The organism is Lactobacillus melliventris (genome assembly GCF_042679465.1).
Lineage (GTDB): Bacteria > Bacillota > Bacilli > Lactobacillales > Lactobacillaceae > Lactobacillus > Lactobacillus melliventris.
Window position 1 is genome coordinate 15,384 of the sequence record NZ_JBHTMT010000007.1, and the last position, 57,671, is coordinate 73,054.

The 57,671-nt window shown below is 30.6% G+C and carries 49 protein-coding genes and 1 pseudogene; 28 read left to right on the forward strand and 22 right to left on the reverse strand.

Annotated features, from left to right (window positions below; translation table 11 throughout):
- Nucleotides 1-691: 691 nt before the first annotated feature.
- Together ACFQ32_RS08035 and ACFQ32_RS08040 are read left to right on the forward strand one after the other, a co-directional pair.
- Nucleotides 692-2,101, forward strand: coding sequence for a replication initiation protein (locus ACFQ32_RS08035; protein WP_046325788.1), 1,410 nt, complete (start codon nucleotides 692-694; stop codon nucleotides 2,099-2,101).
- 279 nt (nucleotides 2,102-2,380) lie between these two features.
- Complete coding sequence (locus ACFQ32_RS08040; protein WP_046325789.1) at nucleotides 2,381-2,845, forward strand: hypothetical protein; 465 nt, start codon at nucleotides 2,381-2,383, stop codon at nucleotides 2,843-2,845.
- A gap of 136 nt (nucleotides 2,846-2,981) precedes the next feature.
- On the opposite strand, the gene ACFQ32_RS08045 is transcribed toward ACFQ32_RS08040, so the two are convergent.
- The 3 genes from ACFQ32_RS08045 to ACFQ32_RS08055 form a co-directional block, all read right to left on the reverse strand.
- Entirely contained in the window at nucleotides 2,982-4,376 is a 1,395-nt protein-coding gene (locus ACFQ32_RS08045) for an IS3 family transposase (protein WP_046325790.1), read from the reverse strand.
- Nucleotides 4,377-4,491: 115 nt separating this feature from the next.
- Complete coding sequence (locus ACFQ32_RS08050) at nucleotides 4,492-5,781, reverse strand: mucin-binding protein (RefSeq protein ID WP_046325791.1); 1,290 nt, start codon at nucleotides 5,779-5,781, stop codon at nucleotides 4,492-4,494.
- A gap of 491 nt (nucleotides 5,782-6,272) precedes the next feature.
- Nucleotides 6,273-8,918 carry a hypothetical protein gene (locus ACFQ32_RS08055; RefSeq protein WP_143435140.1) on the reverse strand — a complete coding sequence of 882 codons (2,646 nt, stop codon included), beginning with the start codon at nucleotides 8,916-8,918 and terminating at the stop codon, nucleotides 6,273-6,275.
- A gap of 276 nt (nucleotides 8,919-9,194) precedes the next feature.
- Between ACFQ32_RS08055 and ACFQ32_RS08060 the strand changes: the two genes are divergently transcribed.
- From ACFQ32_RS08060 to ACFQ32_RS08070, 3 genes are all read left to right on the forward strand, one after another.
- A complete protein-coding gene (locus ACFQ32_RS08060; protein ID WP_046325793.1) occupies nucleotides 9,195-9,944 on the forward strand; it encodes a hypothetical protein in 750 nt (249 codons plus the stop codon).
- 83 nt (nucleotides 9,945-10,027) lie between these two features.
- A complete protein-coding gene (locus tag ACFQ32_RS08065; RefSeq protein WP_046325794.1) occupies nucleotides 10,028-10,603 on the forward strand; it encodes a hypothetical protein in 576 nt (191 codons plus the stop codon).
- A 262-nt stretch (nucleotides 10,604-10,865) separates the two neighbouring features.
- Nucleotides 10,866-11,723 (forward strand): hypothetical protein, encoded by an 858-nt coding sequence (locus tag ACFQ32_RS08070; RefSeq protein ID WP_143435142.1) that lies wholly within the window; start codon nucleotides 10,866-10,868, stop codon nucleotides 11,721-11,723.
- 77 nt (nucleotides 11,724-11,800) lie between these two features.
- Here the strand turns inward: ACFQ32_RS08070 and ACFQ32_RS10295 are convergent.
- The 5 genes and pseudogenes from ACFQ32_RS10295 to ACFQ32_RS08090 form a co-directional block, all read right to left on the reverse strand.
- Nucleotides 11,801-12,281 (reverse strand): annotated as a pseudogene (locus ACFQ32_RS10295) (IS3 family transposase); the annotation flags it as partial.
- Nucleotides 12,282-12,315: 34 nt separating this feature from the next.
- Nucleotides 12,316-12,717 (reverse strand): hypothetical protein, encoded by a 402-nt coding sequence (locus tag ACFQ32_RS10300; RefSeq protein WP_052724683.1) that lies wholly within the window; start codon nucleotides 12,715-12,717, stop codon nucleotides 12,316-12,318.
- Nucleotides 12,718-13,491: 774 nt separating this feature from the next.
- Entirely contained in the window at nucleotides 13,492-15,114 is a 1,623-nt protein-coding gene (locus ACFQ32_RS08080) for an ATP-binding cassette domain-containing protein (RefSeq protein WP_046325796.1), read from the reverse strand.
- 16 nt (nucleotides 15,115-15,130) lie between these two features.
- Entirely contained in the window at nucleotides 15,131-16,705 is a 1,575-nt protein-coding gene (locus tag ACFQ32_RS08085; protein ID WP_046325797.1) for an ATP-binding cassette domain-containing protein, read from the reverse strand.
- 225 nt (nucleotides 16,706-16,930) lie between these two features.
- On the reverse strand, nucleotides 16,931-17,848 hold the full coding sequence (locus ACFQ32_RS08090) for a ThiF family adenylyltransferase (protein ID WP_046325798.1): 918 nt from the start codon (nucleotides 17,846-17,848) through the stop codon (nucleotides 16,931-16,933).
- Nucleotides 17,849-17,871: 23 nt separating this feature from the next.
- Here ACFQ32_RS08090 and ACFQ32_RS08095 point away from each other — a divergent pair, with 23 nt between their 5' ends.
- The gene (locus ACFQ32_RS08095) at nucleotides 17,872-19,131 is read left to right on the forward strand and encodes a hypothetical protein (protein ID WP_046325799.1); all 1,260 of its coding nucleotides are present in this window, start codon (nucleotides 17,872-17,874) and stop codon (nucleotides 19,129-19,131) included.
- A 116-nt stretch (nucleotides 19,132-19,247) separates the two neighbouring features.
- On the opposite strand, the gene ACFQ32_RS08100 is transcribed toward ACFQ32_RS08095, so the two are convergent.
- A complete protein-coding gene (locus tag ACFQ32_RS08100; protein WP_046325800.1) occupies nucleotides 19,248-19,688 on the reverse strand; it encodes a hypothetical protein in 441 nt (146 codons plus the stop codon).
- Nucleotides 19,689-20,088: 400 nt separating this feature from the next.
- Here ACFQ32_RS08100 and ACFQ32_RS08105 point away from each other — a divergent pair, with 400 nt between their 5' ends.
- From ACFQ32_RS08105 to ACFQ32_RS08125, 5 genes are all read left to right on the forward strand, one after another.
- Nucleotides 20,089-21,171, forward strand: coding sequence for a hypothetical protein (locus ACFQ32_RS08105; protein ID WP_046325801.1), 1,083 nt, complete (start codon nucleotides 20,089-20,091; stop codon nucleotides 21,169-21,171).
- A complete protein-coding gene (locus ACFQ32_RS08110) occupies nucleotides 21,161-22,423 on the forward strand; it encodes a hypothetical protein (protein ID WP_046325802.1) in 1,263 nt (420 codons plus the stop codon). Before ACFQ32_RS08105 ends, ACFQ32_RS08110 begins: the two co-directional genes overlap by 11 nt.
- A gap of 984 nt (nucleotides 22,424-23,407) precedes the next feature.
- On the forward strand, nucleotides 23,408-24,415 hold the full coding sequence (locus ACFQ32_RS08115; RefSeq protein ID WP_052724684.1) for a hypothetical protein: 1,008 nt from the start codon (nucleotides 23,408-23,410) through the stop codon (nucleotides 24,413-24,415).
- A gap of 24 nt (nucleotides 24,416-24,439) precedes the next feature.
- Nucleotides 24,440-25,933 carry a hypothetical protein gene (locus tag ACFQ32_RS08120; RefSeq protein ID WP_046325803.1) on the forward strand — a complete coding sequence of 498 codons (1,494 nt, stop codon included), beginning with the start codon at nucleotides 24,440-24,442 and terminating at the stop codon, nucleotides 25,931-25,933.
- 11 nt (nucleotides 25,934-25,944) lie between these two features.
- The gene (locus ACFQ32_RS08125) at nucleotides 25,945-27,612 is read left to right on the forward strand and encodes a hypothetical protein (RefSeq protein WP_052724685.1); all 1,668 of its coding nucleotides are present in this window, start codon (nucleotides 25,945-25,947) and stop codon (nucleotides 27,610-27,612) included.
- Between the two features lie 22 nt (nucleotides 27,613-27,634).
- Here the strand turns inward: ACFQ32_RS08125 and ACFQ32_RS08130 are convergent, their stop codons facing one another.
- Nucleotides 27,635-28,459 carry a site-specific integrase gene (locus ACFQ32_RS08130; RefSeq protein WP_046325804.1) on the reverse strand — a complete coding sequence of 275 codons (825 nt, stop codon included), beginning with the start codon at nucleotides 28,457-28,459 and terminating at the stop codon, nucleotides 27,635-27,637.
- A 35-nt stretch (nucleotides 28,460-28,494) separates the two neighbouring features.
- Between ACFQ32_RS08130 and ACFQ32_RS08135 the strand changes: the two genes are divergently transcribed.
- The 6 genes from ACFQ32_RS08135 (at nucleotide 28,495) to ACFQ32_RS08160 (ending at nucleotide 32,376) form a co-directional block, all read left to right on the forward strand.
- Nucleotides 28,495-28,962, forward strand: coding sequence for a hypothetical protein (locus ACFQ32_RS08135; RefSeq protein ID WP_046325805.1), 468 nt, complete (start codon nucleotides 28,495-28,497; stop codon nucleotides 28,960-28,962).
- A gap of 109 nt (nucleotides 28,963-29,071) precedes the next feature.
- A complete protein-coding gene (locus tag ACFQ32_RS08140) occupies nucleotides 29,072-30,385 on the forward strand; it encodes a hypothetical protein (RefSeq protein WP_046325806.1) in 1,314 nt (437 codons plus the stop codon).
- 92 nt (nucleotides 30,386-30,477) lie between these two features.
- Nucleotides 30,478-30,825, forward strand: coding sequence for a helix-turn-helix transcriptional regulator (locus ACFQ32_RS08145; protein WP_046325807.1), 348 nt, complete (start codon nucleotides 30,478-30,480; stop codon nucleotides 30,823-30,825).
- 3 nt (nucleotides 30,826-30,828) lie between these two features.
- Nucleotides 30,829-31,221, forward strand: a complete 393-nt coding sequence (locus ACFQ32_RS08150) for a hypothetical protein (RefSeq protein WP_046325808.1) — start codon at nucleotides 30,829-30,831, stop codon at nucleotides 31,219-31,221.
- Nucleotides 31,222-31,232: 11 nt separating this feature from the next.
- Nucleotides 31,233-31,601 carry a hypothetical protein gene (locus ACFQ32_RS08155; RefSeq protein ID WP_046325809.1) on the forward strand — a complete coding sequence of 123 codons (369 nt, stop codon included), beginning with the start codon at nucleotides 31,233-31,235 and terminating at the stop codon, nucleotides 31,599-31,601.
- Nucleotides 31,602-31,689: 88 nt separating this feature from the next.
- On the forward strand, nucleotides 31,690-32,376 hold the full coding sequence (locus ACFQ32_RS08160) for a hypothetical protein (RefSeq protein WP_046325810.1): 687 nt from the start codon (nucleotides 31,690-31,692) through the stop codon (nucleotides 32,374-32,376).
- Between the two features lie 128 nt (nucleotides 32,377-32,504).
- Here the strand turns inward: ACFQ32_RS08160 and ACFQ32_RS08165 are convergent, their stop codons facing one another.
- A complete protein-coding gene (locus ACFQ32_RS08165) occupies nucleotides 32,505-33,341 on the reverse strand; it encodes a C40 family peptidase (protein WP_052724686.1) in 837 nt (278 codons plus the stop codon).
- 740 nt (nucleotides 33,342-34,081) lie between these two features.
- Here ACFQ32_RS08165 and ACFQ32_RS08170 point away from each other — a divergent pair.
- The 5 genes from ACFQ32_RS08170 to secY are packed head-to-tail and all read left to right on the forward strand — an operon-like array spanning nucleotide 34,082 to nucleotide 39,418.
- Complete coding sequence (locus ACFQ32_RS08170) at nucleotides 34,082-34,657, forward strand: hypothetical protein (protein ID WP_046325811.1); 576 nt, start codon at nucleotides 34,082-34,084, stop codon at nucleotides 34,655-34,657.
- Entirely contained in the window at nucleotides 34,644-35,459 is an 816-nt protein-coding gene (locus ACFQ32_RS08175) for a preprotein translocase subunit SecG (RefSeq protein ID WP_046325812.1), read from the forward strand. The genes ACFQ32_RS08170 and ACFQ32_RS08175 overlap by 14 nt, the downstream gene beginning before the upstream one ends.
- A gap of 12 nt (nucleotides 35,460-35,471) precedes the next feature.
- Nucleotides 35,472-35,633 (forward strand): hypothetical protein, encoded by a 162-nt coding sequence (locus ACFQ32_RS08180; protein ID WP_167334252.1) that lies wholly within the window; start codon nucleotides 35,472-35,474, stop codon nucleotides 35,631-35,633.
- Nucleotides 35,634-35,671: 38 nt separating this feature from the next.
- Nucleotides 35,672-38,128 (forward strand): preprotein translocase subunit SecA, encoded by a 2,457-nt coding sequence (gene secA, locus ACFQ32_RS08185; RefSeq protein ID WP_046325813.1) that lies wholly within the window; start codon nucleotides 35,672-35,674, stop codon nucleotides 38,126-38,128.
- Between the two features lie 3 nt (nucleotides 38,129-38,131).
- Nucleotides 38,132-39,418: a preprotein translocase subunit SecY gene (secY, locus tag ACFQ32_RS08190; protein ID WP_046325814.1), complete on the forward strand. Its 1,287-nt coding sequence runs from the start codon at nucleotides 38,132-38,134 to the stop codon at nucleotides 39,416-39,418.
- A 662-nt stretch (nucleotides 39,419-40,080) separates the two neighbouring features.
- On the opposite strand, the gene ACFQ32_RS08195 is transcribed toward secY, so the two are convergent.
- The 3 genes from ACFQ32_RS08195 to ACFQ32_RS08205 all read right to left on the reverse strand — a co-directional run bounded on the left by ACFQ32_RS08195 (nucleotide 40,081) and on the right by ACFQ32_RS08205 (nucleotide 43,370).
- Nucleotides 40,081-41,238 carry a helveticin J family class III bacteriocin gene (locus ACFQ32_RS08195; protein ID WP_046325815.1) on the reverse strand — a complete coding sequence of 386 codons (1,158 nt, stop codon included), beginning with the start codon at nucleotides 41,236-41,238 and terminating at the stop codon, nucleotides 40,081-40,083.
- Nucleotides 41,239-41,427: 189 nt separating this feature from the next.
- Nucleotides 41,428-42,522, reverse strand: a complete 1,095-nt coding sequence (locus tag ACFQ32_RS08200; RefSeq protein WP_046325816.1) for an SLAP domain-containing protein — start codon at nucleotides 42,520-42,522, stop codon at nucleotides 41,428-41,430.
- Between the two features lie 122 nt (nucleotides 42,523-42,644).
- A complete protein-coding gene (locus ACFQ32_RS08205; RefSeq protein WP_046325817.1) occupies nucleotides 42,645-43,370 on the reverse strand; it encodes a helveticin J family class III bacteriocin in 726 nt (241 codons plus the stop codon).
- Nucleotides 43,371-43,661: 291 nt separating this feature from the next.
- Here ACFQ32_RS08205 and ACFQ32_RS08210 point away from each other — a divergent pair, with 291 nt between their 5' ends.
- Together ACFQ32_RS08210 and ACFQ32_RS08215 are read left to right on the forward strand one after the other, a co-directional pair.
- Nucleotides 43,662-43,922 carry a hypothetical protein gene (locus ACFQ32_RS08210; protein ID WP_046325818.1) on the forward strand — a complete coding sequence of 87 codons (261 nt, stop codon included), beginning with the start codon at nucleotides 43,662-43,664 and terminating at the stop codon, nucleotides 43,920-43,922.
- Nucleotides 43,915-44,220, forward strand: a complete 306-nt coding sequence (locus tag ACFQ32_RS08215; protein ID WP_046325819.1) for a phage holin, LLH family — start codon at nucleotides 43,915-43,917, stop codon at nucleotides 44,218-44,220. The genes ACFQ32_RS08210 and ACFQ32_RS08215 overlap by 8 nt, the downstream gene beginning before the upstream one ends.
- A gap of 104 nt (nucleotides 44,221-44,324) precedes the next feature.
- Here ACFQ32_RS08215 and ACFQ32_RS08220 read toward each other — a convergent pair whose 3' ends face one another.
- Nucleotides 44,325-45,149, reverse strand: a complete 825-nt coding sequence (locus ACFQ32_RS08220) for a helix-turn-helix domain-containing protein (protein WP_046325820.1) — start codon at nucleotides 45,147-45,149, stop codon at nucleotides 44,325-44,327.
- Nucleotides 45,150-45,367: 218 nt separating this feature from the next.
- On the opposite strand from ACFQ32_RS08220, the gene ACFQ32_RS08225 reads away from it, so the two are divergent.
- Both ACFQ32_RS08225 and ACFQ32_RS08230 read left to right on the forward strand, forming a co-directional pair.
- Nucleotides 45,368-46,006, forward strand: a complete 639-nt coding sequence (locus ACFQ32_RS08225) for a hypothetical protein (protein WP_052724688.1) — start codon at nucleotides 45,368-45,370, stop codon at nucleotides 46,004-46,006.
- A gap of 20 nt (nucleotides 46,007-46,026) precedes the next feature.
- Nucleotides 46,027-46,272, forward strand: a complete 246-nt coding sequence (locus ACFQ32_RS08230; protein WP_046325821.1) for a hypothetical protein — start codon at nucleotides 46,027-46,029, stop codon at nucleotides 46,270-46,272.
- A 644-nt stretch (nucleotides 46,273-46,916) separates the two neighbouring features.
- Here the strand turns inward: ACFQ32_RS08230 and ACFQ32_RS08235 are convergent.
- The 7 genes from ACFQ32_RS08235 to ACFQ32_RS08265 all read right to left on the reverse strand — a co-directional run bounded on the left by ACFQ32_RS08235 (nucleotide 46,917) and on the right by ACFQ32_RS08265 (nucleotide 54,354).
- A complete protein-coding gene (locus ACFQ32_RS08235) occupies nucleotides 46,917-49,244 on the reverse strand; it encodes a P-loop NTPase fold protein (RefSeq protein WP_046325822.1) in 2,328 nt (775 codons plus the stop codon).
- A 76-nt stretch (nucleotides 49,245-49,320) separates the two neighbouring features.
- Nucleotides 49,321-51,612 (reverse strand): P-loop NTPase fold protein, encoded by a 2,292-nt coding sequence (locus ACFQ32_RS08240; RefSeq protein WP_046325823.1) that lies wholly within the window; start codon nucleotides 51,610-51,612, stop codon nucleotides 49,321-49,323.
- A gap of 316 nt (nucleotides 51,613-51,928) precedes the next feature.
- Complete coding sequence (locus tag ACFQ32_RS08245) at nucleotides 51,929-52,270, reverse strand: hypothetical protein (protein WP_198214043.1); 342 nt, start codon at nucleotides 52,268-52,270, stop codon at nucleotides 51,929-51,931.
- Nucleotides 52,271-52,303: 33 nt separating this feature from the next.
- Nucleotides 52,304-52,543 carry a hypothetical protein gene (locus ACFQ32_RS08250; RefSeq protein ID WP_046325825.1) on the reverse strand — a complete coding sequence of 80 codons (240 nt, stop codon included), beginning with the start codon at nucleotides 52,541-52,543 and terminating at the stop codon, nucleotides 52,304-52,306.
- 166 nt (nucleotides 52,544-52,709) lie between these two features.
- Nucleotides 52,710-53,321, reverse strand: coding sequence for a tyrosine-type recombinase/integrase (locus ACFQ32_RS08255; RefSeq protein ID WP_046325826.1), 612 nt, complete (start codon nucleotides 53,319-53,321; stop codon nucleotides 52,710-52,712).
- 357 nt (nucleotides 53,322-53,678) lie between these two features.
- Nucleotides 53,679-54,068 carry a type II toxin-antitoxin system PemK/MazF family toxin gene (locus tag ACFQ32_RS08260; RefSeq protein ID WP_046325827.1) on the reverse strand — a complete coding sequence of 130 codons (390 nt, stop codon included), beginning with the start codon at nucleotides 54,066-54,068 and terminating at the stop codon, nucleotides 53,679-53,681.
- 22 nt (nucleotides 54,069-54,090) lie between these two features.
- A complete protein-coding gene (locus ACFQ32_RS08265) occupies nucleotides 54,091-54,354 on the reverse strand; it encodes an AbrB/MazE/SpoVT family DNA-binding domain-containing protein (protein ID WP_046325828.1) in 264 nt (87 codons plus the stop codon).
- 433 nt (nucleotides 54,355-54,787) lie between these two features.
- Here ACFQ32_RS08265 and ACFQ32_RS08270 point away from each other — a divergent pair, with 433 nt between their 5' ends.
- Together ACFQ32_RS08270 and xerS are read left to right on the forward strand one after the other, a co-directional pair.
- Nucleotides 54,788-55,474, forward strand: coding sequence for a LysM peptidoglycan-binding domain-containing protein (locus tag ACFQ32_RS08270; RefSeq protein WP_052724689.1), 687 nt, complete (start codon nucleotides 54,788-54,790; stop codon nucleotides 55,472-55,474).
- Between the two features lie 176 nt (nucleotides 55,475-55,650).
- The gene (gene xerS, locus ACFQ32_RS08275; RefSeq protein WP_046325829.1) at nucleotides 55,651-56,703 is read left to right on the forward strand and encodes a tyrosine recombinase XerS; all 1,053 of its coding nucleotides are present in this window, start codon (nucleotides 55,651-55,653) and stop codon (nucleotides 56,701-56,703) included.
- Nucleotides 56,704-57,671 lie beyond the last annotated feature (968 nt).

Here is a 57,671-nt window from a genome sequence, read left to right on the forward strand (position 1 = left end):
AAAAGATGCGATATTAGCATAGTTTCAGAATGGGAAAAAGTGTCTTTTCAATAAAAGAAGTAACGTGAGGGGAAAATCACTAAGCCCTAATTTGACGGGCTTTATAGCTAATGGTTGCGATAATAATAAGGTAAAAGTGTTTTAAGTTTTTATATTTAATTAAGGGCAACGTGAGAGGAAAACTACCAAACACTGATTTGACAAGCTTTATAGCTAATGGCTGCGATAAAAGTAAAGCAAGATTCTTTTGGCTTTTATATTTTGTTAAAGGTAACACTTGAGGAAAAACGAAAGATACTGGTTTGACAAGTTTTAGACTAAATAGTTGCGATAAAATAAATATGATGAAAAATTGCAATAATTTGTTTTTTATTCAATTGAAGTAACTTGAGAATATAGCCTAAAGGACCAATTTAATAGATTTCTTAAAATTTTGGTAGTAAAAGTATGTGATCATGAATTAGCAAAACTGAATAGAAGCAACTTAAAAGGAAAGATATATGTAAAACAAAATTTAAAAGTATGATCAAGCTTTTAAATAAAAGTAACGCAGGGGGAAAGTCTAACTCTTAACCAAGTTATCTTAAATGTAGACGTAGCAAAAACATAATCAGTCATTACTTGTAACATCTATACAACACATGTTACAATAAATAGTATTAAAAAGCCGTTCTACGAGAGGATTAAAATTATGTCTAAATCCAAGGATGAAAAAAAAGTTGAAAATATTGAACTTCTTTCTGAAAAAGATCTTGTTACCAATGCAAAAGACCCTATTGTTGAAAAAAAGCAATTATCTAATATGGTAAAGTTTGGAAATCGAGTAAATGAAGTTGACTTATTTGGTGTGGTTGATACCTTTACTGAGTTTGAAAATAATTTGTTTTATGCTTGTATTAGTCAGATTTATGGAGAGAGCGGCAATATTATCAAATTTAGTAGTCGCAAGGTTAAAACATTAATAGGCTATAGGCAGAATACATCCATGAAGCAACTGGTTAACAAAATTACCAAAGCTTTTAATAAATTTACAAAGATTACGGAAACTATTGAAAAAGAAGATGCAAAAACAGGTCGCAGATACAAAGAAGTAGGAAGTATTTTTGATAAATGTATAGTATTTGAAGATGATTTAGAGTGTTATGTTCAAATTAAAGAAGAGTTTAGGCATTTATTCAATGACGTTGACAGTTGGACTCGTTTTTCACTGTCACAATATGTGCGTCTAAAGGCCAGATATTCAAAAGCACTTTTCCGTCAGCTAAAGCAGTTTAGGACTACAGGTATTAGAAAATTCACCTATGAAAATTTTAGACAGATAATGAAAATACCTGAAACATATCAGACGAACAATATCAAGCAGCGGGTTTTGATTCCTTGTATGGAGGAACTATCACCGTATTTCCAAAATCTAAATCTTACTGTAATCTATAGAAAAGGGCAGCGTGGTAGAAAAACGGCAGCGTATCAATTTACATGGAGACCCGAAGCTAGACTTTCAAAAGATTTCAGGAAAAATACTGTTTTAGAAGAAAGTGTTGCTATTTATAATATTCGTACTAATCCTTGGTTAAATGTGAAACAAAAATGTGATGCTATCGATCGCTACAGAGAGTTAAAATTAGGAACCACTTATAAAAAATATAGATCTGCTCATCGGGGAACTTATTTTTTGGATAATTTTAAGGATCTTCGCAAAAAGACAAGACCAATTCTTATAAGTAGTCACCTTGATTCGGTCTGGAATTATAGCTCAAATAAAGTTCTTGACGTAATTAATTTTTATAGCAAATTGCTTAAAGAGGGAGCGCTGACTGAAGGAGATATTGATGATTTCGTGGCTTTAGAAGAACTTTACTTGCGTAAAAGGCAAAAAGAACTTGAAAAAGCAAAGCAGCAGAGGTTAAAGCCTAGTGTATCTGAGCCTGCTAAAGATACTGTTTTAAGCGCAGTAATTGATTTTACAACTCCAAATAATCGTGATTTTGATGAGGACAGAGTTCACAAGGTTTTAAAAGAGGATGCAGTTAATGTATTTGCGGAAAATAAACGTGGGCAAGATAATCGAAATGAAGAAATAAAAAGTCTATTTGATGATTAACTGAAAAAAATATTTGTTGAATATAATATAGTTTCGTGACTTTATAAGCCATAATCATTTTCTATTTTAAAATTATCTTGAGATGTGAAGTATAAGTTATATTATAACAATAGAAAACTTAAACTTTTATATAGTAGAGTTTTCTATTATTTTTTCTACAAATTATACAAAAATATTTTTCGCACCTCTAATAAACTATTTATAGTTTCAAATGCTATGTTAGTAATAAATTTCATCGGTAAATTATAAACTTTTTTGATATAGAATTTGTATAAAGAAATGCGAAAGAATTTAAAGAATAAATTATTAAAAGATAACAAAGTCAAGAAATACAAGGCGGTATTTGATCGAGTCGGTTATTTCACTCACAAAGATGCAATGCCATCGCCAACAATTTGTTTAAAAAATATAGTTGATGAAAGCTATAACCTAATTGCAGATCACATGTGGTTCAGATACAGCATTAATTTTAGAAAAGTTGGCGAGTTAGAAAAAGGAGATCAACTGACTTTTACAGCACAAACTCGAAGTTATTATAAAGGTCAAGCTCACTCGAAAAAGGAAGATTATAAATTAACAGAGCCCAAAAATGTAAGATTAATTAGTCGTCAACAACTAAAACCACTTCCACATACAAAAAGATTAATTTTAGGTTATGTGCTAAATAAAAACAATGTGAATTCGGAAATCTTTTCAGAGGACTATGTTAGTGAATATCTAGAATGGCTTAAATCTAGAATTTAAGAACAAAGTTAGTGAACAAGTATTATTTAACATAGCTTGACTAATTTGCCGACTGATGCGTCAATTAATATTGATACCCCTAAAAAAGACACTTTGATGATGTGAACCCTAAAATTAGGACACTTTATATTAGCTATTAACTGAGGACTAACTGCCGATATTCAAGCGGAGTTAGTCCTTTTAGTTTGATTTTGATTCTTTTCTGATTGTAATACTCAATGTAGTCTCTGATTGCGTCTTCCAGTTCAGTGAGATTCTTAAACTGCTTTTCAAAGCCATAAAACATTTCTCGCTTGAGTATCCCGAAGAAGCCTGCCATTAACCCATCATCAAGCGAATTGCCCTTGCGTGACATTGACTGGCTAATGCCATGGTTTTTCAGCCACGCTTGAAACTGGGCATTTTGGTATTGCCAGCCTTGATCAGTGTGGAAGATCAAGCCATTCAGTGCCGGATGCTTGTCCCAGGCCTTTCTTAACATATCCATGGTCTGCTTAAGATTAGGGCTGCGGGAAATAGTATAGGAAACAATCTCTTGGGTGCAGCCGTCAATGATCGGTGATAAGTAGGTCTTTTGCCCCTTGAGCTTGAACTCAGTTATATCTGAATACCATTTGTGATTGGGATAAACCGCACTGAAGCTGCGTTTAATCAGGTCAGGCTTAATCGGACCCTGAGTGCCGCGATAGCTGCTGTATTTGTGCCAGCGTTTACTGACTATGCCAAACAATTTCAGCTTGTTCATTAAGTGCTGCACCTTTTTATGATTGACTAATAAACCGCGACGCCTGAGCTCTGCAGTAATGCGGCGATAGCCATAGCGGTGCTTGTGTTCTTCATAGATAGCTTTGATTTCAGCCATTATTTCTCGATTGTCCTGCTCTTTGTCCTTCTTCTTTAAAGTGTAGTAATAATTACTGCGAGATAGATGGGGCAGATTGGGATTGGCATTAATGGCATCAAGAATAAAAGTTACGCTGACTTTAAGCTCGCGCCTTAGTTGGGTAACTGCCTGGGCTATTTCCGCGGCTTGCGGTTCTTGGTCCGCTGGTCGACTAAGACGCTCAATTTTTTTACGAATTCGTTCTCGATTTTCAGCTTCAAGTTCTGCTGGCGTAAGCGTTCGTTCTCTTGCTTGAGTCGATGATTTTCCTGTTTGATCAGCTGTTCTCTTTTGGTCATGGGGCGGTCGTCCTCTCTGCTTGTTAACGATATTATACCCATTTTTACGGTATTCGCGCAGCCAGTTGTACAACATGCCACTACTTTTTAAGCCCAAGTCAATAGACACTCGACGGGCAGGCTCATGTTCAACTATGATTCGCCTAAGGGCCTGCTCCTTAAAATTACTTGTATAAGCAGTGAAAGGCTGATCTAAAACAGCTAGACCGTGACGGCTAATTAAAGCTAACAAGTAATTAATATTAGTCTTGCCAACCCGATAACGCTGACTTAGCTCAGCAGGGCTGATTTGATAATCGTGCCAAAGATGATAGATTTCAACTTTATCTTGTTTAGATAATTTAGACATAAAAATGACCCCCAAATTTGTCCTAAATTTGGGGGTCATATCATGACAAGTGCCTTTTTATTTTTTTGGAATTTATAAGTAGTATTTGAAATGGGAAAAGAAGTAAATTTTTATCTTATATTTTTTTCTTAAATTCTGACAAATAGCCTATAGCAGCAGTGAAAAGCAGAGCTAGTCCAGATCCTAATAAAGAAGTTGAAAATTTTGTATTACCTGTTTGTGGTAATACATTTTCTGAATTATCATCCAATCCAGTATTGGTTGAAGAAGTATTGTCGTAATTATTAGTGCTATTGTTTTTAGCATCCCTGGAAGAACTGCCGTCATTTGACTTGTTTTCTGAATCGTTGCTATTATTTTTATCTGTCTTATCATTACCGGTTATAGCTGAAGAATTTTGACTATTTTCTTTGCCGTTAGTTTCTTTTCCTGGTACATATACAACATCGACTATTTCATCCTGAACCATGTATTGAGGCAGTCCATTATCTAGTATTGCATGTACGTATGGTTTATCAGATAACCACATATATTGACCGGACAGAGTTTTAAAATTTCTATTTTGTAATTTGTAGCCATTAATTTTTGGAGATGCTACATCTTTAAGTCTATATGCTGGTGTACTTAAGATATGTGTGTTTTGAGTGGTAATATTTCCAGCAGTGTCACGTATTACATTAACAATGGCGACTTTTTGATTCTTAGTTTCATTTTGTTCTTTTGGTGTAAGACTTGAGGATGCTACAGTTTCATATTTAACTGACTCAACAACAGAAGTGGCCAATTTGTTTCCAATTCCGTCTACATAGTTAATAGTTCTTGTCAAGGTCTTTACGTTTAATACGGTATAGCCGGCTACAGGAACAGCATTTTGTAATGAATTGTCTGTTTGACTGTTATCTTTTGTATAAACAACATTGATAACTTCATCTTGTGCTAAGTTTGTATAGAATCCCGTTTTAGGATCCGTTGTCTGTGTTCCATCTAAAGACCAGCCTTGTTCAGGTATATTTTTAAATTTGTTATCTTTAAGTTGGAATCCTCGAATAGTAGGAGATGTTACAGCAGTGAATTTAGGTATAACATTTATAGGACTGCCATTAACAATTGCGAAAGCTCTTTTGTCAGAACCGTTTTTAGCAGAAAAAATTTCCCCAGTGTGTCTTTCGATAACGTCAGGCGCTACTAATTTACCATTTTCATCAATAAAATGAATAGTACGTGTTATAGTTTTAGCCTTATCAACAGCAGTCCAATTTCCAGTGTCGATACCATTTTGCTGAGAGGTGACAGTTTCATCAGCGTGCATTACTTGTGTATAGTTATTAATAGTGCCGGCACAAATTAGGGTCACTCCCATAGCGGTGCTGGTGCGTAAAAAAATTTTTCTTGTTTTTGATTGCATATTGTTGTTTCCTCTCAAAAATTATAAATTATAGTTTTTACAAATTAATGATAAAAGGAAATTGAAAATAAGAATTGATAATTCATAATTACCAAAAACCTAAAAAGTTTTGCAAGATTAAGGTTTGTATTTATGTTAATAGAGGTAGCAGCAAGTATAATAATCAATGAATTTAAAAATATATTTCAATGTTAAAAATAATACAATAATATATAAAGATACCATTGTATACTTGACAAAAAGGCCGTAATTTTAAAGCTTATTTAAGTTTTTTAAGATTAGATAAAATGAAATAACTTCGAACTTTTTTGATGAATAAAATAATAATTGAATGATATAATACGCGAGTAGATTGTAGAAATACTATAAATTAACTAGTGTAAATTAAGCAAGATATACTCCAGTTATTTATTAGTATAAAAATTAATGTGTGAAAGATAATTCTACAATCTTCAGCCCTAGGCTTTGCCTAGGGTTTTTCTTTTATTCTTTTAAATTTCTAACTTAGGTAAAGTTAACTTAGTTCTAGCATTAGGAGTAATTGCATTTAGTCCATATACATGATTAAAAATATTTTCCGATAAAATAGGGCGGTTATTTATACATTGGGTATTATCCCAATAGTCTAAATGAGAAATTAAAGGCAACGAATATTGTCCTTTCGGCCAGCGACTAAGTAATAATTTGAATAAACCGAGCGGCACTTCTGATAGTCGTAGTTGATCTATGAATTCTTTTTTATTTAATCTAATTGCTAATTTATGTAAATTAGCATAACTCCGAGGCTTACTGCCAATAGACCACTTTAAAGGCTTAACAAAATTATGACCATAGTCAGGATATTGCTTCAACGCTGCCTTGTTGACAGCGCCAATTTTAAAATAGTTATATATATCAAGATCAAACTGTAATGTGAGCCATCTTAGTTCACGATGAAGTTGTACATTGTTGTTTATTGACGTTCTTGGTTGAACAAGGACCGGAATAGTTGGATTCCATGTTGATGTCCATTTATATAATTTTCTGTATTGATTAAGAGTGATAGCTGTTACGGGTCGCTCACGTGTTGGATAAAGAATCATTGGAGGACAGACATTTGAATCCTTTTTGGTGCTGTAAATTTGTTCATATGTCTTGATAATGGTGTCTAAGCTATGTTCATCCCCAGCAATAATTGGCTGATAGAATTCCTTACGTTCTAACTTATGTTTTATTTTTAATCGTCCCAAAAAAGGAGAAAAAGAAGAAGTGTTAATGTAGCGCCAAATACCATTTCCTTGAGAATTTTTCTTGTACTCAATTTTTAAATCGTTAAGAGAGCTATTCAATAGTTCTTGGTTTTGCAAGATTGTCTTAAACTCATTAGAGGGCTTGAAAGAGACATTCCATTCGGTATTTTCACTAAGTTGACAAATGTACTGGTTAATTGAATTTAAGTAGTCCAGGGAGTAGTTGCTACCCAAAATAAACTGACTAATGTCTATATGTGCTTCGGAAACACCTGTTAGAGCTATTTTTAAGTTATTTGCTTGTTTGTACATTTGATAAAGAAAAAATTTTTTTTCTTTTGTATCCTTTAAAAATGACATTAGGAATTTACTACTAAGTGATCCTAATTTACGTCCAATATTAGTGTATTTAGGCATCCTTTTTGAATACAAAGAGCCATCTGTAATTGCCATAACCAATAAAACATCCCTCTGGGGATGATCTAGCGCATAACTAATATAGTTCAGTATTTTCTGTATTTGAGTATCATTACCTTCTGTTCTATTATCCAGTTCAATAAAAATTTCTTGGCGTCGATCATGTCTTGTAAAGCTAATTACTTGATCTGCAACAAAAGTGTATTGGTGATAATTATACTGGTTTTTAAAACTACTAAAATCGAACTTATTTATATTTATTTGAGGATTACTAATTAAATTAAGATTTCGCCCAATATTATCTATTTTTGCTAATGGGTATCGATAGCTATTTTGTTGGACACTGCAGGATTGGCCAGCTGAATATAGCAAATTATAACTACTAATCGAGGTAATCAATTTATACCTTGTTTTTTTATTTTTTGAGAGTTTAGAAATATTTTCATTACTACTAATTTGGCTCTTATTTTGTAATGTGTGGTTATTAGTATGACATTTACATACTTCAACATAGTTCAGCTTAGTTTCATTTTGATTTATTTGTGTCTCTTTTCCGTTATTGTCATACATTTTCCGATTATTTTCGGCTTTTGATATACAGTTTTGTTTTGGTTCATTTGAAGAAAGAATAAAATCTAGAAACTTTTGCCCATTATTTTCGTATTTTAACTTGTAGGTGTTACTAATTTGTTTTTTACTTTTTTCGGTTTTATCTTTAATTGCTATATTTGCATTTATAGTATTTCGATCAAAATTATTTTTGAGTAAATCATTAGCTTCTTCATGGGACAAATTAATATTGTTTTTTAGCTTTGATAGAAGAGTATTATTTATACCTCCATCTATTAAAGAGTCGAGCAAGATTTTCATTGATAAAGAAATTAAAGTATTCGTATCAGTAACATCTATATTTGATAAAATCTCATAATACTTTGTTAACCATTCTTGTTCTCTAAATGTCAGTGTGCTGTTCATTTTGTTTCTGGTTTGTATCTCTGGTTCTCTTTTCTGGATTAAAGAATGGGCTCGATCATTCTGAATATAGTTCTCTGAAATTTGTTGTTTTAAAAGCTTCTGGTAGCGTGTCTGGTAATTAATTTCTGGATTAATTACTTTGATGGAGCTATCTGGATCAATTAATAGAGCGGATATATCATCAAAAAGAAAATAATTATTAGGAGTAGCATATAAAGAGCATTTAAAAGTCGCTGCATAAATGGCTTGAACTACAACTTCAATAGATTGCAAATTATGACTATTAACACTCACATTAGAATCTGAACTTAAAGAGATGCCTTGTGTTTTTAGAAAGGAGCGGCAACCCTTGGTTGGTATGTAAACTGGTATTGTAATTGCTGATAATGAATTAGTCTTAGGCATTCTATGTTTAAGGAGTAATCCAGAAAATTGGCACCATTTAGCTAAAATAGAACGTGATAATTGTGCAGGATAACGCCGTATTACTGAATAGAGCATATTCAGCTGTTGCAATGATACAAAACCTAAATCACAAATCATGTGTAGCAGAGTTAAGTCATTTTGGTTTAAAGATATAGATCCTTTGTATCTTTGAGAATTGTAAATATACGTAATAATCGCCTTGTCTAATTTGAAATATATATAAAAGTATCACTTAGAGAAAATAATTTGGAGGTTTTTCCAAAAGGCCAGTAATACAAGAGATTATGACTTAAATAAAGAAGATAAAAATTAATTACCAGCAGTTAGTTACTGCAATTAATTTTTGTAATTAAGAAAGAAAAGTAAATGGACAAAAAGAGTGTAAGACAAACATTAATAGATATAGCTTATAAAATGACGCATTACAAAAACTACCATGCTTTTAGAAGAACTTGTACGATCGCACAAATAATATTGAAAGTAGGAATAATATTTGGAATTTTAGGGATGTTCCCGGAACTCACGATTAAGATATTGTCTTTAAACATTTCAAGTATGTGTTTGTTTTTGTATATAATTTGTAATTATTGGAATAATGCTAAAAGTCATCAAATGAAAAAAGATTCTGATGAGGCTGTACAAAAGTTTTACTTTTTTTCTGATGCTAAATGCGGATCTGAAACTTGGCATTTATATGATGGAGATTATGATGTAAACAAAAAGTCTCTTGAAGTAAGTTTTGTGAAAGAAAGAAGTTTTATTAATAACTTTTTTAGGTTAATTCGAAAAAAGCAAGGACTGCTACCTTTGCGCTTTGACGACCTAAAAGCTTTAAGGTATTTGTTGCTTCAACAAAAAAGCAAGAACGGCTATTTAGTCTATGCAACTTTATCTAGTAATGAGGTTATCAATCTATCTAAAGGTGGCATACATTTAAAGGAAATACCGATAAAAAAAAGAAACAAGCCAGGTAGATGGGATTATGCAGTTGCTACAGCAAAATTAAGTAATGCTTTATGGAATTATCCGAGAAATTTCAAGGCTTATTTGATGGAGTACGGTCATAAAGAAAATAAGGGCAATTCAACTATGATAAAAGAATCCAAAAAATTATGATTTTACAGGAATAATTCTGAAAACTAAAAGGATCGTTGATAAAATTAATAGTGTCAATAAAAGAAAATGAAAAGGAGTTTAATATGAGAATTACGTTCTTTGTTAATGATGGGATTTTTACTACAGAAAAGTTTTCTAGTACAAAAGAAGCATTAGACTATTTAACTACTGATATTTCGGAAGTGCTGGTACATGATCTTCCATCAGACGATATTAAAAGTGCAGCAATTATTATTCCAAATGCTGAGGTTTCTATAATTCCAACTGATGGAGAAAATAGATCAAAACTAAATATTGATCCTAAAACTAATTGGAACGAAAAAGATAATCATATGCGTTCATCATGGTTTAATGAAGCCTTAGCTAGACAATATGATTTAGATTCACCAGACAGACTTGTTGAGAATATTGATGGAGAAAAAATATGTCAGGGGTTTATGTCACCCGAAGAAATTCTGCATAGTTTGTTTAAAGAGTCTGATGAGTTGGATAGAGAGAAGCAGTTAATCAAAGACCATCGTGCAAGAATAAAAGGTGGCAAATCTGCACAAGCTTATTTTGAAAAAAATATTGAAAGATTGTATGGTGATCCTGATTGGAAGGACTTTCGAAAAAATTATGACAAGAAAGATAATAGCCATCAAATAGAAGATGTATAATGATAAAGTAAACTATATCAAATTTCATGATGCACAGATTAAAACTGTGGAATTTCTAAATAGAAATTAAAGATAGTTTATTTCAGATAGCTTCAAATGAGGCATGAATAATTAGCAAATGTTGATCTTAAAGGTCAAACGAAATGAGCAAAATAGTAAGTAAAAAGGGAACATTGAGCAATTTCAATGTTCCCTTTTTTATACGGGAAGGTTGTGATTACAAGGAAAACGACAGAAGAAAAATTAATTAGGGAAATAGAAAATGAGGAAAGGTATTATGCAAAACAAGGTAAAAATACTTGCAGTAAATTTAGAAAATGAAAATTTAGCTGATGTACTAAAAAGATGCAGTAACTCAGTTTATGAAATTGATTCAGATCTATTAGAAAAAAGAACAGAGAGCTATACTACTAAAGGACTATCTAGTATTACTTTAATTGGAAATTTATCAAAAAATCCAAAGCCAATGGTTGACCCAATCAAGGTCAAAGAAGAAAAGGTTGATAGCAAAAAAGAAGATTATGTAAATAATAAGAATTACATTTATTTATCAGAGTTTTGCTATGAAACCAATGTATACTGGGACAAACAAGAAGGGCAGCGTCATGCTATTAACAACTATATAAATTTGATTTTTTGTACTCGAGGAGCTAAGTATGCGATTAAACATTATCGGCAAGGGGATGGATTGATAGTTAATGGCTATCTAAGAAGTAATTTAGAGGTTAATCCTCTTGATAAAACCAGAAAAATTAATGTTCAATATATGGTTGTTACCAGCTTTTCAGCTAATCCCGGAACACATATACGAAAACAAATTGAAGATAAGTTTTTTAATGAAAAGTTTGAAACTAAGTATCAAACAGTTAAGGAAGTTTTAAATGACAGGAGCATATCAAGAGAACAACAAGACAAATTGCTTATTGCGTTAGCAAGAAAAGAATATTGTTTGAGTGATGAGCAAAAAAATAATTCTGAAGTTAAAAATAATAATAGTGAAAAGAAAAAGAATCAAAATACAATTGAAGAAGAAGTTAATTCGGACAAAAATGTTGAAACAAGCAAAATTACTGTTGTAAATGATAGTTTACTAAGTAGAGCATTTGAAGATGAATTTTGAAAAAATGTGAATAGAAAGTAAAAAGGCAAGTCACTTATTTTGATGTGAACCCTAAAATTAGGACACTTTATTAGCTGCTAACTGAGGACTAACTTCCGATATTCAAGCGGAGTTAGTCCTTTTAGTTTGATTTTTATTCTTTTCTGATTGTAATACTCAATGTAGTCTCTGATTGCGTTTTCTTGCGTCTTCCAGTTCAGTGAGATTCCTAAACTGATTTTCAAAATCATAAAACATTTCTCGTTTCAATATTTCGAAAAAGTCTTCCACTAACCCATCATCAAGCGAATTGTCCTTGCGTGACATTGATTGGCTAATGCCATGGTTTCTCAGCCAAGCTTGAAACTGGGCATTTTGGTATTGCCAGTCCTGATCAATATGGAAGATCAAGCCATTCAGGGCCGGATGCTTGCACCAGGCCTTTTTTAACATGCCCATGGTCAGCTTAAGATTAGGACTGCGGGAAATGGTATAGGAAATAATCTCTTGGGTGTAGCCGTCAATGATAGGCGATAAATAGGTCTTTTGCCCCTTGAGCTTGAACTCAGTTATATCTGAATACCATTTGTGATTGATTAATAAACCACGACATCTAAGCTCTGCAGTAATGCAGAGATAGCCATAGCGGTTCTTGATCCGCTAGTCGACTAAGACGCTCAATTTTTTTACGAATTCTTTCTCGATTTTCAGCTTTAAGTTCTGCTGGCGTAGGCGTTCGTTCTCTTGGTTGAGTCAATGGTTTTCCTGTTTGATCAGCTTGGTCATGAGGCGGGCGTCCTCTCTGCTTATCAATGATATTATACCCATTTTTACGATATTCGCGCAGCAAATTAGGCAACATGCCACTACTTTTTAAGCCCAAGTCAATAGATACTCGTTCAACGGGTTCATGTTCAGCTATGATTTGCCTAAGGGCCTGCTCCTTAAAATTACTTGTATAAGCAGTGAAAGGCTGATCTAAAATAGCTAGACCGTGACGGTCAATTAAAGCCAACAAGTAACCAATATTAGATTTGCCAACCCGATAACGCTGACTTAGCTCAGCAGGGCCGATTTGCTAATCATGCCAAAGATGATAGATTTCAATTTTATCTTGTTTAGATAATTTAGACGTAAAAATGACCCCCAAATTTGTCCTAAATTTGGGGGTCATATCACTTTGATTATGAATTTTATACTGATGGGCTATTTATAAAACTCAAATATAAAAGGGATCCCACTAGTAAAAAGCAATTAAGCAATAAAAACAATATGCTCCATTCTTTTTAAATAGTTGGTGTAACCAAACAGAATATTTCTGCTCCATTAAATTAATGTAAAATATGCTAAATTGAATGATACAGTATTATCTACTTTAACTAGGTAATATGATTTTGATAGTTTGTCGGCCATGATAAAGTTAACTAGATTGCTGTAAGCTCTTCTTAACACTAAAATATTGAGCAAAGTAGATATAAATCATATCTATTTTGCTCATATTCTAGTTAGTTATAATAAAAACACAGGAAGTAAGAATTTTTATGATATCTGTTTTCTGTACGTAAACTTTAATTTATCGAAGTACAAGCTAGTAAAATGAATGAAAACTAAAAAGTCCGTCCCAATAAAAACTTTAGCGAATTGTGGGGCGGTCTTCTTGATTTTCTAATTTCTATTATGGTATCGATGAATAACATTAAGATAAAATTTTACAGCTGATACTGTAGGCTGATCAGACTTAATTTTATTCTACGTTAGCTGTTAAACTTTCAATATAGCTTTTTTAAACTTATGCTGATAATATCAGCTTTTTTATTTTGTTATTGCTTTTAACTAAACGTAGTTCGTAATCAAAAAGTTTCTTCATTTCTTGATTTAAATTATGGGCAATGAAGACTACACTAGCATTAGTTTTCATGATCTTTTGTAAAACTTTTATGGTTGCCTGTGCGTCAATCGCACTAGTTCCTTCATCAATTAGAATAATTTTGCTTTGATGAATTAATGCACGTGCTAAAACTATTTTTTGTCTTTGACCACCAGATATGTTCAACTTGTTTAAATCAATTATTGTTTGCAAACTTAGCTTTTGCTCATCGACATCTTGCTGTAGCTGCATGTCTTTGACTAATGTCGGTACCATTGGCGCTATGCGATCGTCAAACATTGTTATGTTGTCATTTATGCTAACAGGAAATAAGATTGCATCTTGAGGTAAGTATCCGATTTTACTTAAATCAGGATGAGTTAAAGTGCCTTTTTTTCCTCGGTAAATCACACGACCAGAACTAGGCCTTAGTTCACCAGCCAGAATTTTAAGTAAAGTTGATTTACCCACGCCAGACTCGCCAGTTAATAATATTTTTTGACCAGGTTTAACTTTAATATTAGGTAATTGTATGCTTTCGCCATTCGGGAAAGCTATCTGCAAATTGTCTGTAACAATTTCATCTACTTCTTCTAAATCTGAATTTGATTCTTCAGGCTTAACAATTGGTGAAGCCAAATTTTCAATTTGCCTATTGAGGCTAGAGGCTCCTGCCATGGCTCCTCGAGCCTCTGTGATCCATTCAATACCGCTACTTAAATAATATTTGAGATCACTGACTACTGAGATTACGCCAAAAGCAATTTGCTTGGATACAATTAGATATCCAGTCACAGCATATAGCACTAATAACATAAACTGAGCTGCAATTTCGTTAACGACTTTAAGGCACTGCTTGATTCCAGCTTCTTTAACATTGGCATGCTCTAATTTTCGTGAAGATTTGCTTAATACTGCAAAAAGGTGACTACCTGAAAAATATCGTTGTAACTCTTCTATGCCAGTCAGCCATTTACTTATTATATCAAGATACTTTTTGTTATTATCAGAAATAGCCATTATTGCTTTTTGTAATGGCTTCTCTGTTAATTTTGGTAAAAGTAAGGAGATGATTACCATTAAGGAAATGACAACTAGCATGGTCCAATGGATGGAAAATAACATAACCAGAGCAGAAACAACATAACCTAAGCCGCCAATTAAACTCATAAAAGCGTCAAGATAATTTTCTTCACTTTGGATTAAGTCATTTGTCAAAAAGTTCTGTATTTGAGCAATTGAATATTCTTGTTTGGTGTAACAGAGGTGATTAATTATTTTAGCTCTTAAAATTACTTTATATCGCTCTTTTTGTTTGGCTAAAAGATAGTCAAACAAATATTCTACTATGTAACTAACTGCTAGCAAAACAAAATTAAGTGCCGTTAGTTGTAAAAATTTGGGCAAATTAACTTGTTGGATAGCATCGACCTGATATATTCCAACTTGTACGGTTAACAAGGATAAAGCAGGTACTAATAATTGAACAATTATAGTGCTAATAAAAATTAGTGGGTTAACATGCCAAAAATCTTTTATCTTCATAATTCCCCCTTCACGCTTAACTCTTCAAGTTAATCTGATAGTCAAATAATTTTTGTACTTCAGGTCGCAAGTTATGACCAATCATGACCACTGTCTGCTTGCTTGCTAGCAATGACCTGATAATCGTGGCACTAGTTTTGCTGTCAATCGCGCTAGTTGGTTCGTCTAATAGTAATAGATCTTGGCTTTTTAACTTAGCTCTTGCCAAAATGATTTTTTGTTGCTGACCGCCAGATAGGTTGGGAGTATCCATATTAATTGTCGTATTTATGCCTTGCGGAAATTTTGCTAAATCATCAGTTAATTCAACCAAATCTATTACATGATTTATTTCCACTTCAGAATAATGCTGAAACATTGTCACATTATTTGCAATTGTATCAGGGAAAAGCATGCCGTCTTGAGCGACATAACCAATCTGTCTGTAGTCAGGCGTAATCAGTTCATTTTTTCTATTATAATATTTAATTGAGCCAGCTGCAGGCTGCAATTTGCCTAAGATAGCCTTAAACAGTGTTGACTTGCCGGTACCTGAATCTCCACTAAGCAGGACTTTGTCGTGCGCCTTAATTGTAAAATCTGGATACTTTATCTGATGCCCACCGTAATTTATTACCAAATTTTTTACACTGAAGGCAACAGGAGCAGCACCTTCTTCGCTGTCTGTTTCAGTATTATCTTGAGTTAATGAGTAAAGCTCGTCACGCAGGTCCTGTGTAGCCTTTATCTGAGTAATAGAATCAATTATGTCCCATAATTCATCAAAAATTGAAGCGGCAAAATTACTTGCAACAAGCCAACCACCGAAGTCTAGTTGATGGTGAAAGAAAAGTAGTCCACCCCAAAGAATAATACCAATTTGGCCAAATGAATTGCCTAATCCATTTAGTCCGTCTGCAATACTCATGGCCTTTTGCTTGTTTTTGTTAGCATTGGCAAGAGTAGCACTATCCTGTTTAAGTGCAAGCTGCAAACGATTAACTGCATGATAGCGACGCAATACATTTAATCCACTGAACCACTCAGCAACTGTTTTTAAAAAGGCGGCATTTTTTTGAGAGGCTGTCTTAGTTGCTCGCGCAGTAGCTTTTTTGGTAAATTGTGGCAGATCAAGTGCTATGATACAAGTGATTACTGTCGCTAAGACAAGTGACCAATGCATAGAAAATAGCACACCGACTGACATCAGGAGCATTAAGGTGCTACTTAAGATAAGAATCCAGGGTTTGGCATATTCATCTGTCAATATCTTCATATTATTATTTAAAATGTTCTGCATTTTGGCAACTTTACCATCGCCATTTTGATAATAATGATGAATAACCTTGTCTCTAAGCATATGGATATATTGCTGAATCTGTTTGTTAAACAGATATGTACTAGTAGCTAAGAATATGCTGCTTACGATTGCAACTAATATTTCAACACTGCACCAATACAAAAAAGTTGTTAGATCTTTACGGGTTAAGGCGTTTAATGCGTACCTAAAGAGGTATGTTGTTATAGTGCCTGTATAAGAATAAAGCAGGTAAATAAGTAGCAACAAACTGCCTCGTAAAATGTTGACTTTAAAAAGGTTTTTAAGTGACATTGCAAATCTCTTTCGAACATAAAAAAACTATTGCTATATGCTAACATATAGCAATAGAATAATGAAAATCATATGATTTTTTAATTATTACGAACGATGATGTGCAATAGCATCTTGAAATAGTTCTTCAAAGTCAACTTCTTCTACATTGACATCTTGTGAAACTTGTTCTGACATATTTATGCGCCTCCTTTCTACAAATGTTTATAAAATTATAACCTATTTTTAATTATTATATATTTTAAGTTTTTTAAAGTCAATACTTATATTTTTTTCAGAAAAGGCATCTATTTTAGTTATTATCTGAAAAGCTTTTAATGCCATGAGACTAGCTATAATAGTATTAGTGAAACTTAAGCTAGCAACAGTTTGAGAAGGATATTCAAGTACTTTAAGTTCCGAATTACTGGTATTAGTTTTGTTTTTTTCAGTTAATAGCTTAATATTTCCTAAATCAAATCCAACACCACCAGAAATTATAGGAATCTTTTGAACACTATCATATAATATTTTTTCGATGTCTTTTGGGGTATCAGCTGCGTTAATAATTATATCGACTTTGTTTTTTTCAAGTATATTTGCAATATCTTTTTGGCATGAAATAAATTGATTATATGTTTTTATTTTTGCTTCTTTATTTTTATAAAGAATATATTTTTTTGCTATATCTACCTTTGGTTTACCTATGTCCTTTGGAAAATAAATAAATTGTCTATTAAAATTACTAATTTCAACTTTGTCAGCGTCGATTAAAACAAAATTTTTAATACCCAGACCAACTAAATTTTCTATAATGACACTTCCAATTCCACCAACGCCTAGGACTAAAATTGAAGATTGATCTAATTTTTTTTGCAGTACCTCAGCATTTCCAAATTGTGATAAGAAATATTCTTGTTTTTCTACTGGTGTATTTTTATATTTACCCTTATAATCATATATAAGGTGGTTTTTAATTAAAATGTCTAAATATTTCAAGGGAAATTTCATTTCTCTTATTTTTTCTTCAGACATGCCTGTTTTTAAAAGATGTAGTGTTGAATAAATTTGTTTATCGTATGGGAATGATACTTTCTTTCTATACTTTACAACTATTCGGTTTTTTTCTTGTCCAACTAGGGCCTGTTCTACTAATTTAAGCATTTTTTCTCCTGGAGATAAATTTCATGAATCAAAACTCTTTAACTATTGAATTAGATGAATTTCCAGAACTTACTGGAATTTTTTCATCATATGAATTCAATGCAAGACTAATATACAAATTATCTTATTACACATTAGGTGATTTTAGCAATGATAACGTCATTTATAAAAACAAGCGATATTACATAACTATAGACAATAAGTGGCTAGACATGAAAATAGATTCTAAAAATTTTATTAAAGTTTTAGAACACTTGTTATTTGACTTAAAAAATTCAAATTCCATATTTCTTCAAATGGCTTATCAGCTTTCTCATAAACCTCAGCATTTTTTTACGTTTGTCTCACACAAGATATTTACAATAAACTCTAAAGTAATGATACCAGGGCTGAGAGAGTATTTGCTACAAAGTTATTTTATAACTCCTGTTGACTCAAACTACTCACCTTTGGCTCAAAAATATATAATTCAAGAAAATAAAAATGAAAAGAAAGTAACACTTGTTTTAAATAAAAAAGCTTGCTTACCTGAGAAAAAAATAAATTTTATTATCAATAAAGATGTTGATCACACTGTAGAGTTAATCAAAAATGGTATTATTGATATAAGTTCTTCAACAAATTACTGTAATTACACAAATGATAATGGCCTTAAAAGATATCATCAATCTAGTAGTCTCCTTTATTATTTCTCGACCAAAAATGACAAAGAATTTTATTTGCTGAGGTCTTTAATAAATGACATACATAGCTTATATTTACAAAAGTTTAACGGTTTAATACCTGTTACTTCTTTTTTGTATGATTTAAGATCTCAAACAAATATCCGACATGATACTGTAAAAATGCAAGACAATTTTTCAAACAAGAAAGTCACGATAGCTTATTCTAACTACCAGCAAAATAAAGACATAATTTTTTGTTTAAAGACAATATTGATTGACAAGGGAATACCTTTTAAACTTGTTGAACATGAAACTTTAGAATCACTTACATCCGATAATACATCTGATATAAAATTGCTAGTGACATATCGTGATTTTCAGCATTATGGAGCTTCCATCTTATCTTTACTTTCAATAGTCAGGAATCCTCAGAAGCTTTTACAAAGCTGGTTACTTGATGATACAGACAATATCATAAAATATTCTAACCAACAGAACAGATTAGTCCCTATTTTTAAAGGAACACAAATATATTTAAAGAGTAGAAAAGCTAATAATTGGGATTATGATTCAAATGGTTTTTTACAAAAACATAATATTCGTATTGACGCAATATAAAAAAGCAGAAAGCGATTGATATTCTTTAGATGATTTACAAGATAATGAAAACTGTAAACTAAATAAAAAGGCTTGTACTCCAACATTTAATAGAAGTACATGCCTTTTTGTTAGAGCTAATATTTATGTGGTCTGTGATAAACTGACTTCATTGTATGCTGATTAACTTCAGTTAAAGAAGGGGTACTTGTATGATTCCCTATATTTATCAGCTCAGAAAGTATTTTTTTAAAAAAGGGATATATTATTTTAGGACCATTAACTATTAAACTTTCCTTCTTATCCTCAAAATTTGCCATACTATTTGTGAATTTTAAAATTGCCCTTCCTTTTATGGCCAAGAAAGTTTTATTATCATCTGAAAGCGTATTATCAGTAATTATAATGTATCCTTTTGAATTATCTTTATTAATGCTATAACTCATAGTACTGTTATAATCACTTCTGTTATAAGAAAGGTCCTTGAATTCTGAATTAGTCTCATAATGGTGATATTTAATATCTATAATTTCATAGTCTACTATTTCAATAGATGGCTTAATACTTAAATTTGTCATGCCCTTACCTTGTTCCTCTAATACGTTAAATTATGATACGATGTTTTGACAGATATCAACTATCAGTAGTCGTTACATTATAATTTAGCTATATAATTTTTTAAAATATTTATTTGTTATTTGAAATCTGTTATAAAATTATTACTTTTGTTAGAGTATTTTCTATAAAGATATGCAATGATTATAAGATGTTTTTATCAAAAAATTAATCTAATGTCAAGAAAACTAATCATCGAAATTGTTTTAATTAAGTCTAAATAGTTTCTTATACATCTTATTTTTAAAAGAAGAGAAGTAGATTAAAGGTTATTAAAGACTTAAGCTTATTGAAAAAATCTTTCAAAAAATGATAAAATAGTTAAAATAAGCAAGTAGATATTAGAATAAGGAAAAAGTTAAAATGAATAGTAATAAAATGAGTATTTATAAAAGAGCTAGTTTTGTAATTGATATGGCTAAAGTAGCCGGGGCTGCCATTGCTGCCAAAAAATTATTTAGTAAAATTCCAAATTCCAAATTATTATTTTCAATAAAGTCCCAAAACGATATAAATATCTTAAAATATCTATCAAATTATGTTGATGGTTTTGATGCTTCATCGTACAATGAATACATTTTATTAAAAGAGAATAACTTTTCTAATAATATTAGTATAACTGGACAATCATTTACTCCTCAGGAAATTTTGCATATATATAAAAATGATGATGAATTTATTTTTGGTTCACTAAATCTGCTAAAAAATTTCATTAAATTGATCCCAAATACAAAAGAAATAAGAATAGGTCTCAGAGTAAAAACTCCTTATCTTAAAATGTTTGGTGTGGAATTAAATCAAGATCTGCAAAGATTGTTAAAAGAAAATCCAAATATTAAAGTTGATGTTTTACATGTCCACTATATCGATAAGCAAGTAAAGAAAATCAATGCCGCGACTTTTAATTGCTTGTTAGACTTTGCCATGTTTTTCAAAAATAATAAAATGAATGTCCCAAGAATAGTTGATTTAGGAGGAGGCCAAGATGAATTATTTCCTTTTAAGGCTGCTGATACTTATTTTCAACAAGTATTAGATTTCCAAAAAAACTATGAGTCTATTATATCCCAATTGCCTACAATTATTTTTGAACCCGGTTCATTAATATCTGTTGCGTCGGCAGACTTAGAAGTAAGCATAATTGATATAAATTATAATGATTCTACTTATAAGGTAATTGTCAACGCCTCTAAATTTAATTTATTACCGTGGTGTCAATTACCGCAGCTTAAAAAAATACACAAAGATGGTAAACAAGTTAAAATAAAAGTTTATGGCTTTACTAATTACGACGGTGATTATTTTGGAGAGTATATTGTGCCTGCAAGCATTGTTAAATTAGGTACCAGATTGATTTTTTCTAATGTAGGAGCATACTCAATTAATATGCAGCGACATTTACAAATGTTAGATGGTCCGGAGGTGAAATATATAAATGAAAAGTAACAATTCCTATTCAGATGAAGTGAATCGGTTAAGGAATATAGCAAAAGCGTTCAAAATAGACTATAATTTCAACCTCATAAGTACAAGTGATTACGTGAATATACATAAATTTGTAAAAGACATACGTGCACAAATTATGCAAAAGGAGTTTTCCGCTTCTATAGATAGAATGAAATCTCCTGAATTTAAACATGGAAAAGGTATATCTCAAAGTTATTTTTCCTATGAGAGAGCCTATGTACCTTATAGTATAGAAACTCTCATTACTAAGAGCTTTAAGTCAACTAAAGTAAGTACTTTTATTACTAGATCAGGGTTATCTAGTATAGACTTAGCTTTTCAAGTATCAATTTACTTTTTACATTCGGTAAAAAATAAATTGAGTTCAGTTTCATTCTATAATTACTTTGAAACTGAATCATTAATATATCCAAAAGAACATTTGGGGTTAATCAAAAATCATAATAGTACAAATTTTGAGAAATTTTTAAGGCTAATTCTTAAAAATGATCCAGAAATTATTTTTATTGAAAATCCTCTTGCTATTCCAAAAGTTGGAACTTTTAATGAGAGTAGATTCCTAAATACTATTGAAAAATTAAATCCTAAGAAATTCAGAATTATTATTTTTGATTCAACTTTAAAGGGCCCTCTTAATAATCTAGAGTATTTGCTAAATAAGCTTCCAGGTAGTTATCTTATTATAGATATAGTTTCAGGTATAAAATTTTATAATTTAGGCTTAGAGCTGAGTAATTTAGGTATAACAACTATTTGGTGCAAAGATGATTATATAAGAAATCAATTTAAAGCTAGGTCAAAAGTATATAGGGCTATGACCGGACAAACCATTGAAGCTGTTGAAGAATCATACTTATATCCAATATTTAAAAACTTAAAGCTTGTTAATGATCATTATCAAGCTATTTTGAGAAATTCATTAGTGTACCAGAAACAACTTTATAAATCTGGTATTATTAACAAGTTATTACTCACACCTATTGTCACTATCAATAATCATTGGTCTGGTGAACAAGTAAACAATACGATCCATAGTATTCATGATAATTTAGAAAACCGTGGTTTGAATTTATCTACTGGTGATAGTTTTGGGTTCCATCTCACTCGGATACAAGATATACACACTTTTGATAATAAGCACTGGATTAGAATTGCACCAGGAAGTTTTTATTCCGAAGTGGACGATTATATTATTAAATATTTAATCAAATATAGTAAACGAACATATTAGAAACTAATGTAAATAAAATTTCTTGGATGAATAATTATCATGAAGTTAATGAGTATGATTCATATCTATTTTGCTTATATTTTAGTTAGCTACAATAAAACACAAGAAGAAATATAAATAATCCATCAACTTTCACTATTAGATATTCAATCATAACAAATATATTTAATTTAAAAACAATCACTAATGTTCTAGATTAGTGATCGTTTTTGGGATATCTAATAATAATTTATCGATATTCGTCGATCTGTTTACTACACTTTTTCTCTTTGAGTAAACATTTTTTACATGTATGCTTTTGTCTTCTTCAATATTGCAACTACTTTAAATGATATAAGTATAATTAAAATGTTGTTGATAAGTTTAGCAAAGATAATGGAAAGTGCATACCATTACTATCAGTATTAACAATTGCGCCTTAAACGTCTTTCCAAAGAAAAAACCAGTAACTAATAAGTTACGGGTTTAAATCAAGTTTTTCTGTTGCCAGCCAACTATCTGGAATATATCCAGCTTGATATATCTGGTTTTCAAGTTGCTTGATCAACTAAAAGGAAGTATTATTCTTTCAAATTTAGAGTAGCACAGGCTTTTATAAATATCAAATAAAAACACAATGTATTGTTTCTGTATTACAATTTCAATTACTTTAAATGAAATTGCTTATTAATATACATGGTTTTATTTTTTATTGCACTAGTTTATTTATACTGATTGAATAAAGTCAAGTAAGATAAAGACTACTTTTGTAAGTTTCCTTTAGTAAGATACTTGTCATTAGAAGTGATGGCTATCATTTTTTGAAAAACGTTCCTATTTGATATGACCCCCAAATTTAGGACAAATTTGGGGGTCATATCATTTTGTGGCTTGCTTTTTTTGTATATAAGTTAACGTCAATTTTATAGTTTCTGGAAGAAATAGATAAAAAAAGCAGATTGAAATTATGATTGGTTTGTCAATCAGTAGGAGAAAGTAGGTTTAATGTTGATTAGAGGACAAAAATTTGATATTGCTTCTATACATAAAAAAGAGACTGAAAGCCTTGCAAATTATTATGCCAGTGATAATCCATTCTTAAGTGAAGGAATAGAATATTATGCAATAGTTTTTAAAGAGTTTCTATATAATCATGCTGATCCTCAATTCTTTTTAATGAATTTAGACAAGCAAAATAACATTTTAAAAAAAGAAATGGATAAATTTCAAAAGGCAATGCAGTTCTCTTTTAACAAAGGCCATAAAACTGGATTCCTCATCTTATTAAAGAATACAAAAGATAATCAAGTATATGATGCAGATTACTTTTCAAATCCTAATTCACTTAGTAATTTTTTATATTCAATTGATAAAAGCTTTGGAGATACCGTTATAAGTAAAAATCTTAATAGAGATGCAAATACAAGCTTGATTAATTTTACTTTGCAGAATTTTGTTGAAGGTCGTAAGGAAGTCGAGAAATTAAGTAGAATTTTTTTTAAAAAAGGGATAGCAGTAGCCTTTGAGCAAATTAGAGACAATATTATGCAAACCGATTATCAGATCACTGGCTACTCTAGAATGCTTTCTGTTCCTTATAATCAAGATTTTATTGTTACACCAGCATTTAAAGGAACTTTCTGTTTTGAAACTCCTAATTTTGAAGAATGGGATATTTTTTGGGACGCAACCTATGATATTAGTTATTCAAATACATTGGTTGCAAAAGTTCTTGTTCATAGTTTAACGATGGCCCAAATAAAAAAATATTCACAAATTAATGCAAGTGCTTATAAAATGCTTCAATCCGTTTTAAGAATAAATAATTATAGAGAAGAAGATTTAATTTTTGTAGTTGAAATCAATTTTGCACTCATTAATCCAGCTGATACATCTAGACTTTTAAGAAAAGCTGAATACCAAGCTCTGAGGGTAGCTATTGCTAATACAATTAGCCGTAAATTACAAAAATATCATGTTGATGAACAGCACATTCTTCTAGTTCATTCATAACACGAAAAAGAAAGGAGTGTTTGAATGAGTTTTACTATATTGTTAGGAATGGATGATGAGACTGCAGATATATTTAGACCAGGTTTAATAAAATATTCAAGTTCACTAGAAGTCATAGAAAAAAACGTTTCAATTTTTCATAATGCTAAGCAAGCTATTAAATTAATTAATCCTTTACCTGACATATTTTTGGTTTCGGCCAATCATATTAGGTTTGATTCAAATAAATACCAAGAAGAGCTTTTAAAAGGGTTGTTAGATATTAAGATGGACGAAATTACTAGTGAGGTCCGTTTGGCTGTCCAAATTGATGCTGAACCTAAAGATCCATTTTTACGTTCATTAGCACTAATTCAAATTCAAGACATTTTTTGTGGCACTGATCAAAATCCGGCTGGTTTTAATATGGCTAAATTGGCAAAGCAGCTATCAGTCAAAGCAAATATTAGAAATATCCAAAGTTTTTTGACTTTTGGAGGTTTAAAGATCGGTAGTCAATTACCTCAAGACGATATTCTAATGGGGCGTATTAAACAACTAGAAAAAATAGTTAAAATTTTGACAAAAGAAAAAAATTTTTTACAGTCAAAGTTGGATATAAATAGTATTCCCCAAAAAAATTATGATGAAATACTAGCTAAATTAAGAGAAATCAAAAACTGTAAAATAACAGATCAAGCAATAAAAGATTTATTCGAAAAACTCATAAAAATAAGTCAAAATAAGCAGGATGATTTGGATCATATATTCGCTCTGAATACAAAGTTAAATAATTCTATTATTGACCTAAATTCAGAAATAGAACAGTTAGAAACTAATATGCAGGAAAAGCAGGGACAAGAAAAAAATATACTTAACAATCAAAGAATTTCTAAAACAATGGTAATTCCGCAAAGAAAGAAAATCAAAAAAAGTAAGTGGTTTCTGCTTATACCCGCTGTATTAATTTTGACACCCGGTCCAGTCTTATTAAATAAAATTTATAGTGACTTAAATCAAAGACAGCAAAAGAGTGAAAAGCCGATATTTTCAAGACTAATAAGTTTAGGTAACTATGAAAAAGCGGCTCAATATTATCCACAAAAAATTATCAAAATTGAAGATCTAATGTTAAAAGATAAAAGAATTCAAGACAAGTATAAAATGATTCAAAAAATACTCAAGTACTCGAAAAATGATGTAATTAGATTGGACTATGAATATTTCCAGGGAAATTATCGAGGAGCAGTACATATTTATGAAAAGTCGTCAATTCCTCAGCTAACTAAATTGACTAATACAAGAAGGATAATGGTCGCTTATTCCTTAATGAAAACAGGATCAATTAAAGAGGCTAAAGATATAGCTGAACCATTAAATAATCACCAATTAAATAAACGAATTATAGCGTATTCAAAATTTTTAAACGCAAATAAAATTTTAAATAATAAAATTCGAAATGGGGACTTAACACAAAAAGAAAAAACAAAGGCTAAACAGCAAATCAAAAAAAATCAAAAAGCAATGGAAAAAATTTAAAGGAGCTATAAATGAGACCAAGAAATAAAGAAAAAGAACTAAGAAAAGATGATGTTAGGATAAAGCCAAATAAAATTCATAAACCAACCGCTAAGCCAATTTTAGACACAAAAAAGCGTGCTTTTAGCCAATCAAAGGCTCATATTCCGGATAGAAAGATTAAAAACAAAAAAGATAAATCAAGCTTATCAAAAAGTGCCAAAATAAGCTTGGGCATAGGAGCCACTACAATTATAGGGGGCACAGCATTTGCCATTGTTCACAATGCAGAATCAGATCCAAGTACTCATCCAACAACAAAAAATGTAAATGACAGCAGTTTAAACTTCAAAGCTGAGAAGGACAGTGAACGCAAGAATAACAGTCATTTACCTGAACGAAAAAGTAAAAAAAAGGAGGCCCAAAATACCCTGGAAACATTTTTGGGGAGTAATAATAAAAAAACAAATTCCTCAAATAGTAAAGGCCAGACTACAGATTCTGTAACCAAAAGTTTTAGCAAAGCAACGCCTAAAAGTAATAAAGAATTAGATAAGCTTTCTCATGAAGCAAATGCGAGCATGAAAAGCGCAGCGGAATTGGGAAAAAATATGGATTTGAAAAATAAAAAAAATGGAAGGAAAAAACAAACTAATTTGTCAGATAATTTACAGAAGAATACACCACAAAAATTAGAAAGCCTAAACAGTAAATCTAATGTTAATGGCAATAAATTAAATGAAGCTACTATGGGAAACAATCTAATAGGCACAAGCTTGGATGGAAATAATGAAAAAAATAAGTTGGTAGATCCAAAGCCTAATAAAACAACAAATATCTCACATCAAGGAACAGGCCAACTAGTGAAGCCAAATAAGCCAGCTAAACCAGGAACAAGCAAGCCAGAAGAACCGAGCGCCGATACACCAGCAACGCCAACAGATAATCCAACTGAACCAGGTATGGATACACCAGCAACGCCAACAGATAATCCAACTGAACCAGGTATGGATACACCGGCAACGCCAACAGATAATCCAACTGAACCAGGTATGGATACACCGGCAACGCCAACAGATGATAGTCCAACTGAACCAGGTATGGATACACCAGCAACGCCAACAGATGATAGTCCAAATGAGCCAGGTACGGATACGCCAGCAACGCCGACAGATAGTCCAACTGAGCTAAACAAAGATCCCTCCATACCACCATCCGATAATCAAATTGGTTCTAATTCCAATATTATCGCTGAATATCCTTTTCAAGAAATACCAAATGGTAGTACTAAAACAGTTCCCTGCACCACAGGTGATGGAAAAATTGAAGGATATGCACTGCTAGAGAAAAATAATAATATAGTTACCGTCAAAAATATACCTGAAGGATTCAAACTGGCAGATTTAGATGAGGAAGGAAAGTCAAAACAATTATTACAATGGCCAGATCAGATAATGGTAGTAAGAGATGAAAAGGCCATGAGTTTTCCAATATTTGGTATTCCAGATGGCACAAAAAAGTTTGTGACGTTTGAAGATGGTTATGGAAGAGACCTGGGCAAAGGTATATTATCAAAAAGTAATGGAAAAGTTCTAATTGATGGCATTCCTGATGGGTATGAGCTGTCAGATTTGGTTAATGGGCAATCGCAGCAACTATGGCAATGGCCAGATACTGTGTATCTTATTTCATATAACTAAACATTGTAAAAACGTAGTAGGTCTATCTACTACGTTTTTTTACATCATAAGGAATTAACTTGTAATTGGCAACGCACCATTTATAATAGGCTAAAGATTTTTGGTTGATATTCAAAATATTTAAAAGATCGGTGTCCGTTAAAGTTTTCTTTGAAACTATTGATAAAATATAGCTCTGACGTAATTGTCGTAATGTTAACGGTATATCTAACTTTTTCTTATCCTTTCTAACTTGAAACATGATAGTTTCAATATTTTTAATTTTATTGTGTTTTTTCCCATTCAATATTTGGGGACTTTCGGTTTTTTCGAAATTTAAATGGTGAACAAAAAAATTATGCAAGTCCTTATTATTAATTTTATCAGCAATGTCATGCCAAGAAACTAGCAATAACTCTTCTGGAGTATAGTTTAAAGAAATCAACGTTAAAACCTTTATAGTCTCAGGTTTTAAATCATATTTCAAAAAAGTAGGAATATATCTCATCCAATTTATAATAACGGTCTTTGTTTTATTTATACTTTTACCTTTGAAACTATATAAAGGATATGCATCAATGTAACGTTCAGCCGTCAAGTATCTAAAATATTTTCTCATATAGCTTAATAGCCTATTAAAAGTACTAGCGCTAAACCTTTTTGAACACTTAATTCGCTGAAGATATTTAGAAATATCATAAGAAGTTACTTTCTTTATGTCTGGATTATTACTAGACATTTCTTCTTTGTAAAAAGACCAGAAAGAAGTAATAGTTGAATTGATTTGGCTTACAGATTTTTTGTTTAAAGCTTGCTGATTACAATAATTAATAAAAATATCTTGATAGGGAAATAAATTAGTAGTCATAAATATTACCTTAAAAATGAAAAGAGTTGATTAATATGGCACAGATCGTAATTTTTTCAGGAAAAATTCTTGAAAAAAGTAAACTATGCAGATCTAAAAAAGGAAGTATATATATTAAGATTATCTTACAAGAAGTAGGTAATAATAACAATAATAAAATTCCAATTATTCTATATAAAGAAGAAGCATTAAAGGCTGATAGCGAATTTAATACTGAAGAGTATGTAATTATTGAATGCGTAATAGTGGCACATAACAATATACAGAAAAATAAAAATTGGTACAATCTAACAATTTATGGTACTAAAATTTTAAATTTTAATAATAATAAAATTGATATTGATAATTTATCAAATCAAGAAAAAGTCGTATGCATAAGAAAAAGAATTCAAAATATTCTCCAAAGTACTCAAAATAACAAAAAGGGAACAACAAATACTATACTGAATAATGCTGATATGAATGAAATTAAGAAACAAAAAAAGCACCCAAATAAGACCTAACAACTTGAAAAAAACTTCGTCTCCAAAAAATAATTCAGGGTTGGATTTTAGTTTTTTTGATGACGATGATAGTACTTTTAGGTACATTTAATGATTGGAGAGTAAGCATATGCTTGCAAAAAACGTAGGAATGACAATTAATGACTTGGCAAGAAAGTTAGGGCTAGATTTTTTAAAACTAAAATTACCGATAAATCGACTTAAGACGAGAAATATAGGGGTAGATTTAGATCAAAAACAAGTTAATATCCTAATTCGCTATTTTAGTAAAGAGGCTATAGTACCGGAACCTGTTTGTAAATTTATCATAAACCAATTTGAACAGTATCATAAAGTTGTATCGTCAGAAGAAGTTGCAAAAGAAAATTTATTGAGTAAAAGAGATTTTAGAGATTTTGTTAAAGGATTAAATAAAAACGAAAAATTTATTTTCCTAAAAGATAATATTTTTGCAAAGACAGAGTTTGATGCAATCAAGAAAACAAAAATCAAAAAACTCGTATCACTATTTTTAAAAAGTAAAATCAGTAAAAATATTTATACTTCAGCATTTGTGCATACTTTCGATTCCAAAACAAAGCAGAAAGTAAGAGCTAAAATAAATATTCACTTACTTGAAGGTATTAGAACTAAAACATGGATGCAAGGGCAAGTAGTAGGTTTTTATAATTTAAAACATCAAGATACACTGCCAATTGTTGCACTTTATAATGGCAATATTGAGGTAGTCGATGCAGTAAAACATGATCCTCGAAATAGAAAACCTTTTACGTTTATTCCACGACAAAAAGGAAAAAAGCAGCCTGTAATATGGGCTTTTAATATAAACAAATTAGTTAATTCAGCAAGTGATCATAAAAAGAAAGAATGTTCAAGCCAAGACCATCGGTTGTTCCACTTTATTAATATGTTAATGGAGACGTTAAATGACAACAAAATATCTTGCGAGTTTACAAATGGCGGAAGTCCTAGGGATCCTTATATAAAAATAGTGAGTGATAGCGTAACTTTTGACATAAATAAGTTTAATGTAAGTGAAACTGACACAAAAAAAGAAAAAGAATCAAAGATTAAAACATATGGCATCCCGAACTTAGTAAATACAGAAGAGGATATATATTTTTTTACTTCCAAAAAATATATATTTGTCAAAAAGAATTTTCGTGAAAATAAAGCAATAGTGGTATCAAATAGTGTAAAAATACAAGCTGGTTGGTTACCAAAAAAAGATATAAAAATAATGAAGGGATTACAAGAAATAGAGGGTTTGACAGGGATACCTGTTGATATTTTAGTTGGGGAACTATTGACGCAATGGTATGAAGCTATATCAGCTTCATATAAATTAGAGGTCGGTTGCAGTGGTTCTAACCAGGAGATATTGTCTTATTGGCTACGACAGGGAGAAGAGGAAGAAAAGTAAATATATTTTTTGCCTTAATGTGTTCAAAATAAGGAACGGTTTTGTTCATTTAATTAACACAAGTGTATAATTATCAATAAGTGAGGTGTGAAATGAAGAGTGATATGGATAAGGCTAAAAAATTTCTGAAAAATAGAAAAATAACATACAAGCAAATAGCCTTAAAAACAGAAATCAGCGAAAGTACAATAAGAAAATATGGAATGAAAAAAAGCTCATTACAAGATGGTAAATGGGAGAATATTAACAAGTTAGCTCGTCTATATGACGATAGCGTTATTGCTAATAATCTTGGAAGCCTAAATAATTGGAATTATTTTAAAAAATGGGTAAATGAAAACATTCCAGATGATAGAATCGGGAAAACTATAAAGGAAATTATTCTAAAAGATAAAAAAGTTATAGTTGAAATCATAGCGAATTTAACGAATGAGGCGTAACTAATGACAACTGATGTTAAAAATATTAAATCTGATTCGCAAGAAATAATAGCAGGAGACAGAAACTTAGACAGATGGATTGTGTATTTATCTGATTTCTTACAAACAGAAAAAAGTCAATTAATTGCTCTGCATAAATTGCAAAATGATAAGAATGATGGAAAAACAAAATGGCAGCTAAGTGATACAGGGATTGATGTAGCCAAAGAGAAAAAAATAGATGATATTATTTATGAATTGTTTAGGAGTTCCATTTCTTTAGAGCAATTAAAGCAACATGGCTTAAGTTTTAAACGTCAAGATTTTGATGCATTATTATATATGCCTCCAGATAATTTGATGTTATTAGAATACATGGATGACAATTACTTAAAATGTTGTAGCTTTGAGGTATAAAGAGGATATCTGTGAATCAATATATTATTTTAAATAAAAGTATGTTTGACGATTTAAAAGCCGCCTCAAGTGATTATTTTGAACTACTATCCAATTTAAACGATATCATTCTATATTCCAATTTCATCTTAGCCTTAAAAGAAAAATTAGAAAAGGGTGCTATGTATAAAGTCCGTGCTGTAACTACTGACATTGAGCTTGTCATTGATACGCAAAAATATATAATTGAATATGAAAGTAATAAAAAAAGCACACTGAGTATCTTTGCATTTATACAGAAAACTTTTGAAAATTTCAGGAAAAGCGTAGCAAATAACTTTAGTGATAATGTTAAAGCTGAAAGTTGTTTGATCAAAATTTTGGATGATTTAGAGCTTTAACCAGAAATGTTTGAATATATTTCTTCAAAAAAAGAAGTGACCTAAAATTAAAAAAAGCAATAAAAACAAAGAAAAACAAAAAATAAAGATGGAAAAATTAAATAAAAAAGTATCAAACAAGCAACTAAAGTATGATCACATCAGCTATTATTTAACTATATTTGCTACTATGTTAGTTTTGGCTTACAACAATTTATTAGGTGGGCTAGAATCAGTCGGGTCAGTGTTGTTTGATCAAGAGTTTTATGATGAACTTAGCAAAGCTTTCGTCTATTTAATTATACTCACTTTATATGTTTTTGCGATAGCTCTTAAAATTGTTTCTCATTATCCAAGTGAAACTCTAATAAAAAACATGGCAGAAGATGCTAGAAAGAAAGGGGTATATTTAAGAAAAAAAATAAAACAACATGAAAAGGGGATTTGGGGATATTACTACAAAAACGAATATATATCTTATAGAAAAGATGGGATAAAATATGTTATAAATAGGGAAACTAATAAAAAGGGTTTTTGGTATGCGATACTTGGCTTTATAATTTTAGCAATTTCATATAAGTTGATTTGCCTTTTAGTTAATTCGGCATGCATAAAAAATTCTTATTTAAATATTATGTTAGTTAAGTTAGTCTTTGTTATAATTCTCACAGTAGTATTTCCATTACTAATACTAGGATGTATAATCTTTTTTCTATTTCGAAATTTGATAGGTAAAGATGAAGGCTTGATTACTAAGGTTTTTAAATGGTTTTTTTATGGTAAGTATACACATTAATGGCTTTTATATCTTAGTGTAATAGACAAAAAATTAAGATAAGACTGATAAGGTTGATCGAAAGTAAAAAGGACAAATTTTGTAATTAAAAATTTGTCCTTTTTCGACCTCTTTTATATAGTTAATTATTACATATTTATTTTACCTATGAATGAAGGCTTAAAATAATTTGAAACTTTTTCAATCCCAACATTGGTTCCAGGATGAGAAGCTGCTACAAACTGTCCATTTCCGATATAAATAGCTACGTGGTAGGTGTTGCCGTGATCTCCCCAAAATAATAGGTCACCAGGATTTGCTATATTGATTACATCTGAAATATCATAAACGTTGCTAGTAGAAACGCAATTCTCTTGTTCGGTTGTAGTGCGTCCTAATGTAATACCACAATTATTGTATACATTTTGAATTAATCCGGAGCAATCAAAACCCTCAGTGGAATTACCACCCCAAACATAAGGAATACCTAATTGGGCATATTTAATGGCTAAATTAACTGCTTGAGTAGCCTGTGAGTGAACTGCAGAAACAGTATTCTTGTTCTTGTCTATTAAGTTAGAATTTGAAATTTGTTCAGACGGTTGTTGTAAATTTAATTCTTGGCCAATTAATATGATGCTTTGCCAGTTTAGATTATTCCATTTTAAGACTTCTTCAGTTTTTAAGCCATACTTATTAGCTATTTCTGAAACATTATCACCTGGTTTAACCATGTATTTTCCTGATTTAGGTACGCTGATCTTTGAATCAGCATGTAATGTAGTATCTTTATTTAAGTAATCAGATTTTTTTAATTGTTTAACCGATGTATACTTTTGAACTCTTTTGCTGGGCGATTCACTTTTTTTAACTGTCACAGTGGCAGCCTGTACTACGTGAGAAGTAATTAATTGCGAAACTAAGCTACCACTAGTCAGAGCGAAAGCTAGTTTAAAAGGACTATACGCTTTTTTATATGATTTCATTTATTATTCCTTTCTGATTATCTATAAATTATTAAACAGCTTTGTAGAAAAGCAACAGTCATCAAGAACGCTTTTGATAACTGTTGCTTTTTCATCTAAAAAAGAGAATGGATAGTATTTGATTTAAGAAAACAGTTTGATAATTAACATAATCATTAATGTTAGAGCGACACTTTTGGACTCACCTTGATTATTGTCTGTTTATAGCAGTTATTGCAAATAGCAGTCTCAAACAGAAATAGTAGAAGTCGGTATTAGTCATACTAAAAATAAAATATTGTCGATTAAATTTTTTAAAACCGTGATGTAAGCCGGGCTATTTTGACTTTTAAAAGACTGTACCATAGTATTTCTATATACCACAGTGTATGAGTAAAGTATGTCAGAAATTAGTTTGAATAGATTATGACAATAATTACAGACAGTTTAATTTTTCATCTTGCTAATACGGAGAAAATCATAGGTACTTTTGTTATTTTTAAATAAAGAACAAACAATTTAGATGAAAGGTACTAAAAATTTAAAAATCAAGCAGACCTACTTTCTTTTTGTATCCGCTAATCATTATGGAACAATACAAAATAAATATAATGAATTCTTAAATAACACGAAAATGAATGAATTTTGTTTAAAAATAAAAAATCCCCACAGTTTTTATAAATATTTATAGGATATTAAAGACAATTTAACTGGAAGATTAATTTTGAAGTTAAGTGCTAAAGAATGTGAGAAAGTTGACCATGTCGGGAGATAAACAAGATTCAATACAAAATAGCGTGTTTGTGCTAAAAAATGAATTACTTAGATATTCAGAAAAATTAATTAATAGTGATTCTGATAATAAAAGTAATATAGCCGATGTTATATATGACGTGATGTTGAAGATGGGCCAACAAGAAAACAATGAAGATGATATAAAAGAACTACGAAAAGTATTTCAAGCTGTACCTTTGAGGTACCATGTGCAGGTGCTTAGATCGTTCATAGATAGTTACTATATCAAAAATCAGCTTGGAACAACCGTTATAGCTGGTAATGCCAAAAGTGATGAAATAGTAAATGAGTTAATGGCCACAACCAACAATTTTTATTTAGAGAAAAACAAAATCTTATCGCCATTTGAAGTCCTATACCTGACAATTCAGGCATATCTTGAACCTAACACCTTAAAAAATGTCAAACGTAGGGAACAGGCTTCCCTTTTATTCGGTGATATAAAATTTCAAAAACGAATTTTAAATGACTATCTTGAAGAATATGAGAGTAAATTTGACAGTAAATTTGGAGAGGAAAGTACTGCTAATGAAGAAATCTAGATTAATCCTCATATTGATAGTCACTACTTTTTTCTTGTCAGCATGTGATTTAAATTTAGCAAAGCCTCTGTCTAATAAAAAAGCAACTCAAGAATTCAATAAAAACACTATTTGCTTAATGAATGTTCATCGATACAATCTAGCAAAAAAAGGCTTGAAAACGAAGGAGTCTAAAGGCTTTACCAAATATTTTGATAAGAAGGTTGTTTTCGAAAAAGGAAAAGTTGAAAAATCAAGTAACTTTCTAAAAAAATCTAACAAATATAGTTCATATTCCAAAGATATTTATAGATTCAATAGAGCAGTTTTAGCCTATATTAAATCAGTACAGCTTGATAAGTTGAATGAAGTAGATAAAAAAAAGCAAAAAAGCCTTTATCACAATGCAACATTGGCTGCTATTAAAGCAAAGCGTGATTTAGAATATTCGTCAGAAAATCAGAAGCTAAATGAAGAAATTAAAGGGTACGTATCATCAATTGCAAGCTATGACAATTTTGTAAAAAAAAGCAAAGTTTATAAAATGAATAAGCCAAACCATAGTATCGCTTCTAAAACTAAAAATACTCAAACTAGACAAGTAGACATTAGTTTAGGTCCAGGAATAATCCTCTTGATAATAACAGTTCTGTTAATTACCACTATATTTTTGCAACCAAATAAATCAGAAGATAATGGGTATGCTTTGATTGATAATTCGCAGCATCCCAGTCTTAGAGGGTACGATCTATTAGTTAACCGTAGTACAGCAATATTAATAGTTATGTTGGTAATAATTTTGCTGATTTTAAATAGGAAATAGGGAGGGTAATGAATGAGTTATCTATCTAGAGTTTTTAAAACACTCAAAATAGCAATTTGGGAGAAATTAACAATTGCGGTAAAAGTTGCAGTGATACAAATTGGCGTTTTAGTAGTTTTAGCATTCCTATATATATTATTGGATTTAATAGTTATGAGATTTATAGTGAGATAAGAGCGTTGACTAAAATGAGGGATGAAATATAACTAGAAATGAGTTTACGAGCATTAATAGAAAATAATAGGTCAAAGATAAAGAAACTGCAGAAATTAGTTGAAAAAATCGAAATATTATCTGGCCAGTACTCGCAACTGAGTGATAATCAATTACAAACAGAAACGGATAGGTTTAAAACACTTTATGCTAACGGAACAAGTCTTGATCAATTATTACCTGAAGCCTTTGCAGCTATAAGAGAAGCTGATAAGCGCGTCTTAGGTATTTATCCTTACCCTGTGCAGTTAATGGGAGGTATAGTTCTTCATCAGGGAAACCTAGCAGAAATGAAAACTGGAGAAGGCAAGACGATAACTGAGACTATGCCTACTTATTTAAATGCACTTGCTGGAAAGGGAGTTCACGTAGTAACTGTGAACGATTATTTATCAAAAAGAGACTTTGAAGAAATGAGTTCAGTTTTCACTTTTATGGGATTAACTGTTGGGCAAAATGGAAATGATATGTCAATTGAATTAAAGCAGAAAGCCTATAACTGTGACATAACATATTCTACTAATGATGCTTTGGCTTTTGATTATTTGAGAGACAATATGGCTCTATTTAAAGCCAATCAAGTCCAAAGACATTTAAATTATGTAATTGTTGATGAAATAGATTCAATCTTAATAGACGAAGCAAGGACACCGTTAATCATAGCTGGTGATGCAAAAAGCTATAAAACTATGTATAAACAGGCTGACGAGTTGGCCAAACGAATGACAAAAGAAGATTATGAAATTGATCGAGAAACTAAGACTGTCACTCTAAAGCGTTCAGGTATTTTAAAAGCAAATAATGCTTTAGGATTAAAAAATGTCTACGGTAAAGATTCTTATGTATTAGCTCACTATCTTGATGTAGCTATGAAAGCTAATTATACAATGGATAAAGATAAGGACTATATCGTTAAAGATGGTCAAGTATTAATTGTAGATACATTCACTGGTCGCGTAATGGAAGGTAGGCGGTTTTCCGATGGACTCCATCAGGCACTAGAAGCGAAAGAAAATTTAACAATCAATGATGCTAATAAAACAGAAGCAACAATAACTTATCAGAATTATTTTAAATTATATAAAAAATTAGCTGGAATGACAGGGACTGCTGCAACTGAAAGCCAGGAATTTTATGAAACATTTGGGATGCAAGTAATTTCTATACCAACAAATAGACCAAATATTAGAAAAGATATGAATGATGAGCTTTATCCAACCGAAAAATCAAAGTTTAGAGCTGTGGTTAAAAAAATAGAAAAGGTACACGCAAGCGGTCAACCAATTCTAGTAGGAACGGCATCAGTTGAACATTCAGAGTTGATTTCAAATTTGTTATCTAGTAAAAACATTCCACATACAATGCTTAATGCTAAAAATAATGAAAAAGAAGCCGAGGTTATAGCAATGGCTGGACAGCTTGGCGCTGTGACTATAGCTACTAATATGGCTGGTAGAGGTACAGATATTAAATTGGGACCTGGGGTAGAACAACTCGGAGGGTTATTTGTCTTGGGAACCGAAAAACATGAGTCAAGAAGAATTGATGAGCAGCTGAGAGGAAGAGCAGCAAGACAAGGCAATCCAGGAATTACTGTTTTCTATATGTCGTTAGAAGATGAGGTGGTAACTAGATTTGGTGGAAAACAAGCAGAAAAAATCAAAAAAAAATGCATTAGCAATAATACAGAAATGCAGTCAATAAAAAGTAATAGGATAATTGATAGAACAATAGAAGAGGCTCAGAAACGAGTTGAAGGAAATAATTTTGATCAGCGTAAAGAAACATTAAGATACGATGATGTATTGAATGAGCAAAGAAAAGATTTTTATAACGAACGTCAGAAAATTATTGACTACAAAGGCGATCTGACTTCTTTCATTATAGGAATGCTAGCTAGAACAATAATAAGAGTAGTTGATAAATTCTACCTAGATTTTGAACATGCTAATTATAGAGGCCTAGTTACATACGTAAGAGAAAGCTTAAATTTAGACCTTGATCCTGAGGGGACCCTTGAAGAATTCAAATTAGCAGATAAACGGGGCGAAAAAATTAAGCGCAATCTTAAAGAAAAAATTGAAAAAAACAAGAGGTTCCATCGAATAAGTTTAAGCAGACTTAAAACATTTAGTAAAAAAGAGTTGAGAGAATATATTTTTTCACAAGTCAAAAAAGAAGTTAATGATAAAAAATCATTATTAGTTGATGAGAGAAGCTTAAATGATTTTGAGCGAATAATAATGTTAAGACAATTTGACTACAATTGGAAAAGTCATATTTATGAAATAGAGCAATTGCGTGAAGCAGTGACTCTACGTGGATATGGCCAATATAATCCATTAGTTGAATATCAAAAAATGGCTCATACTTTGTATCAGCAAATGGTTAATAACATAGAAAAAGACGTTAGCGAGTTTTTCTTAACGGCTGAAATAAGAGAAAGTGTTCAATAAGAGATGGTTACTCCAAAAAAAGAAAGTCGCCAAAATTTGATAAGGAGATTTGCGATTACCATATTTGTGTTAATTATATACGATCTTTTAACATATGTGACAATTCCTGGCGTAAATCCTAGACAGCTAGTTCTACTAAGCAATAATGCAACTCTTACCATGATTAGTTTGTTATCTGGAGGTGGTTTTCAAAACTTTTCACTAATGTCAATGGGGGTCAGTTCTTATGTATCATCACAAATTATAGTCCAGCTTTTACAGTCAAACGTAGTGTCAACGTTTACTGATTGGAGTAAACAAGGAGAAATAGGAAGAAGAAAATTAGGCCAACTAGTAAGAAGTTTTACAGTTATTTTAGGCTTAGTGCAATCTGTTGGCATAATTTCCGGGATTAATACTTTAACCAACTATGGTTTTGTTTTAATAAATAGTTGGTGGAACTACTTAGTAATTGGTTTCTTGTTAACGGCTGGCACATTTATTGCAATGTGGCTAGGGGATCAAATTACACAATATGGATTAGGAAATGGGATATCAGTAATTATTGCAGCAGGTATTGTCAAGCAATTGCCGAAAAGCGTTAAATCATTCATATTAAATGTGTCTGATACAGCTGGCACAAGCTGGGACAAGATTTTTTTTGTGTGTTTCTTATTAATTAGTTTGGTTGTTTTTATTACTTGGTTTAATCGATCTGAATATAGAGTTCCTATACAGTACACCAGAAGGATAAGTCAAACTTCTCCCTACAGTTACTTACCATTGAAAATAATTGTGCCGTCGGTTGTCCCGGTTATTTTTAGCAACAGTATTTTAATGATTCCGCAAACATTTTTAATGTTTTTTCAGAATGACCAAAAAAATAATTGGTTTAGAGTAGTCAATAATATTTTTTCTTTAAGTACAACTACTGGCATTGTTTTATATATTATTTTAATAATATTTTTTACTTATCTTTATTCTCTGATTCAAGTTGACCCAAATATTCTAGCAGACAATCTTTCTCGTCAAGGAGCTTATATACCAGGTGTGTGGCCTGGGGAACCCACAGCTATCTATATTCGTAATCTCTTATATGATTTAGACTTGCCAGGATCAATTTTTTTAACAACAATTTCTGTAATTCCAATAATATTATCAAATAGTATTTCACCAAACCTAAGAACCGGTTTAAGTGGCTCAAGTTTATTAATTGTTATTGGGGTTTTAACAGATATTGGCAGGCAAATAGAGGGATTAAAGTTTAAAGAAAATAATCCAAAGATATTAAATGCAGAATATGAAATTTAAAAATAATGTAAAAATCTTTAGAAAAGTAAAAAATATGCACCATTTTATTGAAATAGCATTGCTTGTAATAGGAACTAGATATATTTTTTTGCCTTATACAAGATATGTAATTTGGGAGCAAAATACTACTTTTAATAAAATTAGTTCTAATTCGAATAAATTAGCAATCATTTACCGTAAAGATTGTATTCGGTGTAAAAAAACTTTACCTAGGCTAATGATAAAACATGCTTTAGACAAAAAGTATGTATACATAATTAATGTCAATAATTTAACTAAAAGGCAATTAAAGAGACTAGATGTCAATAGTACGCCGGTATTTAGACTGAAAAACCTAAGTTATAACACTGTAGACCAAAGGAAAATACAGGATCTTTGGTTGAATTCAAAGTAAACGAGATTTAAGTCTTTGGTTAATTTTAAAAGAAGAAAAAGTTACACTCAATTTATAAAAAAACAAAGGAGCGCGTCTTATTTCTAAGACGCGCCAGTTACAGCGAGGTCTGTACACAATAGTTAAGTTATTAAATAATAAACAAAAGGCAAATTTTACTTTTAATTTGAATTAGAAAGCTTGAACCAGAGTGTAATGAGATAAAAAAGAAGTGCATTGTGAGCAATGCACTTCTCAATATAGATAGATTATTCTATTTTATTTATATTTAATTTGTCACACTTTCTACGGGGACCCAATCCCAGTTTAATTCGTAAATCACGTTTAATACTGTCGTGTTTTTACCTTTTACTAAAGCATGGTAAGCAACAGTTACATAAGCATGATCTTCATCAATTATTTGAATACCTTCAACTTCACTATGCTTACCGGCGATGTCGATTTTTTTCCATTTACTTAGGTTGACTGCAAACCAATTAGACATATCAGCTCTTTCTTCTTCTGATAATTTTTCCCCATTTTCACTTCTTGAAGGAATTTTTATAATTTGTTTGTGATATGTTGTAAATTTCTTTTTAACTTTATCGTAAAATGGGGATTTTTGACTGGTAATATAAATGTTACCGTCATTGTCTAAATCGTATCCCTGAACAGACTCAATATTTCCTTGATAGCGTATTACATCGATAGGTTGCTTAGTTTTTTTGTCTTTACCCTTCTTATACATGTTTAAAAAGGGTTTGACAGTAAAACTTTCTATCTCACTTTTATCTGGATCTTTTAATTTATCCGTCAAATCACCTATATTAATAAGACCATGTTCACCTTCTTTTTTATCAAGTTCCTCGTTAATACAATGAGTAGGATAAATTGCAAAATGTCCAGTACCATTTTTCTCTACACTGGCAATTAAAAACTTTTTATAATCAGGTGAAAGGGCAATTTCAACTCGATGCATATATTTGCCAGCAAATCTATCTTTTTCATTTCCTGCTCTGTTTAAATATCCTAATCGTGTAAGCTGAGCATTAGAACTATATACAGGCTTGGAATTTTTGATATCAATTCTAGCTATTTGAGTATCCCATTTACTTGAACCTTTACTACTCTTTGTTCCAACAAACCATTTATTTGTAATACCAGAATATTCCCATGTCTCTGAATGTCCTCCAGCCTTACTTTTAAGAATTAATAAAGGTGAGGATTCATTCATTGGTATTTTAAAGTTTGTTCCTTCTTCATTTGATTTTGGCCGTTTGCCTCGTAAAATATAAATGTTTTTACTTTGACCTCTCAATTGAAGAGCATAGATAAAAGATGTACCAATATTACCTTTCTGTACAACAGAATGATGTTTTATATCTAGTTCAAACTTTTTAATTTTATTTATGTGCGTTGCATATGACTTAAACTTAAATTCTACCATTTTAAATATCTCCTTCTAAAATATACGAACACGTGTTCCTATATGTGAATATATCATTTTTCTGGGTTAAAAGCAAATCTAAATTTGGGGAAATATAAAAGTGTGAAAATACTTATTTATTAAAAAATGAGACCCGAAAGTTAGACAACTTCCGAGCCTCATTTCACTTTTACATAACTTCACTAATTTTTATTTTTTATGAAAATTTTTAATTGCTTCTTCAGGAGTATTACTTGGACTTAATTTTAGGCCATCAATAAATTTGACATCTTTTTTCTTAACATAACCTTGACCTACATTTATTACATCAGATCCACTGCTTCCGTTTGGCAAATCTGTAGCATAAAATTGATGACCTGCTAAATGATAAAACAGCTCTACTTTGTTATCATTTTGCACCCATATATAAAGCAATTTGTTTACTTTTATAAAACCTCCTTGTTTGATAATTTTTTGCCCATGATGATCTTGCTTTGTACCGTCAGCATTATAAACATCAGTATCTTTATAAAACATAATATAAGTATAATGTTCAAATTTATAATCATGTATTGGTATTTTCTTATCCGCTTTGACATCGCGGTACCATATCCAAAAGTCTGTACCTTTAATATGATATTCATATCCATCAGGATCGTCTATATCCATGGAAGAATATTGAGCATAATCAACTTTGAATTTGGTTCCTTTCTTGACTCTCTTTACAATGTCTTCATCGTCACTATCAATATAAGCATAATCAGTAATATCAGCACCTTTTTTTGCAGTTACTGTCACAGTTGTTTCTTCTGTATTAGAGCCAATAATTTTACCCAAGTTAGCAGCTTTGACGTATTGTTTTTTAGGTCCACCAATACGGTAATATCTTAGACCGTTCTTAAATTTGAAGGAATTGCCATAAGTTGTAATCGTCTTACCTTTTTTAAGTAAGCGAGAATCGGCTCTACGTGAACTCGTAGCGTAAACAAAGGAATTATGTTTGATTTTACGTTTAACGCCATCTATGTTGCTGGCCTTGATATATTTATTTTTACCGCTAATTTCGTAACCTGGTGCAAACGGTTTAAATCTAAAAGAAATTGGATCGTCGTCCACCGTAACTTGAGTATAAGCCGTATATTTTCCTTTGACTTTATCACCGTATAAGTCGCAAGCTTGAGCATTATGCATTATAGTCTTAACAATACTTTTGGCGTCTACAGTATTAACATGTTGGTTTAATATCAAACTTACAGACGCGCTTAAGATAGCAACTAGTAAGTAGCGAAAAAGTTTTTTATACATATAACTTTTACTTCTTTCTTTAAGGCACTAACCAAACTAATTATAACGCTTTTATTTGAGTAAAATTAAGAGTAAAAGATTTTATCTAAAGTATCAAGCTAGTTAATCATAAGATATCACAGTTAGATAATGTCTGGATCAGAGCACCATCTGACTTCAAAGACCCGGTTACAAACTGGTACGATTGATCTAATAAAGTGCTTGTCAATTTTGAGGCTGTAATAAGAAACAGTTAAAAAAATATGATCTTCACTAATTACTTGGATACTTTTAAATTCAGTTGTGCAGTGCTCATGATCCAAAATAGTGTCATCTAGCATATCTAAGATTCTCCATTCAGAAGGATCCGTGCTGTTCCAAGCTATTTTGATAATTTTACGGTCATGCGAAAAATAATTACTTACGGTTGGAGGATATTCGCTAGCGATATATATATTAAATCTATTATCAATTCCAAAACCTTGGAAAGAGCCAACTAAACTACTAAAGTTTTTAATCATAAATTTACTAAAATAATCTACATTTTCAAGGTTAAGAACATCATCCTCATTATCATCAATAAGTGATGCTATATTATTTAAATCGTAAGAAACGAAATAAGCAGTGCCACATTTGTCAATTACCATCAAAACAAAAGAGCCATAGTCTGGTGTGATTGTAATACGTGAAGAAAGTATGTCAGACTTTTCAATATTAAAGTTACCAGCCTTATTTAAACCTGATAGATGCTTTAAAACAATACTCGAATCGTACTCGATATAATTTGTAGGAGTAGTTTTATCTGTTAACAACTTACTATATAAAGACTTACTTATTTTATATTTAGGTATAATTAGTGCTTTACTCATAAATATCACGTCCTTTAACATAAAAAACATTAATATTAACATATCTTTCCAATACCAATATAGCATAATTTTATATAAAAAGCAAACGTACGTTTGCTTTTTGCGGAATTTAGTGCTATATTATCCATTAGTATAGATTTATTATTTAAATATTTGTGGAAATTATAAAAACCAAAAAAGGAGGTAATTGCTCAAACTAAGATGATAATGATAGATTCGAAGTTTAAAACGTAAGCCTCTTGGTTCTTCTACCAATAGGCTTTTTGTTTAGAAGAAGGGGAAGTGAGAAATATGACAAACAATATAATTATATTGTTAACTTCTACTGCTTTTGGAATACTTATATCAATGTTTATTGGTTTATACCAATGGCATGTTAAAACTAAACTGGAAAGTTACGAAAAGGAGAGGGAACGCTTATATGGTGATATAAAATTCTATCACCAAAAATATCAAGAAGATGAAGATGAAATAGACCTATTAAAAAATGAAATAAGAGAATTAAAAATGTCTCATGGTAACGAAGAAGAAGGAAGATGGAAAAATGATTAATTTCAAAAATCTACTAGATATAATAGGCATATTAATAGTTGTATTGGCTTTTTTATTTGTAGGAATTTATCCTTATATCCAAATTCATAACAGAAATTTGGCTGATAAATTAAAAGTTTGGTATATTATTGCTAAAGAAATAGTTAAGGATGAATCTAGCAAAAACAAAACAGGAGCAGAAAAAAAAGCTTCTGCCACAAAAAAGTTAGTTAAACATGCAGCAAATTTGAAAGTACCTGTTAACAAAGATTTTGCGAATGATTTGATTCAGCATGTTTATAATGAAACAAAAAAATAAAAGCTATTAAATTTAGCTTTGTAAATGTTGAAATGATAAAAAGCAAAAAATTACATGTTTATTCAAGTTAGAAATATGGACAATAATTAATGTTTTAAAGCTAATTATAAAGAGTCTTTTATCTCTCGGCTTAAACTTTTAGCTAATGCATCTGCACCAATCTTATGTAGTAAGTTAATTTGGTCTAGTGCTTCTTTCCTATTATTTTGACAAATTGCCAATCTAGCATTAACTACAAGCAACTTATCGTATTGTTTCAAATCTTTAAGAAGTGGCTTTAAGCTAGTTAGGGTAGTTATAGCCAATTTAAATTTATGCTTTGTTATTTCCATAATTGCTTGATTAATAAGTGTATCGGCTTTTAATGACCTCAAAAATGGGTAGTATTGATTTATATCTGAAATAATTTTTGAAATAATCTCCTTTGCTGTTTGATAATCAAACGCAAATAAGATTGAGTTCAAAATTGTAATGTCAGTGGCTGTAAGAACTTTGACATTTCTAAGTGAACTAAACCAAATCGGTTGAACGAGTTCTCGAGCTTTATTAAGGCCGTTAGGCTTATCCACCATCAATAAGGATCTAAGAATAATTGAAATATTTTTAATATCGTTATCGTTTTTCACTAGCAGACAGTCATTTAATAAATTATTGATTTTATTTTTATCAATGCTGCCAGCAAGGTTTAAAAAACGATGTAATAATTGACTCTTAGTACTAATATGATAGCCATTACAAATATATTCAAACTCATTCGGCGTTAATCCAAGACGTTTAATTAATTTGATTTCATTTTCATAAGTAGTGGAAAGTTCAGCATTTTCAATCTTAGAAATTTCACTACGGTCAAATAAATCTTTTGCTAATTCTTGTTGAGATATTTTTTGAGCTAATCTCATATTATGTATAGTTTTTCCAAAATTACTCATAGTTTCACTCTTTTGTAAAAAGAAAAGTCTTAAAATAATGTGCAAAAATTGCACACAATTAATTGTAAACTAATGATATCCTAATGCTAGGAATAAATCAAATGTGCGCACTGGATTAATTCCTAGAAAAACAAAAATATATTTTCTAATTTATTTTTTAATAGAAAAGTTTGGGTTCTTTAAATCAAAAGGGCTGAAAAATATATGAGGTAAACAAAATGAAAAAGTCAATTAATATTTTAACTGAAGTTGTTACTGCAGTAAGTATGGTTGCTCCATTTGCTATTTCAAATGTAAGCCAGACCTTTGCTGACACAGTAGAAACTTCACAACCAAGTAAGAGTACTGTTCAAAATCAAGTTAATGGAGAACTTGGAACCACCGCAAATTTATCTCCAGAAACTGTAGATGTAGCTAAAAAATATATTAGTGTAAAAGATAACCAATATGTTTTGGACCCATCTATTAAAAATGTATTGAACCCACAGCAATATCAAGCATTACAGGATAAGGTTAGTGAATCTAATTCAAATGTAAAACTGAGTAATGCTGTAATAGGTAAAGATCTATCTTATACTTCTACTCCGTTATTAAGAAGCTCTAATAGGCATTATACATGGAAGAGCTTTGCATGGGGCACACGTTACTACTTTAGAAGTAATGCAGCAGTTTATGAAATGGATCATGACCTTGAAACTATGCAAGTAGTTGGTGGTGTTCTTTCACTAGGCTTATTTTCTGCATATTATGCAAAAATTGAAAGTGATTTAAATTACATGAACAACACTCATCCTCACAATTATCTTTACATGGATATTAATCAATGGGTAGGAAATTATACCATTGGTGTTTTGTAATTATAGGTGAGGTTAATAAGATGTTATGGATTATTTTTCTATTAGCTATATTATTTGCAGGTATGGAATATGGGGGACATGTAATAAGTAAAATATTTGTTCCAGCAGCAATTGTAATTATTGCTGTACCACCGATCATATATTACTTGATATTCAAGAACTTTACGGCTTTAACTACCGTAAGTATAACTCTGGGAATAGTTCAAGTGATTGTACTATTAGGTCTGTATTTTGTAATGAGAAAAATTGTTGTAAATAGTAAATAGTTAATCATATAAAGGAAAGTAGCACTAAATTAAGTGCTACTTTTTTATCTAAGCAGAAAGAGTTATATGAGTAAGGGCAAAAGTTGAGTTTACAAAATGTAGAAAAAAATTAAACTGGTATAGAAGTTAAGAAATAATATAAAATTCAAGTAATAAGATGACTCTTTAATTAAAGTAAAAACTTTAATTAAAGAGTTTTTTATATATAAGGAAAATAATTATCTAAATCAAAAGAGTAGTGAATTGCTTTTAGGCCTAAGTTTATTTTAAATTAATTTTTTACCTATACAGAAGAGACAGATACTGGTCTATAAGTCCCAGTGAATGATATTTACTGATTTATGACTTCTTTTTTTGCATGTTTTACTGGCTATAAAGCTAATTAATTTGTCTTTGTAGGCAAACAAATAAATAATTAAGGTCTATAATTGGTAAATTTATTAGATCAACAAACTTTCATATCAAATAAACTGAAACTTAAGTTCAAAATCTCAAATCTCAAACTCTTTTATTAAAACACTAATTTTAATAAAAGAGTTTGAGACTTACCTATTAGAATTTTGCTTACTTTTTATTAATTACAAAGTGGTATAAAAACTATTGTTACTAGGAAATTAGACTATAGCTTTATCTTCTATATATTTTCACAATATTTTTTTTATGAATGATATCCAGTCGGGATCATTTTGAACTTGACTTAATAAATCTTGTAAGTGCATCAACTTATATGAATCCAATAATTGAGCTAACTTATTTAATATCACCTTTTGGGAAAAATTATTTCGCACATTGTATTGATGTGTAATAGCGGCAATTCTTAAGAAAAAGGCGAACCATTCACGAGAATTAAGCATTTTTTCAAGTTCAGAACCTTTATTTGACTTAAGTAAGTTACAAGCAGTTTGTTTAATTTCTTTATATCTGTTATATACATAATCACCATATATTTTATTTTTGTATTCAAAATTGAGAATTCTTTCACCTTTTGCTCTTGTTCCAAGTCCAAGATAGCAATCCCAAAAAGCCACATATTCAAAATCTGCAAGTTGCTCTATTTTTTCAACCTTTTTTTCTATTGGTTGGATGTTTAGGTTGTCATATGCTTCGTCTGAAATATCTGGACTTGGTGATTTAAAACATAATTGAACGAGCAAAGCTTCTGCATCATATAGCTTTTTACCAAAATTTTTTTGATTTTCTATTTCATATGCTCTTTTAGAATAGTACCTAGTAAGTGAGTATCTATTAATATTGTTAAGCTGTATATCTGAAATAGATCTATCGGCATTGTTAAAACTGTGCGTAACAGTTCCATAAATTGGTAAACAGGCTCTGTAAATATAAAGTAGTTCTGTTAATAAGGCTTCGTTATTTGGTTTTTTAGCCATTTCAGTTATTGCTTTACTCATTTTAGAAAAAACGATCTTATTTCGCTCTAACGGTGATTTCATAGGATTTGTGTTAAACTCGGTTTTTTCAAGTTTAATTTCGTAATTAAGAAATATTTTTTTGATCAGCAAGTTGGGCTTATGCCGTGGCTCAGCATACATTGCAGAAATAGCAGCTATCAATAACTTATTCGAATAACTTTCATTGTTTATTGAAACAGAATATAATGAAAGCTCATCAATAAGACTTGCTTTATCAGTATCATGGCCAAAAGCCAGTTGACGAATTTCTTTCGAGTTATTAATAATTTTATTTAATTCTCTAACTGAATGAGTATAAGTTAAATCATTAATAAAATAATTTACAGGTAAACTTACAAAAGGTTCAGGAAATGATATGTTATCACTATCTTCTTTAAAAATATTGTTAACATATTGCTTTATTTCTTTTTGGGCTTGATCATCATTACTTGATATTTCAAATGCTTTTAAAGTTTCTATACTTTTCTTTTCCTGAATCTTTTGCCAATTATTAATTAAAATCTCATACATATTTCTATGGAATAAAAATAAGTAAATGATAAAAAGTTGTTGATTTACTTGTACTCTACCTATCTTTTCTTGTCTAAAGAATTCATTTTTTACATAAGATAAAAAATGATTTGCTTGACGTAACGTAAGGTTTTCAAGTTCGAAGAGCTTGAAAATTTCCATATCATCTATTTCTTCTTTTAAGTTTTCAGAAATAATTAGCATTATTTCCTCTCCAAAAAATTCAGGCTTTAATATGATTGGTAGCGATACTGTTTGATCAATTATTTTTTCTAAATAATTATGTTTTACTTTGACTATGTTTTTCCAATCCCCTACGAATACTATTCTTGCTTTCCTATTTTCACTAAATTCAACAATTTTTTTACATAGAAAAATTATCGGTCTAAATAATTTTTTTGGTTTTTTATCGTACCACTTAATAATCTTTTGAGGGTATTTTAGACCTTCTTCATGGATAGCATTAAAAAGCTTATAGAGTTCTTTTTGTGTAACTTCATCTAACCGATCAAAATCATCGATTATCAAAACTCTACTTTTTCTGTAAAATGGCCAACGTAATTTAAAAAGGCTCAAATTCATTAGAATAGTATCAACATTTATTAATTTGTTCTTAGATAAGTTAAACAAAGTAGTCACAATTACAGTAATTACAGTAACTAATAAAAACCATGCGTCAAAATTAACATAATTAAAAATACCTATACCTGTTAGCCAAGCGCTACCAAATATCATCCAACCGACTAGTGCAGAAGTGAAAAGCCCTTTGAAGAAATTTAATATAGGATTGACCTTAGAAAATACTTGTTTTGCTAAGCTTTTTTCATTTTTAGGATGCCATAAACTTAAATAAATAAATTTTAGTGTATCCTTTGATAAAGTTTCTGTTTTTTGCAAATATCTAGTTTTTCCACTACCCCATTTGCCCTGTAAAAAATAAGTTTTATTACCGTTATTTACTAATAAATCGGCAAACTTTTTTGCCCAATCAGATGTATCAATCTCCTTGATTTTCCATTCGGTATCTTTCATTTAATTTGCTCCTTTACTTCTAACCAAAGTAAAACCTTTTTTCAAAGAATTTTTAAAAAATATAGTGGCTTAGATTTTATTTAATCTTTTTTGTCCAATAAGGATCATTAGCCACATTGACCAGTAATTTTTGCATAATTTCTTTTAGTCTTTCATTACTTATTGAATTTTTTCTGTGTTTAATTATAGCTTCAGCTTTAGTGCTTTTATACGAACTTAGCAACTGATTTATATGTATAAATATTGTTTGCTGTGAAGAAATATTTTGTAAATCATATTGATGGGTAATGGCAGCAATTCTTAAGATGAAATGGAACCATTCTTTTGAATCAAATAAATCAACAAGTTCTGAACTTTTATTCGATTGGATCAAGTTGCAAACAGCTTGTTTAATTTTTTTATATCGGTCATATACATAATCACCATATATCTCATTTTTGTATTCAAAATTGAGAATTCTTTCACCTTTTGCTCTTGTTCCAAGTCCAAGATAGCAATCCCAAAAAGCCACATATTCAAAATCTGCAAGTTGTTCTATTTTTGCAACCTTTGTTTTTATTGGTGGAATCTTCAAACTGTAGTATGATACATCTAAAATATTTGAAGATGTCGGTTTAAAAAAACATAATTGGACAAGTAAAGCCTCAGCATCATATAGCTTTTTACCAAAATCTTTTTGATTTTCTATTTCATCTGCTTTTTTAGAGAAATACTTTGTAAGTGCATACTTACTGATTAAGCGATTATTTTTACTATTAAAAATACGAGTGACACTATAATCAGATTCGGGAGAACGAAAATTTAATAAGCAGGATCTGTAAATATAAAATTGCTCTGTTAGGGACATTTCGATATCCAAATTTTTTGTAATATTAGAAATTATTGTATGCATTTCGGAAAGAATATCCTTAATAGGTTTTGAATCCCTTTTATCATAAGAAGATTCCGGTAATGAATTTTCAATTCTTATTTCACAGTTCTCAAGTATTTTCATAACTAGTGAATTAGGCTCATGACGTGGCTCAGAATGCATTGCAAAAATTGCTGCCTTTGCTAGCTGAGGAATTATTTCCGCAATATAATCTTCCAAGTTTACAGAGCTTAAAAATTCAAAAATCTCTTGATATAAAGCTTGATCACTATCTTTAGAATATGCTAGTGGCTTAATTATTTCATCATTTTGTATGGAAATAATTAGATTGTTGACAGTTGGAATATAAGATTTTTCGTTTAAAAAATAAGCAACTTGATGTCTTTGAAACTCTGGTGGATATTTCACAGTATCAGCAAGGATTTTATTAATATATTGTTCTAATTCATCTTCATCATCCTGCTTAGTAGCAGTTTTAGTTAGATTATTAGAGTCCATACAGTAAGCAATAGTACTTAATTCTTTTTTATTTTTTTCTTTTTGCCAATCTTCATAAAGTTTTTGGTATCTATCTTTATGAAAGAGATAAAGATAGATAATAAGTAGTTCTTGGTCGGTTTGTACTCTTCCTTTTTTCTTTTGTCTACAAAATTCGTCTTCAACATACGATAGAAAATGATTAGCTTCACGTAGAGTCCTGTGTTCGTATATGAATAACTTTCCTATTTCAACTCTGCTCAAATCTTCATTTAAATTACTTGAAATTATTTCTACAAGTCTATTACTAAAACTTTGAGGATTTAAAACAAACGGTAGGGCAATCACTTGGTCAATAATCTTGTCTAAAAAATTATTTTTATTGTCCTTTATATTGTTCAAATTACCCACAAAAATAATTCGACATGAGCTCCTACCTTGTTGAATAGCATTGAAAAGTCTATAAAGTTCCCCTTGCGTTTTTTGACTTAAACGATCAAAATCGTCAATAATTAGGACGTTAGGACAGATTTTGGGGTTTCCTTTCAACATTTTTATGCTTGATGACATAAGGATTTTATCTACATTTATCACTTTGTTCTTTGTGAGACTGAATAAATTAATTACTACAGTTGCTATTATAGTTGTGATTGTAAATGCATAATTGGGTAAATTTATGGAAATAACTCCTTTTATAGCTAAAATAAGACTGCAAACTATTGTCAAGGCAACCAATGTATGACCTACTATTGTAGCTCTCTTAGCCAATTTTGGATGGGTTGCATCAAAAAGTTGCTTACTCAAGTTTTCGTTAAAGTTTGGCTTCCATAATTCTAAATAAATAAAATTTAAATTGTCTTTTGCTTTTTTTTCTACGTTTTTTAAATATTCTGTCTTTCCACTCCCCCACTTACCTTGTAAGAAAAAAGTCTTATTACTTTCGTCCCTAAGTAAATTTGCAAATTCTTCAGCATACATATCAGTTGAAATAGTAGGGATACGCCATTTATTTTTTGTCATTTTTCCCTTTAACACCTTATACTAACCATATAATATAACCTAAATTATAGAACTAAATATAAGTTTAGCAAAATGAATTTTGGAAAAATAATATGAATAAGTTTAGTATAAAGATTTTTAAAAAAATCGAACTGTAATAACAAAAAAGTGGATACTTTTATGTAGTATCCACCTTTTTGTTTGATAATTTATTAATAAGTCTAAGTTTAGAAAAACTTATGCGGAAAGAAATTATTCTGAATAAATATGCATTATCTGTTTAGTGCTTTATTACGAAGAATTAAATTAGTCCAAATTGTTTTGAATTTTAAATGGTCTATTTAGGTATTTTAGATAAATCAATTCTATCATAGGCGCCATTTTTGTTGTTTTCAGGATGTGGATCTAATCCAATAATGGTTATATCTCCTACATTAGGTGCGTAAACCCAAAACATCCTTCTTGCATTGCTAGTCTTATTTTCTAAATAAGACTGCCACACTTTCATTCCATATCTATTTGTTAGTGATGAAATTTCATGTGTATGAAGACCAGGATGTTTTGGATTTTCGGATAAAAATTTTAAAGCTTTACCCCATTTTTTATATAAGTTTGCGTCAGCTTTACTAATTGATTTACTACGATAAGATGTCTGTAACTTTTGCCATAACTCATCCATGTATGGCACTCCCATTATAATGTTAAACCGCATTTAAAAGTCCGATAAGTCTACTGGTGCAGACACTCTTCCTTTTTTTAAATTAGCAACAGATTCATCCATTACTTTTAATGCTTTATCGGAAATATTTTTTGGTTTAACTAATTCTCTAGGCTCCAGAACTAAGCAGCCGTTGTCATATTCTTTTACGTGGTAATAGTCATATTTAGATTTACGAAGTGTAATCCGTTTTTTACTATCTGTATGAGCATTGTAATTGTTGATAACTTGCATAATATATCTTCTCCTTTTCTGTGGGATTTCCCACAGAAAGTATATCATATTAAAACAAGTAAAAAAAGAAAATTATACTCAATTGCAAGAATGGAATACGAGCAAATATATATTTAGATAGTATTGCATGCAAAAATCTACAGACGTTTGGTTTAAATTTTAGCTACTACCCAAAATCAATTGTGTCTAATATATGTTCACGTGTTTCTTGGTCTAACCCCAGGTATCGAAATGTTACTTTTTCCGATGAATGATTTAATAATTCAGACACTAGGGCAACATTGTAATGAGATTGTACATATACCCGATAAGCACCAGTTTTTCTCATGGTGTGTGTGCCAAGGTAATCAATTTGTAGTATTTCACCAACTTTATGCATTATCATGTAGAATCTACGTTCATCGATGTGCTTGTTAGGATGCGTCATTGAAGGAAATAACCACTCACTCGTGAAAATAGTTTGCTTAGGATGTTCAGATTCGTATTTCTCAAGCCAATCATAATAATCTTCTAAATCTCGTTCAATTGGACGTAGATATAAGATATTCCTTTTCTGAGTTTTTTTATCAATAGTATACGCATTTCTCTTAACACGACCATGATGATCGAAAACATCTTCTTTTTTAAGCCTAAGAACATCGCTCACTCTAAGTAAAGTTGCCTTACCTACCTGAAAAATAGTGTAATTTCTTCTGCCTGTGTCAAATTTATGAAGAAGACAATCTTTTACTTGTTCTAATACATTCGAGTCTTTAATTGGCTTAACTATCTGCTTCATAAGTTACTCTTTCTTTCTAAAATCCTAATAGTGTTATTTTTATAAATATCTATATTATAGCACTAGTTGTTTTTGCTAACTTATAAAAGTACTGATATAATAGCTTTTTTCACTTAATCAGCTAGTGTTATTTTTACAAAATAACACTAGTAAGATTCGAAGAAAAGTAAATTAAGAGCAAAAACGCAAATTAGCATTTAAACAATTTAAATTAATAATTATCTATAACTCAAGTTGAACTTGGCCTTAGAATTGCGATCTCAGCATAAAAATAGTATAAAAAAACTTCAATGCTTTTAGATTCATTGAAGTTTAATATCAATAACTGACTTATAGAAATAATTTGGGTAAATTTAATTATTGATCTAATTCTATAATTGCATTCGCGAAATTGATCAAAGTTTCTAAATATTCCCTTTTAACGCAATTTACAACTTTTCCATGTCGGTGAACAAAATCAAAATTTTGAATTTGCCACAAGCAAACAAAGCCCTTTATTCCGTTTTGTTTGTCTGGGATCAAAATAGGATAAAATCTTTTATCATTTTTTAGCCTAGATACAGTAGAAATCGGCATGGCCACAATCATACCTGTCTTTTTGTTATATGAAGAGTTACTGATTACTACCATATACCTTCTAATATTATTTTTTTGTGGATCATGTCCTCCGTATTCTCTACCAGCGTGTGGTTCAGCATCTATGATTATTACGTCTCCTTGACTTGGAAAATCAAATTCTTTACTCATTTATAAAAGAACTCACCTTATTTTATTCAAATCCCCAACCTTCATTTCCTACTGATTTAACTTCCGAAAGCTCAGGATTATTTACTAGTTCAGATTGAAAATCATAGTTACCAAAATCAGTATCATAAAGATTTACTTTTTTTGAGATCTTGAAGTTACTATGTTTTTGATCCTTTTCAATAGTCAATAAAGTACCTGGATTCCAATCTTCCTTCTTTCTTAGCTCTGCTGGCAAAGTAATTTGCCCTTTCTGGCTTACTTTCATGACATAACCTTGCTTTTGCATGGCAACAAACCTCCTCTTGGTAAACCGCCTTATCTTAAGAAGTAAACGGTAAACCTGCTTACATGATACTATAAAACATTGTAAAGATAAAGTTTTTTGTTGCAAGTATAACTACTGAATAGATTTATGCTTTTTATTACTGCATGGTAATCTATAGTGGTCATAAATAGCACTACTAATAGTTTAGCTAAAAAATTAACTAATAAGTCTTAAGTAAGCATGATAAGGCATTTCTATGCTGTTTACCACCTTCTTAGATTTTCTTCAAGTTTAAGTGAGTCCTAAAAGTTGAGTTAACTGATTTTTCTACGTTAAATTTTTAGGAAACATTCATTTTCATAAAGATGGAGTATTACCAATAATTTTTTAAATTTACGATAAAGTATTATTTATAACATTAATGGAACACTTTTTTTGAGAAAGGTAAACAAGTATGGAAATAAAGTTTAGTAAAAAGGGCAGAACTCTTCTTTTTTTAGGAGGTTCAGCAATGCTTATGGTTGGCGAAACTCAAAGTCATGATACCGCAATTGCTACTACTCAAAAATCAAATCTAAATAAAACTTATGAAAAAACTAATTTTAACAAGAATAAGAAAAAAAAAGTCAAACTAGTTAGAGTTAAGTACGGAGATACAACTTGGGACATAGCTCAAAAATACGACTCTTCTGTTCAGCAAATAGTTAATGATAATAAGCTTGAGAATGGTGGAAATTTAATTCATGTTAATGATGAATTGAAAGTACGTCCACATTCTGGCAAAAGTGTTCCAAATTCGATACAACAAAAATACGACTCTTCAAGAAGTAATTATGATAGTAGTCAGACTGCTAATGTGAATGATTCAACTTCAATAAACATTAATAAAGAAACAAAGAGTATTTTTTTAAGTAATGAAAAAGAAGCTAAAGAATGGATCGCTCAACGAGAGTCTGGCGGTAGTTACACAGCACGCAATCCATCATCAGGCGCCTACGGCCGTTATCAGTTGACGCCAGATAAATTACAAGGTGACTATTCAGCTGCAAATCAGGAAAGAACAGCTGATACATATGTAAAAGCGAGATATGGTTCATGGCAAAATGCCAAACAATTTTGGATGGTTCACAATTGGTATTAGATTTCGAAAATAGGTTGCTGTTGCAAAATCGCTAGCCTAGCAGTAATTTTAGTTTAAAATTACTGCTAGGCTTTGGTTTATGTTTTTTGAGTGTAACTTTTTCTTCCCACTTTTTAAATAATGCTAAAATATTGTATAATTAGAAGTAAGTTCTTATGCAAAGAGGTTTTGATTCAATGGATAGAGCTCATTATGTCAAATTAATAAATGTAGAATTGAGACAACTTCCCTTTTATGTTCAAGAATTTTATCTAGAAAAAAATCTATCAATAACTACTAAATATCAGTATTTAACTGAAATTAGACGTTTTTTTACTTGGCTAAGACAAGAAGGAATTAGTTCGGCATCGGCAAACAAAAATGTTGAGCTTACAACGCTTGAACATCTTAAAAGAGACGATATTAAACTATATATAGATTTTTTACGTAATAGTAGGAATAAACAAGGAAAATTTAATTCCCCTACTACGGTGAACAGGTCTATAGTTGCATTACGTTCATTGTTTCACTATTTAACTGTCATTGCTGATAATAACAAAGGAGAACCTTATTTTTATCGAAACCCTATGGCCAAAATAGAGGCACTTCCTGCATCTAAGACATTGAATTTCCGCGCGCATGAACTACGTTCACATATGTATCGTGGAAAGGAAAAACACGATTTTCTTAACTTCTTAGAAAACGAGTATGAAAACCACGTAAATAATTATGTTAAAGGTCATTTTATTAAAAATAAGAAAAGAGACATTGCAATAATTGCTTTGATGTTAGGAACAGGAATTCGAGTTCAAGAAGCTGCTAATACGGATACAAGCGATTTAGATTTAAAAAACGCAATGATAAAAGTAACCCGAAAAGGTGGTCAGAAAGACGCTGTTCCAATATCGGAATGGGTTATACCCTATGTTTCAAACTATTATAAGTCAAGAAAGGTAATATATTCTCCAGCAGCTGATAATAAGGCTCTATTTCTAGTCCGTTACAAAGATAAAGCAAAAAGAATTACTTCAAATGCTATAGAATCCTTTGTAAGTAAATATTCTGCTGCATTTGGAAAAAGGCTTACGCCACATAAACTAAGACATACTTTAGCTTCAGAATTATACGAGCAAACTAAAGATAAGGTTCTAGTTTCTCAACAATTAGGGCAACGAGGAACTACAGCAACAGATTTATATACTCATGTAGATCAGACAAAACAGAAAGAAGCATTAAATCGGACAAAATAGTATCTTATTTCTATTACTTAATGCCGTAAAACCGACTAAAATGCCATAACTATTATTACTACTAAATTATCTTAACAAAAAATATTTTATGTCTTTGAAAAGCAGTTCTAAAATCTAACTAAACTAAAATACAAGATACTGATTAAAAATCGGAACCGTGTACTAAAAGCTAAAAAAGCTAAGAGGGTACATTTTTATATTCTTTAATAAAAATACTTTCTGTTCACCATAGATTTGTAAAAAAACTGTTAAAACTTTTAAGTATATCATAATATTTTATGTTGTTAAACGATATGATATGAAGAAGGAACTTAATGTACTGAGCCCCAAAAGTTGGACAAACTTTTGGTTTTTTATGACTAAACTATCTAAACCGAAAAAATTGAACTTTAACAAGATTGGAAAATTAAGGGTATTTCGGTACTAACTATTGCTAGAAGAGAAAATCTAAATCCTACAGCTTTAAATTATAAAATTAAACTAATTGATCGTAACGGCCCAGTTATTTTAGATTGTTCTCACCAAACTTATACCTAAGAATTCAAGGAAAATGCAATTAAGCATGCACTATTTGGCGCTAAATCTATTATTCAAGTATCACTATATTTGAGCTTGAGAATCTACGGTATGTTAAACTATTGGCTACGCGAATACAAAGAAAACGGGTACGATATCATTATCAAACCCAAAGGACGAACTGCTCATAAACAAGAAAAAAGGAACTATTGCGACAGCAACTGCAACAGAAGATTCAGCATCTAGAAGAAGAGAGCTTGCAATTGTGTATCGTCAATGCCTACAAAAAAAATAAATGCCTTGGAGCATAAAACACCCAAGAAATAATTTAGACGAATACTAAGCTAAGGTGCATCTTTAAAGTCAGCTTAGATTATATTTTTAAGACTTACCCTTATTTGCCCGCAGCATCTACTATTATGCTATTTCTCACTTGTTAAACAAAATAAGCA

Excerpts from the sequence above, each read along its gene's own strand:
- xerS (WP_046325829.1), top strand. The coding sequence starts at position 55,651 with ATGGATAGAGCTCATTATGTCAAATTAATAAATGTAGAATTGAGACAA.
- ACFQ32_RS08045 (WP_046325790.1), bottom strand. The coding sequence starts at position 4,376 with ATGTCTAAATTATCTAAACAAGATAAAGTTGAAATCTATCATCTTTGG.
- ACFQ32_RS08145 (WP_046325807.1), top strand. The coding sequence starts at position 30,478 with ATGAAGAGTGATATGGATAAGGCTAAAAAATTTCTGAAAAATAGAAAA.
- ACFQ32_RS08095 (WP_046325799.1), top strand. The coding sequence starts at position 17,872 with ATGAATCAAAACTCTTTAACTATTGAATTAGATGAATTTCCAGAACTT.
- ACFQ32_RS08205 (WP_046325817.1), bottom strand. The coding sequence starts at position 43,370 with ATGAGTAAAGCACTAATTATACCTAAATATAAAATAAGTAAGTCTTTA.
- ACFQ32_RS08195 (WP_046325815.1), bottom strand. The coding sequence starts at position 41,238 with ATGGTAGAATTTAAGTTTAAGTCATATGCAACGCACATAAATAAAATT.
- ACFQ32_RS08130 (WP_046325804.1), bottom strand. The coding sequence starts at position 28,459 with ATGACTACTAATTTATTTCCCTATCAAGATATTTTTATTAATTATTGT.
- ACFQ32_RS08260 (WP_046325827.1), bottom strand. The coding sequence starts at position 54,068 with ATGAGTAAAGAATTTGATTTTCCAAGTCAAGGAGACGTAATAATCATA.
- ACFQ32_RS08250 (WP_046325825.1), bottom strand. The coding sequence starts at position 52,543 with ATGCAAGTTATCAACAATTACAATGCTCATACAGATAGTAAAAAACGG.
- ACFQ32_RS08035 (WP_046325788.1), top strand. The coding sequence starts at position 692 with ATGTCTAAATCCAAGGATGAAAAAAAAGTTGAAAATATTGAACTTCTT.
- ACFQ32_RS08175 (WP_046325812.1), top strand. The coding sequence starts at position 34,644 with ATGAAGAAATCTAGATTAATCCTCATATTGATAGTCACTACTTTTTTC.
- ACFQ32_RS08150 (WP_046325808.1), top strand. The coding sequence starts at position 30,829 with ATGACAACTGATGTTAAAAATATTAAATCTGATTCGCAAGAAATAATA.
- ACFQ32_RS08240 (WP_046325823.1), bottom strand. The coding sequence starts at position 51,612 with ATGACAAAAAATAAATGGCGTATCCCTACTATTTCAACTGATATGTAT.
- ACFQ32_RS08065 (WP_046325794.1), top strand. The coding sequence starts at position 10,028 with ATGAGAATTACGTTCTTTGTTAATGATGGGATTTTTACTACAGAAAAG.
- ACFQ32_RS08135 (WP_046325805.1), top strand. The coding sequence starts at position 28,495 with ATGGCACAGATCGTAATTTTTTCAGGAAAAATTCTTGAAAAAAGTAAA.
- ACFQ32_RS08080 (WP_046325796.1), bottom strand. The coding sequence starts at position 15,114 with ATGAAGATAAAAGATTTTTGGCATGTTAACCCACTAATTTTTATTAGC.
- ACFQ32_RS08105 (WP_046325801.1), top strand. The coding sequence starts at position 20,089 with ATGAATAGTAATAAAATGAGTATTTATAAAAGAGCTAGTTTTGTAATT.
- ACFQ32_RS08255 (WP_046325826.1), bottom strand. The coding sequence starts at position 53,321 with ATGAAGCAGATAGTTAAGCCAATTAAAGACTCGAATGTATTAGAACAA.
- ACFQ32_RS08110 (WP_046325802.1), top strand. The coding sequence starts at position 21,161 with ATGAAAAGTAACAATTCCTATTCAGATGAAGTGAATCGGTTAAGGAAT.
- ACFQ32_RS08220 (WP_046325820.1), bottom strand. The coding sequence starts at position 45,149 with ATGAGTAATTTTGGAAAAACTATACATAATATGAGATTAGCTCAAAAA.
- ACFQ32_RS08265 (WP_046325828.1), bottom strand. The coding sequence starts at position 54,354 with ATGCAAAAGCAAGGTTATGTCATGAAAGTAAGCCAGAAAGGGCAAATT.
- ACFQ32_RS08225 (WP_052724688.1), top strand. The coding sequence starts at position 45,368 with ATGAAAAAGTCAATTAATATTTTAACTGAAGTTGTTACTGCAGTAAGT.
- secA (WP_046325813.1), top strand. The coding sequence starts at position 35,672 with ATGAGTTTACGAGCATTAATAGAAAATAATAGGTCAAAGATAAAGAAA.
- ACFQ32_RS08040 (WP_046325789.1), top strand. The coding sequence starts at position 2,381 with ATGCGAAAGAATTTAAAGAATAAATTATTAAAAGATAACAAAGTCAAG.
- ACFQ32_RS08050 (WP_046325791.1), bottom strand. The coding sequence starts at position 5,781 with ATGCAATCAAAAACAAGAAAAATTTTTTTACGCACCAGCACCGCTATG.
- ACFQ32_RS08170 (WP_046325811.1), top strand. The coding sequence starts at position 34,082 with ATGTCGGGAGATAAACAAGATTCAATACAAAATAGCGTGTTTGTGCTA.
- ACFQ32_RS08160 (WP_046325810.1), top strand. The coding sequence starts at position 31,690 with ATGGAAAAATTAAATAAAAAAGTATCAAACAAGCAACTAAAGTATGAT.
- ACFQ32_RS08270 (WP_052724689.1), top strand. The coding sequence starts at position 54,788 with ATGGAAATAAAGTTTAGTAAAAAGGGCAGAACTCTTCTTTTTTTAGGA.
- ACFQ32_RS08100 (WP_046325800.1), bottom strand. The coding sequence starts at position 19,688 with ATGACAAATTTAAGTATTAAGCCATCTATTGAAATAGTAGACTATGAA.
- ACFQ32_RS08115 (WP_052724684.1), top strand. The coding sequence starts at position 23,408 with ATGTTGATTAGAGGACAAAAATTTGATATTGCTTCTATACATAAAAAA.
- ACFQ32_RS08180 (WP_167334252.1), top strand. The coding sequence starts at position 35,472 with ATGAGTTATCTATCTAGAGTTTTTAAAACACTCAAAATAGCAATTTGG.
- ACFQ32_RS08085 (WP_046325797.1), bottom strand. The coding sequence starts at position 16,705 with ATGTCACTTAAAAACCTTTTTAAAGTCAACATTTTACGAGGCAGTTTG.
- ACFQ32_RS08230 (WP_046325821.1), top strand. The coding sequence starts at position 46,027 with ATGTTATGGATTATTTTTCTATTAGCTATATTATTTGCAGGTATGGAA.
- ACFQ32_RS08060 (WP_046325793.1), top strand. The coding sequence starts at position 9,195 with ATGGACAAAAAGAGTGTAAGACAAACATTAATAGATATAGCTTATAAA.
- ACFQ32_RS08245 (WP_198214043.1), bottom strand. The coding sequence starts at position 52,270 with ATGGATGAGTTATGGCAAAAGTTACAGACATCTTATCGTAGTAAATCA.
- ACFQ32_RS08140 (WP_046325806.1), top strand. The coding sequence starts at position 29,072 with ATGCTTGCAAAAAACGTAGGAATGACAATTAATGACTTGGCAAGAAAG.
- ACFQ32_RS08090 (WP_046325798.1), bottom strand. The coding sequence starts at position 17,848 with ATGCTTAAATTAGTAGAACAGGCCCTAGTTGGACAAGAAAAAAACCGA.
- ACFQ32_RS08070 (WP_143435142.1), top strand. The coding sequence starts at position 10,866 with ATGAGGAAAGGTATTATGCAAAACAAGGTAAAAATACTTGCAGTAAAT.
- ACFQ32_RS08120 (WP_046325803.1), top strand. The coding sequence starts at position 24,440 with ATGAGTTTTACTATATTGTTAGGAATGGATGATGAGACTGCAGATATA.
- ACFQ32_RS08235 (WP_046325822.1), bottom strand. The coding sequence starts at position 49,244 with ATGAAAGATACCGAATGGAAAATCAAGGAGATTGATACATCTGATTGG.
- secY (WP_046325814.1), top strand. The coding sequence starts at position 38,132 with ATGGTTACTCCAAAAAAAGAAAGTCGCCAAAATTTGATAAGGAGATTT.
- ACFQ32_RS08200 (WP_046325816.1), bottom strand. The coding sequence starts at position 42,522 with ATGTATAAAAAACTTTTTCGCTACTTACTAGTTGCTATCTTAAGCGCG.
- ACFQ32_RS08215 (WP_046325819.1), top strand. The coding sequence starts at position 43,915 with ATGATTAATTTCAAAAATCTACTAGATATAATAGGCATATTAATAGTT.
- ACFQ32_RS08210 (WP_046325818.1), top strand. The coding sequence starts at position 43,662 with ATGACAAACAATATAATTATATTGTTAACTTCTACTGCTTTTGGAATA.
- ACFQ32_RS08125 (WP_052724685.1), top strand. The coding sequence starts at position 25,945 with ATGAGACCAAGAAATAAAGAAAAAGAACTAAGAAAAGATGATGTTAGG.
- ACFQ32_RS08165 (WP_052724686.1), bottom strand. The coding sequence starts at position 33,341 with ATGAAATCATATAAAAAAGCGTATAGTCCTTTTAAACTAGCTTTCGCT.